The sequence below is a fragment of the Streptomyces sp. Isolate_45 genome, from assembly GCF_024721315.2.
Lineage (GTDB): Bacteria > Actinomycetota > Actinomycetes > Streptomycetales > Streptomycetaceae > Streptomyces.
In genome coordinates, this window is sequence record NZ_JANFAK020000048.1 from 1 (window position 1) to 52749 (window position 52749).

Annotated in this window: 44 protein-coding genes; 13 read left to right on the top strand and 31 right to left on the bottom strand. The window is 72.1% G+C overall.

Annotated elements, in window-relative coordinates:
• Positions 1-542: urease subunit gamma (gene ureA / locus NOD94_RS17645; RefSeq protein WP_281206916.1), on the bottom strand; the 542-nt coding region annotated here is incomplete at its 3' end.
• 156 nt (positions 543-698) lie between these two features.
• Here ureA and NOD94_RS17650 point away from each other — a divergent pair.
• Positions 699-2150: a cytosine permease gene (locus NOD94_RS17650; RefSeq protein ID WP_281206917.1), complete on the top strand. Its 1452-nt coding sequence runs from the start codon at positions 699-701 to the stop codon at positions 2148-2150.
• Entirely contained in the window at positions 2126-2284 is a 159-nt protein-coding gene (locus tag NOD94_RS17655; protein WP_281206918.1) for a hypothetical protein, read from the top strand. Before NOD94_RS17650 ends, NOD94_RS17655 begins: the two co-directional genes overlap by 25 nt.
• Before the next feature lie 100 nt (positions 2285-2384).
• On the opposite strand, the gene NOD94_RS17660 is transcribed toward NOD94_RS17655, so the two are convergent.
• From NOD94_RS17660 to NOD94_RS17675, 4 genes are all read right to left on the bottom strand, one after another.
• Complete coding sequence (locus tag NOD94_RS17660; protein ID WP_281206919.1) at positions 2385-3485, bottom strand: branched-chain amino acid aminotransferase; 1101 nt, start codon at positions 3483-3485, stop codon at positions 2385-2387.
• A gap of 230 nt (positions 3486-3715) precedes the next feature.
• The gene (locus NOD94_RS17665) at positions 3716-4756 is read right to left on the bottom strand and encodes a 3-isopropylmalate dehydrogenase (protein ID WP_281206920.1); all 1041 of its coding nucleotides are present in this window, start codon (positions 4754-4756) and stop codon (positions 3716-3718) included.
• A 112-nt stretch (positions 4757-4868) separates the two neighbouring features.
• Positions 4869-5000, bottom strand: coding sequence for a hypothetical protein (locus NOD94_RS17670; protein ID WP_281206921.1), 132 nt, complete (start codon positions 4998-5000; stop codon positions 4869-4871).
• A gap of 261 nt (positions 5001-5261) precedes the next feature.
• A complete protein-coding gene (locus NOD94_RS17675) occupies positions 5262-6146 on the bottom strand; it encodes a LysR family transcriptional regulator (protein ID WP_281206922.1) in 885 nt (294 codons plus the stop codon).
• A gap of 101 nt (positions 6147-6247) precedes the next feature.
• Here NOD94_RS17675 and NOD94_RS17680 point away from each other — a divergent pair, with 101 nt between their 5' ends.
• The gene (locus NOD94_RS17680; protein WP_281206923.1) at positions 6248-7261 is read left to right on the top strand and encodes an NADP-dependent oxidoreductase; all 1014 of its coding nucleotides are present in this window, start codon (positions 6248-6250) and stop codon (positions 7259-7261) included.
• Positions 7262-7380: 119 nt separating this feature from the next.
• Entirely contained in the window at positions 7381-9408 is a 2028-nt protein-coding gene (locus NOD94_RS17685) for a phospholipase C, phosphocholine-specific (RefSeq protein ID WP_281206924.1), read from the top strand.
• A 36-nt stretch (positions 9409-9444) separates the two neighbouring features.
• Here NOD94_RS17685 and NOD94_RS17690 read toward each other — a convergent pair whose 3' ends face one another.
• Together NOD94_RS17690 and NOD94_RS17695 are read right to left on the bottom strand one after the other, a co-directional pair.
• Positions 9445-9999: a GNAT family N-acetyltransferase gene (locus NOD94_RS17690; protein ID WP_281206956.1), complete on the bottom strand. Its 555-nt coding sequence runs from the start codon at positions 9997-9999 to the stop codon at positions 9445-9447.
• A gap of 2 nt (positions 10000-10001) precedes the next feature.
• Positions 10002-10802 (bottom strand): tyrosine-protein phosphatase, encoded by an 801-nt coding sequence (locus NOD94_RS17695; protein ID WP_281206925.1) that lies wholly within the window; start codon positions 10800-10802, stop codon positions 10002-10004.
• Between the two features lie 82 nt (positions 10803-10884).
• Here NOD94_RS17695 and NOD94_RS17700 point away from each other — a divergent pair, with 82 nt between their 5' ends.
• The gene (locus tag NOD94_RS17700; protein ID WP_281206926.1) at positions 10885-11586 is read left to right on the top strand and encodes a nitroreductase family protein; all 702 of its coding nucleotides are present in this window, start codon (positions 10885-10887) and stop codon (positions 11584-11586) included.
• Between the two features lie 89 nt (positions 11587-11675).
• On the opposite strand, the gene pruA is transcribed toward NOD94_RS17700, so the two are convergent.
• Together pruA and NOD94_RS17710 are read right to left on the bottom strand one after the other, a co-directional pair.
• Positions 11676-13307, bottom strand: a complete 1632-nt coding sequence (gene pruA / locus NOD94_RS17705; RefSeq protein WP_281206927.1) for an L-glutamate gamma-semialdehyde dehydrogenase — start codon at positions 13305-13307, stop codon at positions 11676-11678.
• Between the two features lie 50 nt (positions 13308-13357).
• Complete coding sequence (locus NOD94_RS17710) at positions 13358-14284, bottom strand: proline dehydrogenase family protein (protein WP_281206928.1); 927 nt, start codon at positions 14282-14284, stop codon at positions 13358-13360.
• Positions 14285-14462: 178 nt separating this feature from the next.
• On the opposite strand from NOD94_RS17710, the gene NOD94_RS17715 reads away from it, so the two are divergent.
• Positions 14463-15794: a helix-turn-helix domain-containing protein gene (locus NOD94_RS17715; protein WP_281206929.1), complete on the top strand. Its 1332-nt coding sequence runs from the start codon at positions 14463-14465 to the stop codon at positions 15792-15794.
• 190 nt (positions 15795-15984) lie between these two features.
• On the opposite strand, the gene NOD94_RS17720 is transcribed toward NOD94_RS17715, so the two are convergent.
• Entirely contained in the window at positions 15985-16557 is a 573-nt protein-coding gene (locus tag NOD94_RS17720; protein WP_281206931.1) for a TetR/AcrR family transcriptional regulator, read from the bottom strand.
• A 102-nt stretch (positions 16558-16659) separates the two neighbouring features.
• On the opposite strand from NOD94_RS17720, the gene NOD94_RS17725 reads away from it, so the two are divergent.
• Positions 16660-18201: an MFS transporter gene (locus NOD94_RS17725; protein ID WP_281206932.1), complete on the top strand. Its 1542-nt coding sequence runs from the start codon at positions 16660-16662 to the stop codon at positions 18199-18201.
• A 73-nt stretch (positions 18202-18274) separates the two neighbouring features.
• Here NOD94_RS17725 and serA read toward each other — a convergent pair whose 3' ends face one another.
• The 6 genes from serA to NOD94_RS17755 all read right to left on the bottom strand — a co-directional run bounded on the left by serA (position 18275) and on the right by NOD94_RS17755 (position 28006).
• Entirely contained in the window at positions 18275-19864 is a 1590-nt protein-coding gene (gene serA / locus NOD94_RS17730) for a phosphoglycerate dehydrogenase (RefSeq protein WP_281206933.1), read from the bottom strand.
• A gap of 273 nt (positions 19865-20137) precedes the next feature.
• Positions 20138-21139: a ketol-acid reductoisomerase gene (gene ilvC, locus NOD94_RS17735; protein ID WP_281206934.1), complete on the bottom strand. Its 1002-nt coding sequence runs from the start codon at positions 21137-21139 to the stop codon at positions 20138-20140.
• A gap of 102 nt (positions 21140-21241) precedes the next feature.
• Complete coding sequence (ilvN, locus tag NOD94_RS17740) at positions 21242-21766, bottom strand: acetolactate synthase small subunit (RefSeq protein ID WP_281206935.1); 525 nt, start codon at positions 21764-21766, stop codon at positions 21242-21244.
• A 32-nt stretch (positions 21767-21798) separates the two neighbouring features.
• Positions 21799-23682, bottom strand: a complete 1884-nt coding sequence (locus NOD94_RS17745; protein ID WP_281206936.1) for an acetolactate synthase large subunit — start codon at positions 23680-23682, stop codon at positions 21799-21801.
• A 227-nt stretch (positions 23683-23909) separates the two neighbouring features.
• The gene (locus tag NOD94_RS17750) at positions 23910-26819 is read right to left on the bottom strand and encodes an EAL domain-containing protein (protein WP_281206957.1); all 2910 of its coding nucleotides are present in this window, start codon (positions 26817-26819) and stop codon (positions 23910-23912) included.
• A gap of 239 nt (positions 26820-27058) precedes the next feature.
• A complete protein-coding gene (locus NOD94_RS17755; RefSeq protein WP_281206938.1) occupies positions 27059-28006 on the bottom strand; it encodes a 2-hydroxyacid dehydrogenase in 948 nt (315 codons plus the stop codon).
• Positions 28007-28079: 73 nt separating this feature from the next.
• Between NOD94_RS17755 and NOD94_RS17760 the strand changes: the two genes are divergently transcribed.
• From NOD94_RS17760 to NOD94_RS17770, 3 genes are all read left to right on the top strand, one after another.
• Entirely contained in the window at positions 28080-29087 is a 1008-nt protein-coding gene (locus NOD94_RS17760) for an aldo/keto reductase (RefSeq protein WP_281206939.1), read from the top strand.
• 165 nt (positions 29088-29252) lie between these two features.
• Positions 29253-30539 (top strand): PQQ-dependent sugar dehydrogenase, encoded by a 1287-nt coding sequence (locus tag NOD94_RS17765; protein ID WP_281206940.1) that lies wholly within the window; start codon positions 29253-29255, stop codon positions 30537-30539.
• Positions 30540-30578: 39 nt separating this feature from the next.
• Positions 30579-30767: a DUF6191 domain-containing protein gene (locus NOD94_RS17770; protein ID WP_281206941.1), complete on the top strand. Its 189-nt coding sequence runs from the start codon at positions 30579-30581 to the stop codon at positions 30765-30767.
• Here the strand turns inward: NOD94_RS17770 and NOD94_RS17775 are convergent.
• From NOD94_RS17775 to NOD94_RS17795, 5 genes are all read right to left on the bottom strand, one after another.
• The gene (locus NOD94_RS17775; protein WP_281206958.1) at positions 30764-33841 is read right to left on the bottom strand and encodes a helix-turn-helix transcriptional regulator; all 3078 of its coding nucleotides are present in this window, start codon (positions 33839-33841) and stop codon (positions 30764-30766) included. The two genes, NOD94_RS17770 and NOD94_RS17775, sit on opposite strands and share 4 nt — an antisense overlap.
• A gap of 80 nt (positions 33842-33921) precedes the next feature.
• Positions 33922-34089, bottom strand: a complete 168-nt coding sequence (locus NOD94_RS17780; RefSeq protein WP_281206942.1) for a hypothetical protein — start codon at positions 34087-34089, stop codon at positions 33922-33924.
• A 167-nt stretch (positions 34090-34256) separates the two neighbouring features.
• Positions 34257-34877, bottom strand: a complete 621-nt coding sequence (locus tag NOD94_RS17785) for a hypothetical protein (protein WP_281206943.1) — start codon at positions 34875-34877, stop codon at positions 34257-34259.
• Positions 34878-35172: 295 nt separating this feature from the next.
• Positions 35173-37425 (bottom strand): MMPL family transporter, encoded by a 2253-nt coding sequence (locus tag NOD94_RS17790; RefSeq protein WP_281206944.1) that lies wholly within the window; start codon positions 37423-37425, stop codon positions 35173-35175.
• Between the two features lie 207 nt (positions 37426-37632).
• A complete protein-coding gene (locus NOD94_RS17795) occupies positions 37633-38019 on the bottom strand; it encodes a signal peptidase I (protein WP_281206959.1) in 387 nt (128 codons plus the stop codon).
• Positions 38020-38200: 181 nt separating this feature from the next.
• Between NOD94_RS17795 and NOD94_RS17800 the strand changes: the two genes are divergently transcribed.
• Positions 38201-39004 (top strand): GNAT family N-acetyltransferase, encoded by an 804-nt coding sequence (locus tag NOD94_RS17800; RefSeq protein ID WP_281206960.1) that lies wholly within the window; start codon positions 38201-38203, stop codon positions 39002-39004.
• Between the two features lie 52 nt (positions 39005-39056).
• Complete coding sequence (locus NOD94_RS17805; protein WP_281206945.1) at positions 39057-39635, top strand: DinB family protein; 579 nt, start codon at positions 39057-39059, stop codon at positions 39633-39635.
• Between the two features lie 112 nt (positions 39636-39747).
• Here NOD94_RS17805 and NOD94_RS17810 read toward each other — a convergent pair whose 3' ends face one another.
• Both NOD94_RS17810 and NOD94_RS17815 read right to left on the bottom strand, forming a co-directional pair.
• Entirely contained in the window at positions 39748-40479 is a 732-nt protein-coding gene (locus tag NOD94_RS17810) for a siderophore-interacting protein (RefSeq protein ID WP_281206946.1), read from the bottom strand.
• A 91-nt stretch (positions 40480-40570) separates the two neighbouring features.
• Positions 40571-41368: an alpha/beta fold hydrolase gene (locus NOD94_RS17815; protein ID WP_281206947.1), complete on the bottom strand. Its 798-nt coding sequence runs from the start codon at positions 41366-41368 to the stop codon at positions 40571-40573.
• Positions 41369-41580: 212 nt separating this feature from the next.
• Between NOD94_RS17815 and NOD94_RS17820 the strand changes: the two genes are divergently transcribed.
• Entirely contained in the window at positions 41581-42318 is a 738-nt protein-coding gene (locus NOD94_RS17820; RefSeq protein ID WP_281206948.1) for an alpha/beta hydrolase, read from the top strand.
• A gap of 96 nt (positions 42319-42414) precedes the next feature.
• Here NOD94_RS17820 and gatB read toward each other — a convergent pair whose 3' ends face one another.
• From gatB to NOD94_RS17860, 8 genes are all read right to left on the bottom strand, one after another.
• Complete coding sequence (gene gatB, locus NOD94_RS17825; protein WP_281206949.1) at positions 42415-43929, bottom strand: Asp-tRNA(Asn)/Glu-tRNA(Gln) amidotransferase subunit GatB; 1515 nt, start codon at positions 43927-43929, stop codon at positions 42415-42417.
• Positions 43930-43945: 16 nt separating this feature from the next.
• Positions 43946-44191: a hypothetical protein gene (locus NOD94_RS17830; RefSeq protein ID WP_281206950.1), complete on the bottom strand. Its 246-nt coding sequence runs from the start codon at positions 44189-44191 to the stop codon at positions 43946-43948.
• On the bottom strand, positions 44188-45696 hold the full coding sequence (gatA, locus tag NOD94_RS17835) for an Asp-tRNA(Asn)/Glu-tRNA(Gln) amidotransferase subunit GatA (RefSeq protein WP_281206951.1): 1509 nt from the start codon (positions 45694-45696) through the stop codon (positions 44188-44190). The genes NOD94_RS17830 and gatA overlap by 4 nt, the downstream gene beginning before the upstream one ends.
• Before the next feature lie 5 nt (positions 45697-45701).
• Entirely contained in the window at positions 45702-45998 is a 297-nt protein-coding gene (gatC, locus tag NOD94_RS17840) for an Asp-tRNA(Asn)/Glu-tRNA(Gln) amidotransferase subunit GatC (RefSeq protein ID WP_281206952.1), read from the bottom strand.
• Between the two features lie 105 nt (positions 45999-46103).
• The gene (locus tag NOD94_RS17845) at positions 46104-48125 is read right to left on the bottom strand and encodes a bifunctional diguanylate cyclase/phosphodiesterase (RefSeq protein ID WP_281206961.1); all 2022 of its coding nucleotides are present in this window, start codon (positions 48123-48125) and stop codon (positions 46104-46106) included.
• 568 nt (positions 48126-48693) lie between these two features.
• Complete coding sequence (ligA, locus tag NOD94_RS17850) at positions 48694-50895, bottom strand: NAD-dependent DNA ligase LigA (RefSeq protein ID WP_281206953.1); 2202 nt, start codon at positions 50893-50895, stop codon at positions 48694-48696.
• A 30-nt stretch (positions 50896-50925) separates the two neighbouring features.
• A complete protein-coding gene (locus NOD94_RS17855) occupies positions 50926-51909 on the bottom strand; it encodes a methionine synthase (RefSeq protein WP_281206954.1) in 984 nt (327 codons plus the stop codon).
• Complete coding sequence (locus NOD94_RS17860; RefSeq protein WP_281206955.1) at positions 51906-52595, bottom strand: SDR family oxidoreductase; 690 nt, start codon at positions 52593-52595, stop codon at positions 51906-51908. Before NOD94_RS17860 ends, NOD94_RS17855 begins: the two co-directional genes overlap by 4 nt.
• Positions 52596-52749: the final 154 nt, after the last annotated feature.

Consider the following 52749-nt stretch of genomic DNA (forward strand, 5'->3'; position numbering starts at 1 on the left):
GCCCCGCCGTGCGGATCGAACCGCACGGAGGACCCGGCCGGCACGCACAACCGCATCCCGTACGCGGCCGCGCGGTCAAAATCCAGGCGCGGGTTCGCCTCGAAGAAATGGAAGTGCGAGGTGACGCTGACCGGCACCGACGCGGTGTTGCGCACGTGCAGGTGCAGCAGCGGTTCCGGCTGCGGTGCGCCGGGGCCCGTGACCACCGCGCCGGGGGCGTCGTCGCCGAGGGAGGCGGCGCCCCGGATCGGCGCGGAGACCACCGCGAGGCGGGAGCCGTCGTCGAAGACGGCCTCCACGTGCACCTCGGTGACCACGTCGGACACGCCGGGCAGCACGTCGTCTGGGCCCAGTACGTCGCGGGCCTCCTCGATGGCCTCCGCCAGCCGCTTCCCGTCCCGGGCGGCCTCGCAGACGGTGTCCGCGATCAGCGCGGTGGCCTCCGGGACATTGAGCTTCAGGCCGCGGGCCCGCCGGGCCCTGGCCAGTTCCGCGGCGCTGCGCAGCAGCAGCCGATCGCGCTCCGTAGGGGTCAGCCGCACGCCGATCCACCACCTCTTGAGTCAATGGGTTAGAGCATCACTCTAACTCTTCACTTCCTTGCAGGGAACCATTGACCTGGCGGCGACACCTGGGTCACATTGAGTGTCGCTCAAACACCAGCGCTACCACCCCCCGCCCTGCCAAGGGAGTCCCCCATGCCCATCGAACAGCGCGGAGTCGACACCGTCCCCGAGGAGGAACGGACGAGCGGTCCCCGCGACCTCGTCTCGATCCTGCTCGGTTCCAATCTCTGCCTCGGTGTGATCGTCTTCGGCTGGCTGCCGCCGTCCTTCGGACTGGGCCTGTGGCCCTCGGTCACCGCCGTGGTGACCGGCACCCTCGTCGGCATCGCCTTCACCGCCCCGCTCGCGCTGGTCTCCCTGCGCACCGCGACCAACCTGTCCACCTCCAGCGGCGCCCAGTTCGGCGTCCGCGGCCGGCTGGTCGGCTCGGTGGTGGGACTGCTGCTCTCGCTCGGCTACACCGCGCTGACCCTGTGGATCGGCGGCGACGTGATGGTCGGGGCCCTGTCCCGGCTCACCGGGCTGCCCGACACGGGCTTCTCCCGCGCCGCGATGTACGGCCTACTGGCCGCCTGTACCGTCGTCGGGGCCGTGTTCGGCTACCGACTGCTGTTGCGCATGAGCAAGATCCTGTCCGTCGGCATGGTGGTCCTGCTGGCCGTCGGCGTCCTCGCGTACGCCCCGGACTTCACCACCGCCGCGCCGCCGGAGACCTCGTACCTGCTGGGCTCCTTCTGGCCGACCTGGTTGCTCGCCACCGTCGCCGCCGGGCTCAGCGGCCCGGTCGCCTTCATCACCCTGCTCGGCGACTACACCCGCTACATCTCCCCGCGCCGGCACAGCCCCCGCAAGGTGCTGTGGGCCACCGCGGTCGGCCTCCTCTTCGGTCTGCTGATCCCGCAGCTCTTCGGCACCTACACCGCGCTCGCCGCCCGCGCCGGAGCGGACTACGCCGGGCCGCTCGTGGCCGCCGCGCCGTTCTGGTACCTGGTGCCGCTGCTCGTGGCGGCCGCGGCGGGCTCGATCGGCAACGCGGGCCTGATGCTCTACTCCATGGGCCTGGACCTCGACGCGATCGTCCCGAGGGCCACCCGGACCACGGCCACCCTGGTCGCCGCCGCCGTCGCCACCGCCTTCGTGTTCATCGGATCGTTCGGCTGGAACGCCCAGGCCGCGATGACCTCGTTCGTCCTCGTGCTCACCGCGATCGGCACCCCGTGGGCCGTGATCACGCTGATCGGGTACGTGCGCTGCCGCGGCCGGTACGACGAGAAATCGCTCCAGGTGTTCAACCAGCGGGCCCGCGGCGGCGTCTACTGGTACAGCGGGGGGTGGAACCCGCGTGCGACGGTGTCCTGGGCACTCGGAGCGGCAACGGGCCTCGCGGCCGTCACCACACCGTTCTACGAGGGCCCCCTGCTGGCCCTCACGGGCGGCGTGGACTGCAGCTTCGTCCTCTCGGGGCTCGTCGGCGGACTCGTCTACGCCGCGCTGACCCCGCGGTCGGCGGACGCGCCCGCCGCGGTCGCACAGGAGCAAGGAAAGAACGCGGAACAGATATGGACGAGCTCGCAGGCCCTGTGATCATCCGGACCCTCAAGGGGATCGGCGCGGTGGTGTACCTCTTCGGCGACGCCCTCGTCGCGATGCTGCCGGACGGCGCGGCCCGCGCCGACGCGCGCCGCGCCCGGCGGGCGGAGCGCCGCCGGGCCCGCTGACGGCGACCGTTCGAGCCGCGCAAGCGCAACGACGGAAGGCCCCCGACCGGTCCGGTCGGGGGCCTTCCGTGCGAGTGGGCGACGACCGCGCCCGGTACGCCTAACCGAGCGGGTGCATCCAGCCGTGGGCGTCGGCGGCGCGGCCGGTCTGGAGGTCGAGGAGGGCCTTGCGGAGCTCCATCGTGACCTCGCCGGGCTCGCCGTTGCCCTGGGTCCAGTTGGCGCGCTCGGACTTGACCGAGCCGACGGGGGTGATCACGGCGGCGGTGCCGCAGGCGAACACCTCGGTCAGGGTGCCGTTCTCGTTGTCGCGCTTCCAGTCCTCGGTGGTGATCCGGCCCTCCTCGGCGGTGTAGCCGAGGTCGCGGGCGATGGTGAGGAGGGAGTCGCGGGTGATGCCGGGAAGGAGCGAGCCGGTGAGCTCCGGAGTGACGATCCTCCGGGTGCCGTCCTCCTCGGCGTACACGAAGTACAGGTTCATGCCGCCCATCTCCTCGATCCAGCGGTGCTCGACCGCGTCGAGCCAGACGACCTGGTCGCAGCCGTGCGAGGCGGCCTGGGCCTGGGCGACGAGGGAGGCCGCGTAGTTGCCGCCGGTCTTCGCGGCGCCGGTGCCGCCCTTGACCGCGCGGACGTACTCCTCGGAGAGCCAGACGGAGACCGGCTTCACGCCGCCGGGGAAGTAGGCGCCCGCCGGGGAGGCGATGACCATGAAGAGGAACTCGTTGGCGGGGCGGACGCCCAGTCCGACCTCGGAGGCGAACATGAAGGGCCGCAGGTAGAGCGAGGCCTCACCGGAGTCCGGGACCCAGGCGCGGTCCTGCGCGATGAGGGCGTCGCAGGCGGCGATGAACAGCTCGGACGGCAGTTCCGGCATGGCCATGCGACGGGCGGAGGCCTGGAAGCGATCGGCGTTGGCCTCGGGGCGGAAGGTGGCCACGGTGCCGTCGGGCTGCTTGTACGCCTTGAGGCCCTCGAAGATCGTCTGCGCGTAGTGCAGGGTCATGTTCGCCGGGTCCATCGACAGAGGCGCGTACGGGACCAGCTCGGCGTCGTGCCAGCCGCGTCCCTCCGTCCACTTGATCGTCACCATGTGGTCGGTGAAGTGGCGGCCGAAACCGGGGCTGGCCAGGATCGCTTCCCGCTCCGCGTCGGACAGAGGGTTCGAGGAGGGCTTCAGCTCGATCGTGGGCGTCGTCATGAGTGCTTGTCCTTCACCGGTTGGGTAGGGCGGACCGCGCTCACGGCGTACTAGGACGTCCGAGCTTCCCCGTATTCCGCGGCCTCGCGTTCGATTATCGCCCGCGTCCAGGCTTCGGTGAAACGGGGCATGAGCGGCCCAGGGGAGATGGTGGCACCCGGGGCCGCACAGGAAAAGCCGCCGGGTCCGTTGGTAGCGACCCGGCGGCTTCCTTGGATGGGGCTACCGGGTCAGCCGGCTACTCGCGCGGCGAGGGCGTCGCCGATGGCGTCGGTGGACCGGAAGGTGCCGTCGCGCTCGGCGAGGTCGGCGGAGACGGCGTCCTCGATGCGGACCGCCTGGGTCTCGAAACCGAGGTGGCGCAGCAGGAGGGCGACCGAGAGGATCGTCGCGGTCGGGTCCGCCTTGCCGGTGCCGGCGATGTCCGGCGCCGAGCCGTGGACGGGCTCGAACATGGACGGGAAGGCGCCGGTCGGGTTGATGTTCCCGGAGGCGGCCAGGCCGATGCCACCGGTCACGGCCGCGGCCAGGTCGGTGAGGATGTCACCGAAGAGGTTGTCCGTGACGATGACGTCGAAGCGCTCGGGCTGGGTGACGAAGAAGATCGTCGCGGCGTCGACGTGCAGGTAGTCGGTGGTGACCTCGGGGTACTCCTGGCCGACCTTGTCGAAGATGTTCTTCCACATGTGGCCCGCGTACACGAGGACGTTGTTCTTGTGGACCAGCGTCAGCTTCTTGCGGGGGCGGGCGTTGGCCCGCTCGTAGGCGTCGCGGACGACGCGCTCGACGCCGTAGGCGGTGTTGATGCTGACCTCGGTGGCGACCTCGGCCGGGGTACCCGTGCGCAGCGAGCCGCCGTTTCCGGTGTACGGGCCTTCGGTGCCCTCGCGGACCACGACGAAGTCGATCTCCGGACGGCCGGCGAGCGGGGTGGCCGTGTTGGGGAAGAGCTTCGACGGGCGCAGGTTGATGAAGTGGTCGAAGGCGAAGCGGAGCTTCAGCAGCAGACCGCGCTCCAACACGCCCGACGGGACCGACGGGTCACCGATGGCGCCCAGGAGGATCGCGTCGTGGTGCCCCAGGGCTTCGAGCTCCGCCTCCGGGAGGGTCTCACCGGTGCGGTGCCAGCGCTGGGCGCCGAGGTCGTATTCCTTGGTCTCCAGCTTCACGTCCTCGGGCAGGACCGCGGTAAGGACCTTGAGGCCCTGAGCCACGACTTCCTGGCCGATGCCATCACCGGGGATCACTGCGAGATTGATGCTGGTCGACATGACGGAACCGTACTCCGCGTCTTAGCCCTCAGACATCTCGCGTCCACGATGTGGACCCGTGTGGACGCGAGACGTCAGCCGGCCGGGGGTGTGCGAGGAAGGAAGGAGCAGCTCAGTGGCCGGTCGAGCCGCCGTTGTCGCGGCGGTCCAGGGCGCGCTGGAGGGCTGCGGCGGCGTTCTTGCGGTCGGCGTCGGCCGGGGAGGAGTGGCGGACGCGGCGGGCTGCGGCGGTGGTGGGGGTCATGGTGATCGACTCCTTGAGATCACGGCGTGGCGGGGCCACGGATGAGGGGTTCCTTCAAGGCGCCGGAAGAGGCGGGGAGCAGTGCGCCGCAGGGGTTGCCTGCCAAGGGGCGCGCGCTCACGACCGCCATTCGCTGGATCAGCGAGACGTTCGGCTCCTACAAAGCTAGGGCAGGTCCGGCTGTATGTCTCGGCAATTACTCGGACTTCCTAGTATCTGAGACGGCGAACCGCCGGAATGACCCCTCCGCGACTTCCGTTTTCAGACCTTCTCAGCCCTGAGTTCCCTGATCAGAGCCCTAACAGCGAGAGTTGTGGCAGATTCCGGTGTGGTGACGTATCCCACCTGCCTCACCGGCCCCCCGGGACCCAGTGGGGCGATCTCCACCGCCTCCGTGGCCTCCCGCAGGGAAAGCTCCGGCAGGATCGCCATGCCCAGGCCGCGCCCGACCATCGTCAGCACCATCGCGTCGTCCTCGGCCTTCAGCGTCGCCGGCGGGATCCAGTCCTGGGACCGCCACCAGTCACGGGTGTAGGAACCGCAGTTCTCGTCCCAGTCCAGCAGCGGCAACGCCCTCGGGTCCGGGTGTCCCGCCGGATGGACCAGCGCGTACGTCTCGTGCGCGAGCACCCCGCCCAACAGGCCCGGCGGTACGGGGTCCCCCGGGCCCAGCGTGGCGATGCCCAGGTCGGCGCGGCCGGCGGCCACCTCCCCCGCGGTCCCGGCACCGAGTTCGCGCACCACCCGCACCTCGGGCCGGATGCCGGGGTGCCGGGCGGTCAGGCGTTCCAGCGCGGGCGGCAGCAGGTGCAGGGCCGCGCTGCGGAACGCGGCGACGCGCAGGACCCCCGCCGGCTCGTCCCGCCCGGACCCGGCGCGGCCGGCGGCGCGCGCCTCCGCGCCGAGGACCTCGTACAGCCGCAGGATCCGCCGCCCGAGGGCGACGGCCCGCTCCCCCGCCGGGGTGGGCGAGGCCCCGGCGCGGCCGCGCTCGAAGAGCACCGCGCCGACCTTGCCCTCGCTGCCGCGCACGGAGTGCGAGACGGCGGACTGGCCGATCCCGAGCCGGGCGGCCGCGGCGGTGAAGCCGCCCGTCTCGGCGACGGCGACCAGGATCCGCAGTTCCTGCGGGAGGAGCTCGGCCACGGGGGCTCTCACCTCGTTCTATGAGCGGTGTTCATGGAGGGGCGGCTGCCATGAACGCAACCCCCTGCCCGGCCCGGGGATTCCTTCGTAGCGTCGGCGCCATGACCACGAAGACCGCTCTCGCCGTCCACCAGACCGCCCGCCCCTCCGGTTTCCCCGCCGCCACCGACTTCACGTACGCCGCGTACCCGGTCCCGGAACCGGCCCCCGGCACCGCCCTGGTGGAGAACCTGCTCCTGTCCGTGGACCCGTACCACCGGGGCCTGATGGACGGCGGCGAGGACGGCTTCGCGCTGGGTGCCCCGCTGGAGGGCCGCTCCGTGGGCCGGGTCGTCGCCTCCCGCGACCCGGGCCTCGCCGAGGGCGACCTCGTCTTCCACCGCGCGGGCTGGCGCACCCACGCCCTGGTCGCCCTCGGCTCCGACGGAGCCCGCAAGCTGCCCGACCACGCGGGCGTGCCGCTGGAGGCGTACCTGTCGATCCTGGGCGGCACCGGCCTGACGGCGTACGCGGCCCTCACCCGGACCGCCGCCCTGCGCGAGGGCGAGGACCTCTTCGTGTCCGCCGCCGCCGGCGGGGTCGGCACGGCCACCGCCCGCATCGCCCGGTTGCTCGGCGCCCGCCGCGTCATCGGCAGCGCGGGCTCACCGGCGAAGGTGCGCCACCTCACGGAACACCTCGGTCTCGACGCGGCCTTCGACTACCACGACGGCCCCGTCGGCGAGCAACTGGCGAAGGCCGCGCCGGACGGGATCGACGTCTACGTGGACAACGTCGGCGGGGACCACCTGGAGGGCGCGATCGACGCGCTGCGCGAGTTCGGGCGGATCGCCTGGGTCGGCGCGATCTCCATGTACAACGGCGACCGGGCTCCGGCCGCACCCCGCAACCTCTTCGAGGTCGTACACAAATCCCTTCGCATGGAAGGGGTATTGGTACGTCACCACACCAATCTCCAGGAGGAGCTGGAGGATCTACTGGTCCCCCACCTCCGCAGCGGCCTCGTGGGCACCGACACCACCGTTTTCCAGGGGTTTGACCGCACCGTGGAGGCCTTCATCGGGATGCTGCGCGGGGAGAACACGGGCAAGATGCTCGTGCGCGTCGATGGCTGACTCCGGCCTTCCGGATGTTCACCGAGTTCTTACCGCACGGTTGTAGACCTTTGCGGCGGCTGCCGCCACTCTTGCCGTCGATGTGCCGCAGGGGCACCCGAGTTGGAGGCGAGCAGCCAGTGACACCGATCAGCCGCAGAGGGTTCGTGGGAATCGGAGCGGGGCTCGTGGCGGGGGCGACGCTGCCCGCGGTCGGGCCGGCGTCCGCGGCGGCCGCCGCCGCGACCGGCACGATCACCGACGTGAAGCACGTGGTGATCCTGATGCAGGAGAACCGCAGCTTCGACCACTACTTCGGCCGGCTGAAGGGCGTGCGCGGCTTCGCCGACCGCGCCGCCGGCAACATCCCGGGCGGCTGGCGCACCTTCAACCAGCCCAACTGGGGCGGCCGCCAGTACCCGTGGAAGCTGTCCTCCACCCCGCCGGCGGGCGGCGCCGACAGCGAGACCCTGGCCCAGTGCACCGGCGACCTGCCCCACAGCTGGACCTCGCAGCACGCCGCCTGGAACAAGGGCCGGATGGACAACTGGGTCACCGGCGTCGGCCAGACCCGCACCCTCGGCCACCTGGACCGCGGCGACATACCGTTCCACTACGGGCTCGCCGACCACTACACGATCTGCGACGCCTACTTCTGCTCCGCCCTCAGCGCCACCGGCCCCAACCGGACCTTCCTGTGGAGCGGCGCGATCGACGCCTCCAGCAAGGACGGCGGCGAGGAGCGGGGCCTGACCTGGGAGACGTACGCGGAGGCCCTCCAGCGGGCCGGGATGAGCTGGAAGGTCTACCAGAACGCCCAGGACAACTACGGGGACAACGGTCTCGCCTACTTCAAGAAGTTCACGGACGCGGCCCCCGGCAACCCGCTGCACGACCGGGGCATGGCCTCCGTCCCGCGCGTCACGGGCTCCACCCCGGACGACATCGCCGCCGCCATCCGCGCGGACGTCGTCGCGGGCACCCTTCCGCAGGTCTCCTGGGTCGTGGCGAACGAGGCCTTCTCGGAGCACCCGTACGCCCCGCCCGGCGACGGCGCGCACTTCGTGGACCTGGTGTACCGCGCGCTCGCCGCGGACCCGGAGGTCTTCGACTCCACCGTCCTGTTCCTCAACTACGACGAGAACGACGGGTTCTTCGACCACGTCCCGCCGCCGGTCGCCCCGCCCGGCACTCCCGGCGAGTACCTCGACGGCCTGCCCATCGGGCTCGGCTTCCGGGTCCCGATGCTCGTGATGTCCCCGTGGACCCGCGGCGGCTGGGTGAGCTCCGAGGTCTTCGACCACACCTCGGTCCTGCGGTTCATGGAGACCTGGACGAAGGCCCTCGGCACCCCGGCCACCTGTCCGAACATCAGCGCCTGGCGCCGCAGGGTGACCGGCGACCTGACCGGCGTCTTCGACTTCGCGCGCCCCGTCTACGGGGTCCCCGCCGGCCTCCCCTCGACCGCCAAGGTCATCGGGCAGTCGACCTGCGCCCCGCTCCCCAACCCGACGCCGCAGGACAACGCCCTGCCGACGCAGGAGTCCGGCACGCGCCCGGCGCGCGCCCTGCCGTACCAGGTCAACGGCAACCTGGACCGGCTGGAGTTCGGGGCCGCCGGCCAGATCACGGCCCACTTCTCGATGTCCAACCAGGGCGGGCAGGCGAAGCGGCCCGCGCACTTCTCGATCCACCCCCACCAGCACCGGGACACGGCCGCCTGGCAGTACACGGTCGACGCGGGGGCGACCGGCTCCGACTACTTCCACATCGGCCTCGGGCACGGCTCCGGCAAGTACGACATCTCGATGTACGGGCCGAACCGCTTCCTGCGCCGTTTCATCGGCGACGCCTCCAAGCCCGGCAAGGCGGTCGAGGTCGCGGCCCGCTACGCGGTCGAGCCGGGCACCGGCAAGATGGCGGTGTACTTCAGGATGACCAACGCGTCGGCCTCCCCGGTCACCTTCACCGTCCGGGCGAACGCGTACCGCACGGACGGGCCGTGGACCTACACCGTCCCGGCGAACTCCTCCCGCGAGGACTTCTTCAACGCGGTCGCCTACAGCAAGGGCTGGTACGACTTCACGATCCTCGCGGACAACGACGGCACCTGGTCCCGCCGCTACACCGGCCACATCGAAACGGGCGCGCCCAGCGTCTCGGGATAGTCCGGGCGATCGGGCGGTCGGGCGGTCCGGCGGCGACTAAAGGACGTCCCCGTCGCGCCAGTCGAAGTCCAGCCGCCCGGCCGGGTCCGGCGGGGCCGCGCCCGGCGGCGTCCACACGTAGGTGGAGCCCTCCTCCTCGGCCAGCCGTTCGGGGCCGGTCGGTCCGAGGACGCCGATCGGGCCGGGGTGCGGGCGCCAGCCGCGGCCCTCGTACAGGGCCGCTCCGGCTTCGGACGCCGAGAGCGCGCCCAGCACGTACGCCCCGCCGATCACCCGCTCCAGCTCGGCCATGACCTGCCCGGCGAGCCCGCGCCGGCGCCGGTCGGGCCGTACGGCCACGGCCTCGACGTAGCCGGTGCGCAGCGCCCGGCCGTTGTGCAGGACCCGCCGCTGCACGACGCTGCCGTGCGCGACGAGTGCGCCGTCGGGGCCGCCGGGGCCGTCTTCGCGGAGCAGTACGTGCATGCCGCCGAGGGCGTGCTCGAAGTCCTCGTCGGCGAAGTCCCCGTCGAAGGCCGCGTCGAGCAGGGCCCGGATCTCGCCCCGTTCGCCGGGGCCGAGCCCGGCGGTGTGGGTCAGCTTCAGGGTCACGGTCACTGCTCGTCCTCCAGCGGTCGGCCGGCGGCTCCTCGCGCGCCGCGGGTCCCGCCGGGGGACGGTACCAGCGTCGGGTCGGGTCGGGGCCCGGTGAGTCGGTCGCGCAGCCGTGCCAGTTCGGCGCCGGTCAGCCCGGCCGCCCTCAGGTACGCCTCCGCGTCCAGCCACCGGGCGGCGTCGCCGGCGAGGTCGTGCACGGTGGTGCCGAGGCCGGTGACGTACTCCTCGATCTCCGCGGGGTCGTACGGGTGGCCCTGCGCCGCGTACCGGGCGCGCACCCGCGGCTCGCTCAGCCCGTGGTCGTCCGCGACCTCCCGCGGGGTCGCGCCGGCCAGCCGCAGCAGGACGAGCGCGATGATCCCGGTGCGGTCGCGGCCCAGGCCGCAGTGGAAGGCGACCCCGCCCGGCGCGGCATCGGCGACGGCGCGGGCCACGGCCGCCACCCGGTCGGGGAAGCGCTCCAGGAAAGGCCGGAAATACACGGGGGTGCCGAATCCCGGAGTGCCCCACCACACGTCCCAGAAGTCCCGGTGTTCGATGCCGTCGAGGGGGATCCGCACGGTCGCCGTACCGGCCGGTCGAGGGGATTGGTCCACCCCCCGCTCGTCGTCGTTCCGCAGGTCGATCACGGTCCGCACCCCGTGCGCGGCCACCGCGGTCCAGCCCCGGGCGGTCAGCCCGTCGAGGCTGTCGGCCCGCACGAGGCGGCCCGGCCGCAGCGCTCCCGCCCCGCCCGGGTCGCGGGCGTTGAAACAGCCTTCCCAGTCCACGAATCGACCGACGTTCGCCACGGTCATAGCCCCCCTGTCAGTACACAACGGACATGAGGTGATGACGTGACACTGGCCTCGGGCGGTTGCGCGGACGGAAGATCCTCCCATGTCGCCAGAAACACAGCAGTGGACGCCCACCCACGGCCGGCCCTACCGGCCCGTCGCCTACCGGCCGGCGCGCATGCCGAGCCGGGAATCCCTCGCGCGGGCCGCGGAACTCAGGGAACGGATGGACGAGCGGCGGACCGTACGCCAGTTCTCCTCCGATCCGGTGCCCGAGCAGGTCGTCCGCGACGCCGTCGCCTGCGCGGCCACCGCTCCTTCCGGAGCCCACCAACAGCCGTGGACGTTCGTCCTGGTCAAGGACCCGGACGTCCGCCGGCAGATCCGCGCCGCCGCCGAACAGGAGGAGCAGATCTCCTACGACGGTCGGCTCGGCGACGAATGGCTCGCCGCCCTGCGCCCGATCGGCACGGACGCCGTGAAGACCCATCTGACGGACGCGCCCGCGCTGATCGTGGTGTTCCAGCAGCGCTACTGGCTCGGGCCGGACGGTGCGAAGCGCAAGCACTACTACGTGGACGAGTCGGTCGGCATAGCGGTCGGCATGCTGTTGTCCGCCCTCCACCTCAGCGGGCTCTCCGCACTCATCCACACCCCGAGCCCGATGCGTTTCCTCGGGCACGTCCTGAACCGGCCCGAGAACGAGAAGGCGTTCGCGGTCATCCCGGTGGGCTACCCGGCCGACGACTGCGAGGTCCCGGACCTGGTGCGCAAGTCCCTGGACCAGGTCATGGTCGAGGTCTGAGCGGTACCGGTACCGGTGGGGCAATTGGAACCGCCCCCGCTCCGGACTTGGGGGTACCGGAGCGGGGGCGGGGTTCGGCGGGGCCGTGATCAGCCCATGTGGGGGTAGCCGTACTCGGTCGGCGGGACCAGGGTCTCCTTGATGGAGCGGGTCGAGGTCCAGCGCAGCAGGTTCGAGGCCGCGCCCGCCTTGTCGTTCGTACCCGAGGCACGGCCGCCGCCGAAGGGCTGCTGGCCGACGACGGCGCCGGTCGACTTGTCGTTGATGTAGAAGTTGCCCGCCGCGAAACGGAGCTTCTCCATCGTGTCGGCGGCCGCGTAGCGGTCCTGCGCGATGACGGCGCCGGTCAGGGCGTACGCCGAGACGGACTCCATCTGGGCCAGCATCTCGTCGTACTTGTCGTCCTCGTAGACGAGGACCGCGAGGATCGGGCCGAAGTACTCGGTCGTGAAGACCTCGTTCTCCGGGTCGGTGCACGCGATGACGGTCGGGCGGACGAAGTAGCCCTCCGAGTCGTCGTAGGTGCCACCGGCGACGATCGTGCAGGTCGGGTCGGCCTTCGCACGGTCGATCGCGGCCTTGTTCTTCGCGAAGGAGCGCTCGTCGATGACCGCGCCGATGAAGTTGTCCAGGTCGCGGACGTCACCCATGGTGATGCCGTCGACCTCGGCCGCGAAGCTCTCCTTGAAGCCGGCGTTCCAGATGGAGGCGGGAACGTAGGCGCGCGAGGAGGCCGAGCACTTCTGGCCCTGGAACTCGAAGGAGCCGCGGGTCAGGGCGGTCTTCAGGATGGCGTGGTCGGCGGAGGGATGCGCGACGACGAAGTCCTTGCCGCCGGTCTCGCCGACCAGACGCGGGTAGGACTTGTACTTCTCGATGTTGTTGCCGACCGTCTTCCACAGGTACTGGAAGGTCTTGGTCGAGCCGGTGAAGTGGATGCCGGCCAGTTCGGGGTGGTTCAGGGCCACCTCGGAGACGGCGATGCCGTCGCCGGTCACCAGGTTGATGACGCCCTTGGGCAGACCGGCCGCCTCCAGGACCTCCATCAGCAGGACGGCGGAGTGCGTCTGCGTCGGGGACGGCTTCCAGACGACCACGTTGCCCATCAGGGCCGGGGCGGTCGGCAGGTTGCCGGCGATGGCCGTGAAGTTGAACGGCGTGATCGCGTAGACGAAGCCCTCCAGCGGGCGGTGGTCGCTGCGGTTCCACACGCCCGCGGAGTTCGCGGCGGGCTGCTCGGCGAGGATCTGCCGGGCGAAGTGGACGTTGAAGCGCCAGAAGTCGACGAGCTCGCAGGGAGTGTCGATCTCCGCCTGCTGGACGGTCTTGGACTGGCCCAGCATGGTGGACGCGGCCAGCTTCTCGCGCCACGGGCCGGCCAGCAGCTCGGCGGCGCGCAGGATGATCGCGGCACGGTCGTCGAAGTCCATCGCGCGCCAGGCGGGGGCGGCGGCCAGGGCGGCGTCGACGGCCTCCTGGGCGTCGGCCGCGGTGGCGTTGGCGTAGGTGCCGATGACGGACTTGTGGTCGTGCGGCTGGACCACGTCGAAGCGCTCGCCGCCGCCCATCCGCTTGACGCCGCCGATGGTCATCGGGAGGTCGATCGGGTTCTCGGACAGCTGCTTGAGCTGGATTTCGAGACGCGCGCGCTCCGCGCTGCCGGGGGCGTACGAGTGAACCGGCTCGTTGACCGGCGCGGGGACCTGGGTCACAGCATCCATGGGGCTGGAACTCCTTGAGCTAGGGGACGGGCCTTGAGCTAGTGGGGTGCCTAGTTCTTGGTGATCATCGAGCGGAGGAAGAACAGCAGGTTGGCCGGCTTCTCCGCGAGGCGGCGCATGAAGTACCCGTACCAGTCCGTGCCGTACGCCGTGTAGACGCGCATCCGGTGGCCCTCGGCGGCGAGCCGCAGGTGCTCCTCGCCGCGGATGCCGTACAGCATCTGGAACTCGTACTCGTCCAGTTTGCGCCCCGCCTGCCGGGCCAGCTCCTGGGCGATGGCGATCAGGCGCGGGTCGTGGGACCCGATCATCGGGTAGCCCTCGCCCTCCATGAGGATCCTCATGATCCGGACGTAGGCCTTGTCGATCTCGGCCTTGTCGAGGTACGCGACCTCGGCGGGCTCCTTGTAGGCGCCCTTCACGATCCGGACGCGGCTGCCGGCGGCGGCCAGCCGGTGGGCGTCGGCCTCCGTGCGGAACAGGTAGGCCTGGATCACGCAGCCGGTCTGCGGGAAGTCCCGGCGCAGCTCCTCGTGGATGGCGAACATCGAGTCGAGGGTGGTGTGGTCCTCGGCGTCGAGGGTGACGGTGGTGCCGATGGCCGCGGCGGCCTCGACGACCGGGCGGACGTTGGCGAGGGCCAGCTCGTGACCGCCCTCCAGGGCCTGGCCGAACATCGACAGCTTGACCGACATCTCGACCGTCTCACCCAGGCCGAGCTCGGCCAGTCGCTCGATGAGCTGGAGGTAGGCGTCACGGGCGGCGTGGGACTGCTCAACGGCGGTGATGTCCTCACCGACGACGTCGAGCGTGACCTCCAGGCCCTTCCGCGTGAGTTCCTGGACGATCGGGATGACCTGGTCGACCGTCTCACCGGGGATGAACCGGTTCACCACGGGCTTGGTCACCGGGGCGGCAGAGACGATTCGGCGCATCTTGTCGCTGCGCGAAGCGGCGAGGATCGCGGGACCCAGCACGGGGCACCTCCAACGGGTGGCAGAAGCAGACGTACGGTCCGTCGCCGGATGGGCCGGGGCCGTAGGGAAAACGCAAGTAAAACCACCGTGAAACCTAAGGATCCCCACGATCCTCGGCCATCGACAGCTGTCACGCATCCGTGGCCCGGATCTCATACATCTGTCTGAAGAGCCGGTCGTGGGGTGGGAGAATGTCCGGGTGAAGGACGAGTACCAGGACCTGGTGGACGAGATCTCCGCGCTCCTCGGCGCCCCCGCGACGCTGGAGAACCGGGACTTCCGCCTGATCGCCTTCGGCGCGCACGACAGCGACAGCGAGGGCGGCGAGCTCGTCCTGGACCCCGTTCGGACCCGCTCGATCCTGACCCGGCAGTCGACCTCCGCCGTCCGGTCCTGGTTCGAGGGCTTCGGCATCGCCCGCGCGACGGGCCCCGTACGGATCCCCGCGGCGCCGGACGCGGGCGTGTTCCGGGGGCGGATCTGCCTGCCGGTGCGGTACCGGGGCATCGTGCAGGGCTACGTGTGGCTCCTCGACCAGGAGGGCCCGGACGCCGCGGCCGCCGGACCCGGGCCCCAGGCGCTGGCCGCGGCCATGGAGGTGGCCCAGCGGATCGGCGTACTGCTCGCGCAGGAGGCCAAGGCCGGCGCCGACCTGTCGCGGGAGTTCCTTGCGGTGCTCACCGCGGGGCGCGGCTGGCAGCAGGACATGGCGGTGGCCGCGCTGCGGCTCGCCCTCGGGGCGGGCGGGGAGGGCCCGCACGCGGTGGTGTGCGTATCGCCGTGGACCGGGGAGATCCCCCAGTCGGTCCCCGGCGCGGCGGCGGTGTGCGTGGTCCCGGCGGAGGACGCGGGGGCCGGCGGACGGCTCGCGGCGCTGGTCCGGATGCGCGGTACCGACGCCATGGCCCCGGCCCTGACCGCCCTGGGGCGACTGCTGCCGCGCGCGCCGGAGACGACCGGCGCGGTCGCGGGAGCGGCCCCCGGCGGCCCCCGGGGCGGGCCGTCGGCCACCGGGCGGGGCGCCGCTCCGGCGTCCGGTGCCGCGGCGTCCGGTGCCGCGACATCCGGTGCCGCCGTGTCCGCGCGGGCCGGGGGCATGAACGCGGGCGTGTCCGATCCCGTCCGGGCCCTCGCGGAACTGCCGGCGGCCTGGGCGCAGGCCACCGCCGCGGCGCGGGCCGCCGCAGCCCAGCCGCGGTTCGGCCCCGTGGCCCAGTGGTCGCGGATCGGTCCGTACCGGATGCTCGCGGCGCTCCCCACCGGCCCGGTGGACGACCCGGCGGCCAGGACCCTGCTGAGTCCCGCCCACCGCGAACTGGCCCGCACGGCCGAGGTGTTCCTCGACTGCGCAGGTCAGGCGGGCCGCGCGGCGGCGGCCCTCGGGGTGCACCGCCAGACGCTCTACTACCGCCTCGGCAAGGTCGAGCAGCTGACCGGCCTCGACCTCGACGAGGGCGAGGACCGCCTCCTGCTCCACATGGCCCTCAAGGCCTCCCGCCTGCACCACTGACCCGTCCGGCGGCGCCGCGCGCATACAAGGTCGTCACCACCTGGGACGTGACGCCTCCGGCGGCCGGCGACAACCGATGCGGCTGCCGGCGCAGTTGCGCGCCGCGTGCACCCACCGCCCCGACGGAAAACCGGCGTTGCGCCGCTTCGAGCCCCGCCGCCCGGCGGGGTGGCCGCGAACGCCGGTTTGGTCAAGGCGTGTTGAACCCCTGCGCCACTCGACGCATGCCTTCCGTGAACTCCTCCGGGGTGGCGGCGCTCGCGGGGTCGAACAGCCACTGGACCATCAGGCCGTTGAGCAGCGCCTGGTAGACGGCCCCGACCGTACGGACCTCGCGTTCGGTGATGTCCTCCTCCCGGACGCCCGTCATCATCGCGATCAGACCCTTGCGGCCGTCGCCCTGCGAGGCGGCGAGCAGCGCGCGCAGTTCCGGCATCCGGTCCCGGTCCAGGGCCACTTCGAGGCTGGCCGCCCAGATCGGCGCCGTCTCCTCGCGCCGGTCCAGGACCCCCTCGAACAGCGCCCGGAACCGGTCCGGGAAGGCGGCGTCGGCGTCGACGCCGGTCTGGAAGCCCTCGCCCCACTCCTCCATCAGGACGATGAACGCCTGCGCGAGGAGGGCGTCCTTGGAGCCGTAGTGATAGCCGATCGACGCCAGGTTGGTGCCGGACGCGCTGACGATGTCGCGTGCCGTGGTGCGCACGAACCCCTTCTCGGCCAGGCACTTCTTGGCGCCTTCGAGCAGATCTTCACGATGTCCCATGCCGCCACGGTAGCAAGACGCCCGTCCCAGACAGAAGTTCCAGACACGCGTTCCATACAATCGTCATAGACATCCGTTTATGACGGCTGTACATTCCTGCTCATGACGAATCCCGCCGCCACGGCGCGCCTCGCCGGCCGCCGCGAATGGACTGCCTTCGCCGTCCTCCTGCTGCCCCTGCTCCTGGTCGCGATGGACGTGTCCGTCCTCTACTTCGCCGTCCCGGCCATCACCCGGGAGCTGGACCCGAGCGCCTCCCAGCAACTCTGGATCTTCGACAGCTACGCCTTCGCCCTCTCCGGACTGCTGATCACGATGGGCTCGCTGGGCGACCGCATCGGCCGCCGCAAGCTGCTGCTGATCGGCGCGTCCGCCTTCGGCCTGGCCTCCGTCGCCGCCGCGTACGCGACCAGCGCCGAGATGCTCATCGCGGCCCGCGTGCTGCTGGGCGTCGGCGGCGCGACCCTGATGCCGACCACCCTGGCCCTCGTGCGCAACCTCTTCCAGGACGACGCGCAGCGCGGCAAGGCCATCGCGATCTGGTCCGGCGCGATGACCGGCGGCATCGCCCTCGGCTCCGTACTGAGCGGCGTGCTGCTGAACCACTTCCACTGGGGTTCGGTCTTCCTGATCAACGTGCCCGCGATGCTGCTCCTCCTGGTCCTGGTCCCGGTTCTGGTACCGGAGTTCAAGGACCCGGCCCCGGGCCGCTTCGACCTGCTGGGCGTCCCGCTGTCCACGGCCGCCGTCCTGCCGGTCGTGTACGGGCTGAAGGAGATCGCCGCCGAGGGCTTCGGGCCGTTCCGCCTGGGCTGCCTCGCCGTCGGGGCGGTCTTCGGGTACGCGTTCGTCCGCCGCCAACGCTCCCGGACCGACGCGATGATCGACCGGTCCCTGTTCCGGGGTCGCGGCTTCGGGGCGGGCATCGGGCTCAACGCGGTCGCCGCCTTCGCCATGATGGGCTCGGCCTACTTCACCACGCAGTACCTGCAGTCCGTCCTCGGCATGGACACCCTGGAGGCGGCCCTGTGGAGCCTCGCCCCCTCGCTCCTCATCGGCGCCGCCGCCCCGGCGAGCGCCGCCCTGGCCCGCAGGACCTGCCGCGCCCACGTCATCGCCGGCGGCTTCGCCCTCGCCGCGGCCGGGTTCGCCCTGATGGCCCTCACCGGCACCGATTCCCTGTGGCTGCTCCTGATCGCCGCCGGTGTGCTGGCCGCCGGCATCGTCACCGTGATGTCCCTGGTCTCCGACATGGCGCTGGCCGCCGCCCCCGCCGAGAAGGCCGGTTCGGCCGCCTCCCTGCTGGAGACGGGCCAGGAGTTCGGCGGGGCGCTCGGCATGGCCCTGCTGGGCAGCCTGGGCACCGCGGTCTACCGCGGCGACCTGGCCGGTACGGATCCGGCCGTACGGGAGACCCTGGGCGGCGCGGTCGCCACCGCCGGGCAACTCGGGGGCGGCGCGGGCGAGCGGCTGTTGTCCCTGGCCCGCGAGGCGTTCGTGCACGGCATGCAGTACGCGGCCTGGGGCGGGACGGCCCTCCTGCTGGGCGCGGCGGCGCTGACGCCGGTCCTGCTGCGGGGAACCGCCGCGACCTCTCCCACCGACGCCGAACCGGCCGGGACTCCCCCGGTGCCGGCCCGCTGAGCCGCGCGGGACGGGGGTACGCGGAAGGGCCCGGGGTATGCGCCCCGGGCCCTCGCGTCGTTGGTGGTTCCGCTCAGACGAGGTTGACCGTACGGGCCGAAGCGGCGCCGATCTCGTCCGAGATGGTCGCGAGGACGTCCACCGGGACCTCCGCGTCGACGGTGAGCACGACGAGAGCCTCGCCGCCCTCCTCGGCACGGGCGACCTGCATGCCCGCGATGTTCAGACCGGCCTCGCCGAGCAGCTGCCCGACCTTGCCGACCACGCCGGGACGGTCGGTGTAGCGCAGCACGATCATGTGGTCGGCCAGGGCCAGGTCCACGTCGTACTCGCCGACGCCCACGAGCTTCTGCAGGTGCTTCGGGCCCGCCAAGGTGCCGGAAACCGACACCTCCTGACCGTCCGACAGGGTGCCGCGGACGGTCACCACGTTGCGGTGGTCCGGGGACTCCGAGCTGGTGGTGAGGCGGACCTCGACACCGCGCTCCTGCGCGAACAGCGGGGCGTTGACGTAGGAGACCGTCTCGTCGACGACGTCCTCGAAGACGCCCTTGAGCGCGGACAGTTCCAGCACCTTGACGTCGTGCTGGGTGATCTCGCCGCAGACCTCGACGTCGAGGCGGACCGCGACCTCGCCCGCGAGGGCGGTGAAGATGCGGCCGAGCTTCTCGGCGAGCGGCAGACCCGGACGGACGTCCTCGGCGATGACGCCGCCCTGGACGTTGACCGCGTCCGGGACGAGCTCACCGGCGAGCGCGAGGCGCACCGACTTCGCGACCGAGACACCGGCCTTCTCCTGGGCCTCGTCCGTGGACGCGCCCAGGTGCGGGGTGCAGACGACCTGGTCGAGCTCGAAGAGCGGGGAGTCCGTGCAGGGCTCCTTCGCGTACACGTCGAGGCCGGCGCCGGCGACGCGACCCTCCTTGATGGCCGCGTACAGGGCGGCCTCGTCCACGATCCCGCCGCGCGCGGCGTTGACGATGCGGACGGACGGCTTCACCTTGTGCAGGGCCTCGTCCCCGATGAGACCGAGGGTCTCGGGGGTCTTGGGCAGGTGCACGGTGATGAAGTCGGCGACCTCCAGGAGCTCGTCCAGCGCCAGCATCTTGACGCCCATCTGGGCGGCGCGCGCGGGCTGCACGTAGGGGTCGTACGCGACGACCTTCATGCCGAAGGCCGACATGCGCTGGGCGACCAGGACACCGATGCGGCCGAGGCCGACGACGCCGAGGACCTTCTCGCTGAGCTCGACGCCCGTGTACTTGTTCCGCTTCCACTCGCCGTTCTTCAGGGCGGTGTTGGCCTGCGGGATGTGGCGGGCCGTGGCGACGAGCAGGCCGCAGGCGAGCTCGGCGGCGGTCACGATGTTCGAGGTCGGCGCGTTGACGACCATCACGCCGGCCTTGGTGGCGGCGGAGACGTCGACGTTGTCCAGGCCGACACCGGCGCGGGCGACGACCTTCAGCTTCTTGGCGGCCGCGATGGCCTCGGCGTCCACCTTGGTGGCGGAACGGACCAGGATCGCGTCGACGTCGACGATCGCGGGCAGCAGCTCGGCGCGGTCCGCGCCGTTGACGTGCCTGATCTCGAAGTCCGGACCGAGCGCGTCCACCGTGGCGGGCGACAGCTCTTCGGCGATGAGTACGACAGGTTTCGAGCTCACGTGGGTCCTCACAAGTCCATTGCGGACGGCCGTCCCGACGGCCGCAGGCGTGGAGGGGGTAGCCGCGTGGAAGACGCACGACACTGTGGGCCTGACGCGTTGTGTTGAGCAGTGTAGTAGCGGATTCGCAGCGGAATTCCGCCTGTACGGAAGGATCACCCGTCCGAGATTGGCCGGCGTGGACAATCCGTGCCGTACGAGGCCTGTTTTCCGGCCGAGCCGGTGATGTGCGGCGGGGCCGGAACACGTGTTCCGGCCCCGCCGCCCACGAGATCAGCTCTCGTCGTTGTCGACCCAGCTCATCAGCTTGCGCAGCTTCTTGCCGGTGGTCTCCAGCAGGTGGGCCTCGTCGGCCTTCTTGTACTCGTTGTACTTGGGCAGGCCCGCCTTGTACTCGGCCATCCAGGTGTTGGCGAACTCGCCGCTCTGGATCTCCGCGAGGACCTTCTTCATCTCGGCCTTGGTGGCGTCGGTGATGACGCGCGGGCCGGTGATGTAGTCGCCCCACTCGGCGGTCTCGGAGACCGACCAGCGCATCTTCTCCAGGCCGCCCTCGTACATGAGGTCCACGATGAGCTTCAGCTCGTGCAGGCACTCGAAGTACGCGATCTCCGGCTGGTAGCCGGCCTCGGTCAGGGTCTCGAAGCCGGCCTTGACCAGGGCGGAGGCGCCACCGCAGAGGACGGCCTGCTCACCGAACAGGTCGGTCTCGGTCTCCTCGGTGAAGGTGGTCTTGATGACGCCGGCGCGGGTGCCGCCGATGCCGGCCGCGTACGACAGCGCGAGGGCGAAGGCGGAACCGGTGAAGTCCTGCTCGACGGCGGCGATGCAGGGCACGCCGCGGCCTTCCTCGTACTGGCGGCGGACGAGGTGACCCGGACCCTTCGGGGCGACCAGGGCGACGTCGACGTTGGCCGGGGGCTTGATGAAGCCGTAGCGGACGTTGAAGCCGTGGCCGAAGAAGAGCGCGTCGCCCTCTTCGAGGTGCTCCTTGATGGACTCCTCGTAGATCTCGGCCTGGAGCGGGTCCGGGGTGAGGATCATGATGACGTTCGCCCATGCGGCCGCCTCGGCCACCGGGACGACCTTCAGGCCCTGCTCCTCGGCCTTGGCCTTGGACTTCGAGCCCTCCTTGAGGCCGACGACGACGTCGACGCCGGAGTCACGGAGCGACAGCGCGTGGGCGTGGCCCTGGCTGCCGTATCCGATGACAGCGACCTTGCGGCCCTGGATGATGGACAGGTCGGCGTCGTTCTCGTAGAACAGCTCGGCCACTGGGATATCTCCTTGGTGCGCTGATGTTGCACCCACCGTACGGCGGGGAACGGAATCTGAGGTTCTTGGTCTCGCGATGCGAGCGGGAGCGTGTCCGGTCCGTCAGGCGCTGCGGTCGAGCGAGCGCAGGCTGCGGTCCGTGATGGACCGGCCGCCACGCCCTATGGCGATCGTGCCGGACTGGACCAGTTCCTTGATGCCGAAGGGCTCCAGCATCTTGAGCATCGCGCCGAGCTTGTCGGTGCCGCCCGTGGCCTCGATGGTGACGGCGTCCGGGGAGACGTCGACCGTCTTGGCGCGGAACAGCTGGACGATCTCGACGATCTGCGAGCGGGTCTCGTTGTCGGCCCTGACCTTCACCAGAACGAGTTCGCGCTCGATGGCGTTGTGCGACTCCAGCTCGACGATCTTGAGCACGTTGACCAGCTTGTTCAGCTGCTTGGTCACCTGCTCCAGCGGGAGGTCCTCGACGTTCACGACGATGGTGATGCGCGAGATGTCGGGGTGCTCGGTGACGCCGACCGCGAGGGAGTCGATGTTGAACCCGCGTCGGGAGAACAGCGCGGCGATCCGGGCGAGGATGCCGGGCGTGTTCTCGACCAGGACGGAGAGCGTGTGCTTGGACATGTGAGGCGTTCTCTCTCTCAGGCTCTCTCGGCTCAGTCGTCTTCGTTGTCGCCGAAGTCGGGGCGGACGCCCCGGGCTGCCAGGACCTCGTCGTTGGAGGTGCCGGCGGCGACCATCGGCCACACCATGGCGTCCTCGTGGACGATGAAGTCGATGACGACGGGACGGTCGTTGATCGCGTTGGCCTCGGCGATGACCTTGTCCAGGTCGGCCGGGTCCTCGCAGCGCAGCGCGACGCAGCCCATGGCCTCGGACAGCTTGACGAAGTCCGGGACGCGGGTGCCCTTGCGGGGGGCGTTGGACTCGCCGAGCTGGGAACCCACGTCGTGGCCGGTCGCGTCGCCGTGGAGCACGGTGTTGGAGTAGCGCTGGTTGTAGAACAGCGTCTGCCACTGGCGGACCATGCCCAGGGCGCCGTTGTTGATGATGGCGACCTTGATCGGGATGTTGTTCAGCGCGCAGGTGGCCAGTTCCTGATTGGTCATCTGGAAGCAGCCGTCGCCGTCGATCGCCCAGACCGCACGGTCCGGCATGCCGACCTTGGCGCCCATCGCGGCCGGGACCGCGTAGCCCATCGTTCCGGCGCCGCCGGAGTTCAGCCAGGTGCGGGGCTCCTCGTACTTCACGAAGTGCGAGGCCCACATCTGGTGCTGGCCGACGCCCGCCGTGAAGATCGTGCCCTGCGGGGCGAGCGCGCCGATCCGCTCGATGACGTGCTGCGGGGAGAGCGAACCGTCCTCGGGCTGGTCGTAGCCGAGCGGGTAGGTCTCGCGCCAGCGGCTGAGGTCCTTCCACCAGGCGCTGTAGTCACCCGCGTTGCCGTCGGTGTGTTCGGCCTGGACCGCCTGGATCAGGTCGGCGATGACCTCGCGGGCGTCGCCCACGATCGGGACGTCGACCTCGCGGTTCTTGCCGATCTCGGCCGGGTCGATGTCCGCGTGGATCACCTTGGCGAAGGGGGCGAAGCTGTCCAGCTTGCCGGTGACGCGGTCGTCGAAACGGGTGCCGAGCGCGATCAGCAGGTCCGACTTCTGCAGCGCGGTGACGCCGGTGACCGAACCGTGCATGCCGGGCATGCCGACGTGCAGCGGGTGGCTGTCGGGGAAGGAGCCCAGGGCCATCAGGGTGGTCGCGACCGGGACGCCGGTCAGCTCGGCGAGGACCTTCAGCTCGGCCGTGGCGCCGGACTTCATGATGCCGCCGCCGACGTAGAGGACCGGGCGCTTGGCCTGACAGATGAGCTTGGCGGCCTCGCGGATCTGCTTGGCGTGCGGCTTGGTGACCGGCCGGTAGCCGGGCAGGTCCTGCGTGGGCGGCCAGGAGAAGGTGGTCTTCGCCTGGAGGGCGTCCTTGGCGATGTCGACGAGGACCGGGCCCGGGCGGCCGCTGGCGGCGATGTGGAAGGCCTCGGCGATGGTCTTCGCGATGTCCTCGGCCTTGGTGACCAGGAAGTTGTGCTTGGTGATCGGCATCGTGATGCCGACGATGTCCGCCTCCTGGAAGGCGTCGGTGCCGATCGCCTTGGAGGAGACCTGGCCGGTGATGGCGACGAGCGGGACGGAGTCCATGTGCGCGTCGGCGATCGGGGTGACCAGGTTGGTGGCGCCGGGGCCGGAGGTCGCCATGCAGACGCCGACCTTGCCGGTGGCCTGCGCGTAGCCGGTGGCGGCGTGGCCGGCCCCCTGCTCGTGGCGGACGAGGATGTGACGGACCTTCTTGCTGTCCATCATCGGGTCGTACGCGGGGAGGATGCAGCCACCCGGAATCCCGAAGACGGTGTCGCACCCCACCTCTTCGAGAGAGCGGATGAGGGACTGCGCACCCGTGACGTGCTCAACTGCGGTGGGCTGGTGTCCACCCGTACGGGGCCGCGGCTGCGGATGGTGGGCCCCGGTGGCCTGCTCGGTCATCGGCATTCTCTTCTCGAAGCTGAGGGTTTTACGAGGAGCGGGGATCCCCCGGGTCAGAGCCGGGGGCGTGTGCCAGTGCAACAAAAAACCCCTCGTGCCGGGTGGCAAGCGAGGGGAGCGCGTCGGGAGTGTTGAGCGGGGACATGCAGGTCCCAGCTTCAGCCGACGCGCTTTCCAAGTACGAGAATTCGGGTGCGCATGGCATTGACCCTCCCTCCGGCGGGAGGTGGATGTCAAGCGGGTGGGACGGGCGTCTCATTATTTGAGCCTCTACGGATGACCATCGAACCACCGGACGAGCCTCCGGCCAAGGCCGGCTGAGCCGTACCGCCCGGTACTGGGAACGTACCTCGCACGAGCGCGCGCCGCAGCCTGTATTCGTCGAGCGGGCCGGAGAACGCCGTTCCCTGGCCGTGGGTGCACCCCATCGCGCGCAGTGCCATGACCTGCTCGGGCAGGTCCACACCGTCGGCCACGGACTGCATGCCCAGATCGTTTGCGATCCGCAAGAGTCCGGCGGTGATCTTGTGCAGTCTGGCGGACTCGACCACGCCCTCGACCAGCCCCCGGTCCAGCTTCAGCAGGTCCACGGGGAGGCGTCGGAGGGCGCTGATGGCCGCGTAGCCGCTGCCGAAGCCGTCGAGGGCGATGCGTACGCCCAGCCGGTGCAGGGCCGTCAGGCGGCGCTCCAGCTCGTCGAAGGGCACTCTGGGATCGGAGGCCGCCAGTTCGAGGACGAGGGCCCCGGAGGGCAGCCCGTGGCGGGTCAGCAACGCCTCCACGGAGCCGCGCGGCATCGAGCGGTCCAACAGCCGCTGCGCGGTCATCCGTACGGCCACCGGCACGTCGTGCCCGGCGCGGTGGCGCTCGGCGGCCTCCTCCACGGCCTCCTCCAGCAGCCAACGGCCCAGTTCGGCGCTACGGGCGGCGTCCTGCCCGGGGGCGCCGGCCTCGCTGTGTTCGGCCACCCGGAGGAACTCGGCCGGGGTGAAGAGGATGCCCTGCGCGGAACGCCAGCGGGCCTGCGCGGCCACGGCCGTGACCTCCCCGGTGGCCAGCGAGACCACGGGTTGGTGCAGAAGGGTGAATTCCCCGTCGTGGAGCGCGGTGCGCAGCCGACCGGCGAGCTCCGCCTTGCGGACGACCTCGGCCTGCATCTGCGGGGCGTACAGCTCGACCCGGTCCTTGCCGCCGGCCTTGGCCCGGTACATCGCGAGGTCCGCGTTGCGCATCAGGTCCGAAGGGGTGATGCCGGGGTCCGCGAAGGCGACGCCGATACTGGCGGCGACGCGGACCTCGCTCCCGGCGATCCGGTAGGGCTGGGCGAGGGTGGTGCGCAGTCGGTCGGCGATCTCGTGGACCTGGTACTCGCGGGCACCGCGGTCGCGGCTGCCGTCGCCCAGGATGAGGGCGGCGAACTCGTCGCCGCCGAGTCGGGCGGCGGTGTCCCCGGCGCGGACCGAGGCCTGCAGCCGGTGCGCGGCCTCGACCAGCAGTTCGTCGCCGGCCTGGTGGCCGATGGTGTCGTTGACCGCCTTGAAGCCGTCGAGGTCGATGAAGAGTACGGCGGTGCTGTGGTCCCCCGACCGACGGCCGGTGAGGGCCTGGCGGACCCGGCGGGTGAACAGGGCGCGGTTGGGCAGGTCGGTCAGCGGGTCGTGTTCGGCGCTGTGCTGGAGCTGGGCCTGGAGGCGGACCCGTTCGGTGACGTCCCGGCTGTTGAGGATGAGTCCGCCCTGGTGGCGGTTGACGGTCGATTCCACGTTGAGCCACTCGCCGCTGCCCGATCTGAACCGGCATTCGATGCGGGTGGTGGGTTCCTCCGCCGGCTGGGCGGCCAGGAAGCGGCGCACCTCGTGGACCACCTGGCCGAGGTCGTCGGGGTGGATCAGGGTGGCGAGCTCGCTGCCGACCAGTTCCTCCGCCTCGCGGCCGTAGACGCCGGCGGCGGCGGGGCTGACGTAGCGCAGGGTGCCGGTGGGCGCGGCGATCATGATGACGTCGCTGGAGCCCTGGACCAGGGAGCGGAAGTGGTTCTCCTTCTGGGCCAGTTCCTGGGTCAGCGCGATGTTGTCGACGAGCATGATGCCCTGGCGGATGACGAGGGCCAGGACGACGGTGCAGCCGGTGAAGACGACCATGCGGTCGACCTTCCGGCCGTCCACGACGTTGTAGAGGATCCCGAGGGTGCACACCGCCGCGGCGAGGTACGGGGTGAGGGCGGGCAGGGAGCCGGTGATGGGTCGGCTGTGCGGCCGCTCGGCTCGCGGGGGCGCGGCCCGGCCGGCGGGTTCGGCCCGGCGGGCGCCCCAGGGCGCGTAGGCGAGCAGGAGGGAGCCGGCGAACCAGCCGGCGTCGAGGATCTCGCCGGAGCGGTAGGTCGTGTTCAGCAGCGGCGAGGTGAACAACGCGTCGCTGAGGACGGTCAGCGCGAGGGCCGCGATGGCCGTGTTGACCGCGGAACGGTTGTTCGCCGAGCGGCGGAAGTGCAGCACCAGGACCATCGACACGAGGGCGATGTCGAGGAGCGGGTACGCGAGCGAGAGCGCGGCGCGCGGGACGCTGCCGGGGGCCCCCGACTGCGCGGTACGGGCCGCGTTGGCGAGCGCGAGGCTCCAGGACAGGGTCAGGAGCGATCCGCCGATGAGCCAGGAGTCCAGTCCGAGGCAGACCCAGCCGGCCCGGGTGACCGGGCGTTTGGCGAGGACGAGGAGGCCCACGATGGCGGGCGGCGCGAAGCAGAGGAAGGCGAAGTCGGCGAGGGAGGGTTCGGGCACCTCCTGGCCGAGGATGACCTCGTACCAGCCCCAGACCGCGTTGCCGAGGGCACCCATGAGCGAGGAGAAGGCGAACATCAGCCAGGCGGGGCGCTCGCGGCGGTCGATCGTCCGCGCGTAGTGGTAGCAGGAGACCGCCGCCAGTAAGCCGGCCGTGCTGAGCCCGAAGTCGCCCATGATCTTGGCGACTTCCTTGGACCCCCAACCCAGGGCGGCCCCGACGGCGTATCCGCCGCTGACCACCGCGAGGAGGAGCTGCGCCGCCAGGCCCCTGCCGCCGTCGGCCTCGGCGGGGGGCCGGGTCAGGAGCGCCGCCCCCGGGGTGCTCACCGGTCCCCCTCGCCTGCCAGTTTCGGCGCACCCCATCGTCGCCTCCGGCGGCTCTGCCGCGTCGGATCCTTCGTCCATTGGCCGTGCATCGCCCGTCGCCCCCCAAATGGTCCGATCACTCCCCAGCGCCAGACGAACGCGCCGCAGCCCCTTCTTCCGGACGATACACCACTTTCGTCACTCAGCGACATAGCTTCTCTACTCTCCGTCACCATCAGGGGAGTTGTGGCCACTGCCCGCGCGCGGGCGGTCGCGGAGCGTGCGCGCGGGGCGCCTCAGTCGGTGACGAGCACCGTGTTCTCCACCGACTCGCCGGCGGCGAAGCGGGTGAGCTGGCGGGCCACCAGTCTCTTCGCCCGGGGCTCGAACGCCGAGCTGCTGCCGCCGACATGAGGGGTGATCAGGACGTTCGGCGCGTGCCAGAGCGGGTGGCCGGCGGGCAGCGGCTCGGGGTCCGTGACGTCGAGCGCGGCCCGCAGCCGGCCCGATCCGACCTCCTCCAGAAGGGACTTGGTGTCGACGACGGGGCCGCGGGAGACGTTGACGAGCAGGGCGCCGTCCTTCATCCGGCCGAGGAACTCGGCCCCGACCAGGCCCCGGGTGTCCTCGGTCAGCGGCGTGCAGAGGATCACCACGTCGGCGTCCGGGAGGAGCCGGGGCAGGTCGCCGAGGGCGTGCACCGGACCGTGCGGTGCGGTGCGCGCCGAGCGGGCGACGCGGCTGATCCGACCGCATTCGAAGGGGATCAGGCGGTCCTCGACGGCCGCGCCGATCGAACCGTGGCCGACGATCAGGACCGACTTGTCGGCGAGCGACTCGTAGAAGCCGTCGCGCCACTCCTCCCGGTCCTGGCCGCGCACCATGCCGGGGATGCCGCGCAGGGAGGCGAGGGTCAGGGTGAGGGCCAGTTCGGCGGTGCTGGCCTCGTGGACGCCGCGGGCGTTGCACAGCCGTACGCCGGGGCCGAGGTCGGCGAGGCCGCCGAGCACGTGGTCGATGCCCGCGGTGAGGGTCTGGACGACCCTCACCGCGGGCATCGCCGCGAGCGGGCGCAGGGTCACCTCCTGGGACTTCATGTAGGGCGTGACGTAGAAGACGCAGGCGGCGGGGTCCGCGGGGAACTCGTCCTCGCCGTCCCAGTGGCGGTAGCGGAAGGAATCGGGCAGGCCGTCGATCTCCCCGGCGGGGAAGGGGAGCCAGACGTCGGCGGTCGGTGCAGTCATGATCACGAGGCTATGCCAAGGGATCCGGATCAAGCCGTTAGTTTGAGGGCCGTACCGGGAGGGGGACGCAGGGGTGGAGCGCAGGTCGATCGGGTCGGGACCGCTGACGGTGGGAGCCATCGGGCTCGGCTGCATGCCGATGAGCTGGGCCTACGCGCCGTCGCTCCACCGGGGTGAGGAGTCGCTGCGCACCGTGCACACGGCGCTGGACCTGGGGGCGAACCTGCTGGACACGGCCGATCTGTACGGTCCGTTCACCAACGAGCTGGTCGTCGGACGGGTCCTGCGGGAGCGGCGGGCCGACGCCTTCGTGTCGGCGAAGGTCGGACTGCGGGCGGGCGAGCAGCACGTGGTGGCCGACGGGAGGCCGGGCTACGTGCGTCGGGCCTGCGACGCCTCGCTGCGCCGGCTGCGGACCGATGTGATCGACCTGTACCAGCTGCACCGGGTGGACCCGGACGTCCCGGTGGAGGAGACCTGGGGCGCCATGGCGGAGCTGGTGGGCGCGGGCAAGGTACGGGCGCTCGGGTACTGCGCGCTGGGCGCGGGGGCCGGGCCCGGGGCGGGGCGGCGCGGCGACCGCGCGTACGGGACGACCCTGCGACGGCTGGAGCGGGTCCAGCAGGTGTTCCCGGTGACGGCGGTGCAGGCGGAGCTGTCGGTGTGGTCCCCGGAGGCGGCGTGGCAACTGCTGCCCTGGTGCGCGGCGCGCGGGGTGGGGATGCTGGCGGCGATGCCGCTGGGCAGCGGGTTCCTGACCGGGACGCTGACACCGGGGCAGGGTTTCGAGGACGCGGACGTGCGGGCCCGGCATCCGCGGTTCACGGCGCACGCGATGGCCTCGAACCAAGTGTTGGTGGCGGGGCTGCGTCGGGTGGCGCTGCGGCACGGGCCGCAGGTCACGGCGGCGCAGGTGGCGCTGGCGTGGGTGCTGGCGCAGGGGCCGCACGTGATACCGGTGCCGGGGGCCGATCGGGCCCGGTGGGCCGCGGAGAACGCCGGGGCGGCGGAGGTGCGGCTGACGGCCGCCGAACTGTCCGAGATAGCGGCACTGCCGTCGGCGGTGGGAGCCTGGGACTGAGCGGTCACGGGCGGGCCGGAGGAGGCGCACCTCCCGACGCCGGGCGCAACCCGCCGGCGGGCGCGGCAAGTGCACTCGATCGGGTGTACGAGCGGTGGAACTTCACGGGCTGTCCCGGCTGTTGGAACAGGGGAAGGGCAGGCGGCCACGGAGGGGAGCAGGGCGATGTGGGACGACGGACGGATCAACGGGCCCGGGGGCGCGGGCGGCGCCGGCGGGGTCAGGGGCCGGAGCGGTCCGCGGGAGCGGCTGCCGGGGCGGTACGGGGTGCGCGGCGCGGGCCGGCGCAACCGCCTGGCCGCGCTCGCGCTGGTCGGGTGCGGAGCCCTGCTGGCGGCGGGTTGTTCGTCGTCGGGTGGAGCGCGGGCGGGTGCGGGCGGCTCTCCCCCGGGGTCACCGCCGGCCGGGTCGGCGTCACCGGGGTCCTCCGCCTCGGCGAGGACCCCGGCTGCTCCCGCGAAGGGCGCCGTGACGGTGTCGGGGGAGATCGCCAAGGGCCTGGAGTCGCCGTGGGGCGTGGCGGCGCTGCCCGGCGGCGACCTGCTGGTCGCCTCCCGGGACAAGGGCACGATCAGCCGGGTCCGGACCGACACCGGCGCGGTGACGCCGATCGGCGAGGTCCCCGGGGTGGCGCCGGGCGGTGAGGGGGGCCTACTGGGGCTGGCCGTGTCCCCGACGTTCGCGACGGACCGGCTGGTCTACGCGTACTTCACCACGGAGTCCGACAACCGGATCGCCCGGATGCGCTATGAGGAACAGAGAGCGCCGGGGCAGCAACTGGGGGCGCCCGACACGGTGTTCCGGGGCATTCCCAAGGGAGTCATCCACAACGGGGGCCGGATCGCCTTCGGGCCGGACAAGATGCTGTACGCGGGGACGGGCGAGACCGGTGAGACGGGGCTGGCCCAGGACAAGAAGTCGCTCGGCGGCAAGATCCTGCGGATGACGCCCGACGGCGAACCGGTGCACGGCAACCCCGAGGCGGACTCCGTCGTCTATTCGTACGGTCACCGCAACGTACAGGGCCTGGCCTGGGACAAGGACAAGCGCCTCTGGGCGGCCGAGTTCGGGCAGAACACCTGGGACGAGCTGAACCTGATCGAGCCGGGCGTCAACTACGGCTGGCCGGAGGCCGAGGGGAAGGCGTCGAAGCCCGGCTTCCGGGATCCGGTGGCGGTGTGGAGAACGGACGAGGCCTCGCCCAGCGGGATCGCGTGGGCGCAGGGCTCGATCTGGATGGCCGGCCTGAAGGGCCAACGGTTGTGGCGGATCCCGCTGGACGGGGCCGTACCGGTCGCGGAGCCGGAGGCCTTCCTGGAGGGGAAGTACGGGCGGCTGCGGACGGTGGTCCCGCTCGGTGGGGACGGCCTGCTGCTGGTCACGAGCGAGACGGACGGGCGGGGCTCGCCGGAGACGGGCGACGACAGGATCCTGACCCTGAAGGTGCGGTGACCGGACGAGGCCCCGGAGGGGCGGGAGGCACGGTGCGCGGTGTTCAACATGATCGAGGAACTGTTCAACCCCGGCCGCAAGCACACGGACGAGGAGACGAAGCGCCTGGAGCTGTCCCGGACCGACGTCAGCGACGGCGACCCGGGACGGGGCCCGATAGACCTGGATTCCGGAAAGGTGCTCATACGCCCTTCCGAGAGTCCCGATGACGAGGCGGCCGGGCCCTAGCGGCGGCCGGCGGGCATCCCCGCCGGAGTGGGCGGTGTCGGTGGTGCGACGGGGGTGAAGAGGCGCAGGCGGTGGGCGAGGGCGGCCGCCTCGCCGCGGCCGGCGACACCCAGCTTGGCCAGGATGTTCGACACGTGCACGCTGGCCGTCTTCGGGGAGATGAAGAGCTCCTCCGCGATCTGACGGTTGGTGCTGCCGCCCGCGACCAACCTCAGGACCTCCCGTTCGCGGCCGGTCAGGCCGAGGGCCTCGGCCGGGTCGGTTTCCGCGGCGAGCGGGGCCTGCTGGGCGTCGGCCTCGGCGTCCAGCGGAATCCGGGCGCGCTGGGCGAGCAGGGCCAGGTCCTCGCGCAGCCGTCGGGAGCCGAGCCGGTCGGCGGTGGCGTGGGCGTCGCGCAGCAGGGCGACGGCCGCGGTCCGGTCCCCGCCCGCGGCCAGCAGGGCCTCGGCGAGCCGGTGGCGGGCCCGGGCCAGGAGATAGGGGCGCTCCAGGGGGCGGACCGCCGCCTCCACGGTGGTCCAGTCGGCGACGGTGTCGGCGGCTTCGGCCCGCAGTAGCTCGGCGCGGACGTACTCGGCGTGGGCGATCCACACCGGCGCCGGGGTCGCCAGGGTGCGGGCGGCCGTGCGCAGCAGGCCCAGGGCGGCGCTCCGACCCGGTTCGGCGGCGGGCAGGCCGCGCGAGTCGGCCTCGGCCGAGGCCCCGGCAAGCAGGAGGGGCCAGGCGTAGCGGTGCTGGCCGAGCCGGAAGCCGAGGGTGATGGCTTCCTCGATCTCGGAGCGGACGTCGGCGATCCGGCCTTCGCCGGCGGCCACGCCGACGGCAAGGCGGTACAGCGGGACCCGGTGCTGGGGCTGGGTGTCGTGGGTGCCGAAGTGGGTGTGCGCGGCGGCCAGTTGCATGGCGGCCTCGACGAGTTCGCCGCGGGCCAGGGCCAGGTAGGCCAGGCGGGCGGAGGCGGATCCGCGGGGGGCCGCGCTCTGGCCGACGCTCAGGGTGCGCCGGGCCGCCTCGGCGGCCTCGTCCCAGCGGCCGAGGCTGTACAGGCTCTCGGCCATGTTCCCGCAGACCCAGGCCTCGGTGTCCATGAGCCTGGATTTCTTGACCAGTTGGGCGCCCTGTTCGGCCAGTTCCACGGCTTCGCGGGACCGGCCCATGCTTTCGAGTTGGGAGGTGAGGTTGATATGGGCGCGTCCCACGATCGGGATGAGACCGAGTTCGGTGGCCCGGTCCTTGACCGCGTGCATCTCGGCGAGTCCGGCGCTGCCGTCACCGGAGTCGGTGAGGAGGCAGCCGAGGGTGATGCGGGCGTTGAGTTCGGTGTCCTCGGCGCCGACCATGCGCGCGTAGCTGACGGCGCGTTCGGCGGCGGCGAGGTTGCCCGGTCCGGGGTTGTGGAGCATGCCCCAACCGGCGGCGAGGACGAGGACGTCGGCGTGCACCTGGGACGGGGGCAGGCCCTTGACCAGTTCCTGGGCCTTGGCTATTTCCTCCCAGCCGTCGCCGCGGCCGAGTCCGGCGACGAGCCGGGAGCGTTCGGCCCAGAACCAGGCTGCGCGCAGCGGATCGTCGCTGTCCTCGGCGAGGGTCCGCAGGGCCATCTTGGTTATCTTCAGGGCGCGTTCGCGTTCGCCTCCGAAGCGGGCGGCGACCGTGGCTTCGGCCAGCAGGTCGAGGCGCTGGAGCGGGGTGGTCGCCGGGTCGCAGCCGCAGGGCGGGTACACGTCGGTGTAGTCGGCCGGGCGCAGGCCCTCGCGGATCTCGCGCGGGGTGCTGTCCCACAGGTCCATGGCCCGTTCCAGCAGGCTCAGCTGCTCGGAGTAGGCGTGCCGGCGGCGGGCGGTCACCGAGGCGGCGAGGACGGCGGGCAGGGATTTGGCGGGGTCGTTGGCGGCGTACCAGTAGTTGGCGAGCCGGATGACGCGTTCCTCGGCGCGGACCAGCGTCTCGTCGTCCTCCATCGCTTCGGCGTAGCGCCGGTTGACGCGGGCGCGTTCGCCGGGGAGGAGGTCGTCGCTGACGGCTTCGCGGACCAGGGAGTGGCGGAAGCGGTAGCCGTCGCCGTCGGCGGTGGCGAGGAGGATGTTGGCTCCGACGGCGGCGCGCAGCGCCTCGAAGAGTTCGTCCTCGCCGAGCCGGGCCACGGCCCGCAGCAGCGGGTACTCGACGGTGGATCCGCCTTCGGCGACGATGCGCACCACGCGCTGGGCGGCGTCCGGGAGGACCTCGACCCGGACGAGGAGCAGGTCGCGGAGGGATTCGGTGAGCCCGGTGCGGCAGCCGCTCTGCCGGGAGGCGACGAGTTCCTCGACGAAGAAGGCGTTGCCGTCGGAGCGGTCGAAGACGGAGTCGACGAAGTTCTCGTCGGGCTGCGAGGCGAGGATGCCGGCGAGCTGGCGGCGTACCTCGGCGCGGTTGAACCGGGGCAGTTCGATGCGCTGGACGGCGCGGAGCCGGTCCAGTTCGGCGAGGAGCGGGCGCAGCGGGTGGCGGCGGTGGATGTCGTCGGCCCGGTAGGTGGCGACGATGACGAGCCGGCCGCTGCCGAGGGTGCGGAAGAGGTAGGCGAGCAGGTGCCGGGTGGAGGTGTCCGCCCAGTGCAGGTCCTCCAGGACGAGCACGAGGGTGCGGTCGGCGGCGAGGCGCTCCAGCATCCGGGCCGTCAGTTCGAAGAGCCGGGCGGTGCTCTCCTCGTCGTGGGGGCCGCGGGGGGTCTCGCCGAGTTCGGGGAGGATCCGGGCGAGTTCGTCCTCCTGCCCGGCGGCCGCGGTGGCGAGTTCGTCGGGCAGCCGGCGGTGCAGGGCGCGCAGGGCCGTCGAGAAAGGGGCGAAGGGAAGCCCCTCCGCCCCGATCTCCACACAGCTTCCGACGGCCACGACCGCGCCGCGGCGGGTGGCCTCGCCGATGAACTCCTCGGTCAGCCTGGTCTTGCCGACCCCGGCCTCGCCCCCGATGAGCAGGGCCTGCGGCTCTTGTTCCGCGGCCCGTGTCAGGGCGTCCACGAGTACGGCCAGTTCGTCGGCTCGGCCGACGAACACCGGGCTGACAGATCTGGTCTCCACGCCGCCGAGCATCGCACAGAGCTGCGGCTCGGCGGCACCGGATATCGCTGCGCTTCTCATCACGTATCAGTTCACGTGGCGTGCGGCGCGGGTTACGCGGCGCGGGTGAAGAGGCTGCGGACGGCTCTCACCGGCCCTTCGGGTTCCTGGCCGCGGGAGGAGGCGCGCTGCGCCTTCTTGGCCTCCTGGACCATGCGGTACCGGTCGGCCTCGCGGATGAGGTCGGCGCGGCGGGCGGTGGCCATCTCGTACTCGAACATCTCGTACTCCCTGGTGGTGTTTCTCGGGCACCTCGTTCGGTGTGATCCAAGATTCGCTTCCCAGAGGGGGCCGCCGCATCGGGCGCATGCCGCATCTGTACGGGGTCGGGGGCCTTAGGCCGCGGGGCCGGGCGCTCCAGGCCGGGTGGAGCGCCCTAAGGAGGTGCCTACTCGGCGGCCGTCGGCATGGGGACGAGCACGTCGAAGTACATGAGGCCGAAGAGCAGGACGCCGAGGAGCCCCAGGGCGACGGCGGCCCAGGACACGGACCGGATCCAGACGGGCAGGACGCGGCCGGGGGCGCCGAAGGCGGGCCGGGCCAGGACGAACACGGCGATGAGGAGGGCGAGGGTGGACAGGACACCGTTGACCAGGGCGGTCATGTGCCAGGCGTCGCCGTACAGGGCGGCGATCTTCTCCTTGGCGGTGGCCGCGTTGGCCGACTCGATCTGGCCGATCAGCGTCTGGCGTTCGGCGATCACGCGGGAGACCCAGCTACCGCTGAGGGCGACCAGCCCGAGGCCCGCGGCGACGATCGCGGAGGCCGCGGAGCCGACACCGGCGTGCTCCTGCGGCGCGGAGGCCTCGTCATCGTCGTCGTACGCGGAATCCTCGGCGTGCTCGAAGGCCTCGTCGTCGGACGCGTCCGCGTCGGCGGGGGCGCCGGCGGCCGGGGTGCCTTCGACGGTGGTGTCGGCGGGGGCGGCGGGGGTACCGGCAGCCGTGTCCGCGACGGCGTCCGCGGCCGCCTCGGGGGCGGTCGGGGCGGGGGTCTTCTTGATGTCCATGCCGCGCACCGTAGGCGGCCTTTCTGAGAGGTTTCTGAGAGGCCGGGGCGGTGTCCGCCCGGAAGGTCCGCAGGTCCCGGGCCCGGGGCCCGCGACGGGGTGGTCCGGAGGGGGTCGGCGTTGCCGGCTGCGGCCCGTCCGCGGCCGGGGAGCGCGCGGCCCGTGGTCCGCGCCTCGGCCCTCACGGTCACCCCCCGCGGGCGTCGGAGCCCGGCAGGCGGGCCGGGGGGCGGGGGTGGGCGGCCCGGATCCCGTGGGCAGGGCGGTGTGCGCGGCGGCCTCGACGCGGGACCGATCAGCGGGACAGAACGGCCGGTTCCGCGTGGTCCGGGTCCGGGTCCGCGTGGTCCGGGTCCGGGCGCTGCGCGGGCAGGGTCGCGCGCGTGCGGTGCTCCGGCGGTTCGATGCTGATGCGGGGCAGCCGGCGGTCGAGCCAGCCGGGCAGCCACCAGTTGGCTCCGCCGAGCATGTGCATGAGGGCCGGTACGAGAAGGGTGCGCAGGACGAACGCGTCGAGGGCGACGGCGGCCGCGAGGGCGATGCCGAACATCGCGATGATCCGGTCGCCGCTCAGGACGAAGGCCAGGAACACGGCGATCATGATGACGGCCGCCGAGTTGATGACCCGGCTGGTCTCCGCCAGCCCGATCCGCACGGCCCGCTTGTTGTCGCCGGTTTCGAGCCACTCCTCGTACATCCGGCTGACGAGGAAGACCTGGTAGTCCATGGAGAGCCCGAAGAGCACCGACACCATGATCACCGGGAGGAAGGGTTCGATGGGCCCCGCGCTCCCCAGACCCAGCAGCTCGCTCCCCCAACCCCATTGGAAGATCACGACGACCACGCCGAAGGAGGAGGCGACGGCCGCGACGTTCATGGCGGCCGCCTTGAGCGGGATGCCCACGGACCGGAAGGCCAGCAGCAGGAGCACGCAGCCGAGGGCGATCACCACGGCGACGAACAGGGGCAGCTTCCCGACGATCACTTCGGCGAAGTCGTCGTAGCCGGCCGTCACCCCACCGACGTGGGTCTGCGCCGAGCTGCCGTGGGAGGCGCGCGGGATGACGTCCCGGCGGAGGGTGTCGACGAGGTCGCTCGTGGCCCGGGCCTGTGGCGCGAAGTCCGGTACGACGCTCAGGACGGCGGTGTCACCGCCCCGGTTGAGGACCGCCGGGCTCACGGAGGCCACTCCGGGGGTGTCCCGTACCGCTTCGGCGATCCGGTCCACGGCGATCCGGTCGCCGGGGCCGTCGAGGCGGGTGACCAGGGTGAGGGGGCCGTTGGTGCCGGGTCCGAAGCCCTCGGCGAGCAGGTCGTAGGCCTTGCGCGTCGTGGAACCGGCCGGGTTGTTGCCCTGGTCGGAGGTGCCGAGGTGCAGCCAGAAGGTGGGCAGGGCCAGCGCCACCATGACGGCGGTGGCCACGGCCCCGAGCAGTTTGGGGTGCCGCTCGACGAAGGCCGACCAGCGGGCGGCGAAGCCGCTGGGCTGCTCCGGCCGGGGCCCCTCGGCGGCGAGCCTGCGCCGCTCGCGGCCGGAGAGGGCGCGCGTGCCGATGTAGGAGAGGAGCGCGGGGAGCAGGGTCACCGACGCGGCCACGGTGAGGACGACGGTGAGGGAGGCGGCTATCGCGACGCCGTTGAGGAAGTTCAGCCGCAGCACCAGCATGCCGAGGAGGGCGATGCAGACGGTGGCGCCGGCGAAGACGACGGCCCGGCCGGTGGTGGCGACGGCGCTCTCGCCCGCCTCGTCGACGGTGAGTCCGCGGGCCAGGCCCTTGCGGTGCCGGGTGACGATGAACAGGGCGTAGTCGATGCCGACGCCGAGGCCGACGAGGGTGCCGAGCATGGGGGCGAAGTCGGCGACGGGCATGGCGTGCCCGAGGAGGGTGATGCCGAAGTAGGCGCTGCCGACGCTGACGAGCGCGGTGGCGATGGGCAGCAGGCTCGCGGCGAGGGAGCCGAAGGCGAGGAAGAGGACGCCGGCGGCGATGACCACACCGATGACCTCGGCGAGGTGGGCGCCGGGCGCCTCGGTCAGGCCGATGGCACGGCCGCCGAGTTCGACCTGGAGGCCGTCGGCCCGGGTGGTGTCGTTCCTCGCGGCGTCGACGACGGCCCGGGCCTGCGCCTTGGGTACGGCGTCGGCCGGCCGGTCGAAGGTGACGACGGCGTAGGCGGTGCGGGCGTCGGCGCTGATCTGCGCGGCGCTGCCCGGGCCGGGCCCGTAGGGGCTCGCGACTGATCCGACGCCGGGGAGGGCGGCGACGGCGTCCAGGGCGCGGGTCATGCGCTGTTCGACTTCGGGGCTGCGCGCCGTCCGGTGGTCCGGGGTCCGCCACACGATGGTGTCGGTGTCCCCGCCCTGTCCCTGGAAGCCCTCGCGGAGCAGGGCGTGGGCCTTGGCGGACTCGGTGCCGGGGACCTCGTAGTCGGTGGAGAACGCGCTGCCGGTGACGCCGGCGGCCGCGGCGGTCCCGCCGAGGGCCAGCAGCCAGATCAGGACGGTGACCAAGCGGTGCCGCATGCACCACCGTGCGATTGCTGCCAACGGACGTGCTCCCTGGTGGTTCGGATCTTCACCGGGAGTCGGCCCGACGCAAAGAACGCTTGAACTCGTGCGGACGGCCGCCGTCCGGGGGGTCGCCCCGTCACGTCGGGAAGGTCTACACCTCGACGCCACGATCTCAACGTTTCGTGATCGTTGGCCCGTTTCGTGTGCATCGTCACAGGCCGGCGGGGAAGTGCGGGACCTTGGTCAGTCGTTCACGGGGCCGTCCGGAACGTCGGTCGGGGGAACGGACCGGGCCCCGGCCGGAACACTGGGCGTGGCATCGGCCTCGACGTCGACGCGGTAGCCCGCCACGGAGGGCCACCGGACGGTGAGGACGACGGAGTCCTCCTCCGCGTACCAGGAGTGGTCGACGCCGCGCCCCCACACGACGTAGTCCCCCTGTTCGGCGAGGACCACGCTGCGGCCGGGGAACTCCAGCCGGAACCGGCCGCTGATCAGCACCTGCAGGGCGGTGCGCCGTTCACCGGTCACCCAACGTTCGCGCTCCTCGCCCTTGCGGTGGACGCCCCACTTGATCTCCACGTCCTCGCTGTGGCGGGGGTCGCCCGGAGGCTTGAAGTGGCCGAGGATCCATCCGCGGTCGGTGGCGGCGTCGGGGCCGGCCTTGCCGGTGTGGACGGCGAAGTCGACGTTCGCGGGGTTCTCGGGGTGCGCGGGATTCTCGTGCGCGGGGAGGGCGTTCACGCAGGCGAGGTTAATCCAGTTGCCGGAGCGCGCCGGCGGCTGGTCGGCTGGCCCGATGAGCAAAGTGATGGATCGTGAAGAGCTGTCGGCGGTACGCGCCCTCTACGACGCGCAGATGCGCCGGGACGCGGTGCCCGACGTGGCGGCGGCGCGGGTGGAGCGGGTGGGGCCGGTCGTCCGGCAGACCGTGCCCGGTCTCGGCTGGAACGGGGTGCTGTGGTCGGACCTCGACGAGGGGACGGCGGACGCGGCCATCGCGGCGCAGGTGGCCTTCTTCGCGGCCCGGGGCGACACCGGCGCGGGGACGGAGTTCGAGTGGAAGTGGTACTCCCACGACCGGCCCGCGGACCTCGGGGAGCGGCTGCGCGCCGCGGGCTTCGTACCGGAGCCGGCGGAGACGCTGCTGGTGGCGCGGACGGCCGCGCTCGCCGCGCTGCCGGTGGAGCCGCCGGAGGGCGTCACCCTGCGGGTGGTGAAGGACGGGGCGGGGGTGGACCTGATGATGGAGGTCCATCGGCGGGCCTTCGGCACCGAGCGGCCGAGCATTCGGGAGACGTTGCTGCGGCTGCTGCGCGACGAGCCGGGGACGGTCGAGGCCGTCGTGGCGATGGCCGGGGACGAGCCGGTGAGCGCGGCTCGGATGGAGATGCGGCCGGGCTCCTCCTTCGCGGGGCTGTGGGGAGGCGGCACCGACCCGCGGTGGCGCGGTCGGGGCATCTACCGACTGCTGGTGGCCCACCGCGCCCGCGTGGCGGCGGAGCGGGGTATTCCGTACCTTCAGGTGGACGCGTCGGACGACAGTCGGCCGATCCTGGAGCGCCTGGGTTTCGCGGTGTTGGGGGCCACGGTCCCGTACGTGTGGCGGGGCTGAGGTGGCTCGGAGCCCTTCCCCGAAGGCTGCGGAAGGCGGCAGGATCGTCCCCATGAAGAGCAGCACGAACACCGAAGGAACCCCCACCGGCACCACGGACCCGGCGGCCGGCCCCGTCGTCCGGAAGGTCGAGCGCACCGGCCCGCCCCTCACCGCGGGTGAACGCGAGACCCTGCGGGCGTACCTCGACTTCCACCGGGCCACCCTCGCGATGAAGTGCGAGGGCCTCGGGGACGCGGAGCTGCGGCGCCCGGCCTCGCCGCCGTCCACACTGTCCCTGTTGGGGTTGGTCCGGCACATGGCCGAGGTCGAGCGTCAGTGGTTCCGCCGCACCCTGGGCGGCGAGGCGGACGTGGCGCACGTGTGGTCCGACCGGCACGACTTCCAGGCCGCCTACGACACGACCGGCGCCACGATGGCGGAGGCCTTCGCCGCCTGGGAGGCCGAGGTGGAGCGTTCCCGGTCGGTCGAGGCCTCGCTGGAGTCCCTCGACGTGACGGCCCACGTCCCGAAGTGGGAGGCGGACGTCTCGGCCCGCGTGGTGATGTTGCACATGATCCACGAGTACGCCCGCCACAACGGTCACGCGGACTTCCTCCGCGAGGCCGTGGACGGCACGGTCGGGGCATGACCGCTCCCGCCCGACGGCCGGCGCCCGGCGGGGCTCGCCCGCTCACGACCGGCCGGGCTAGCCCGCTCGCGCCCGCTCGGGCTCGTTCGCGGGCCGCGGCGGCCGCCGACGGTCAGGCGGCGCGCCAGTAGCCCAGGCTGTTGACCCGCTGCTTCGGCAGGGCGAGGTCCTTGCGCAGGTACGCCGTCAGGGCGCGGGTGGTCGCGGTGTCGCAGGCCATCCACACGTAGGCCGAGGCGGGGTCCGCGACCAGCTCGGGCAGTTCGGCCCGGACCCGGTCGGCGAGCGCCGTGCCGCCCCGCTCCACCCGCCGGACGTCGTGCCGGTCGGTGTCGACCCGCATCGGCAGGTCGACGTCCGAGGCGTGCTGCGTCTCGAACCAGACGGTGGCCGGGGTCTGCGGGTAGGCGTCCAGCAGGGAGTTGATGGCGGGCAGGGAGGCCGGGTCGCCGATCACCAGCAGCCGCTCGGGCGCCGGGTCGGGCGCGGCGAAACCGGTCCCCTGCACGGTGGCTTCGACGGTGTCACCGGGCACGGCGTCGCGCGCCCACCGGCTGGCGAGCCCGTCGTGCAGGGCGAACTCGAAGGCGAAGGTCCCGGTGGCCGGGTCGGGGTCGACGAGGGTGTACGCCCGCTGGTGGGGTCGGCTGCCGCCCTCGAACCAGACCCGGACCCACATGGTGGGGTGGAGGGATTCCCCGGCGGCCGCGAGCAGCCCGCCGTCGGTGAGGCGGATCCGCCGGAAGTGCTCGGTGACCTGCTCGACCTCCGTCACCGTGAACGTGAAGTCCTTGCCCCTGAGCAGCTTGAGGACCACGCCCTCCCAGCCCTTGCCTGCGGCCATGTCCGCCCACCCCTTCACCCGACGCCCCATTGGTTAGGTCAGCCTAACCCAGGCCTTCGGGAGGGGCCGTCGCCCAGGCTCCGACCCGTCCTCAGGCCGCCAGGAACTCCTGGACGAGCGTCGCCCATTCGGCCGGGCGCTCGGCGAACGGCAGGTGCCCGGTGGCCAGTTCCGCGACCCGCGCGCCCGGCAGCGCCGCCGCCAGCTCCCGCTGGAGGGCGGGCGGCACGAGCCGGTCCCCGGTGGTGACGACGACGAGGGCGGGTACGTCGAGCCCCGCGAGGTCACCCCGCAGGTCGGCCGTTCCGACCAGGGCGGCGTGGTCGCCGCTCCCGGGCGGCATCGTGGCGGCCATGGTCCGCGCCACGCCCTCGACCTGCTCCGGGTCGAGCGCCTCCAGCTGTTCCTCGCTGAACGCGAGCGACACGAGGAGCCGCGCGAGGAGTTCGTCCTCGCCGCGCCGACCCAACTCGGACCACAACCCGGCGATGGGCCCGAGCCCGCGGCCGGCCCGCGCGAAGGTGGCGGTCAGCACGAGGGCGCTCACCCGCTCCGGGTACCGTGCGGCGATCCGCACGGCCACGTTGCCGCCGAGGGAGTACCCGAGCACGGCGAACCGTTCCAGTCCCTCGGCGTCGGCGGCGGCCACCAACTGGTCGGCCAGGTCGTCCAGCCGGAGCGGCTCGGTGGCGCGCGGGGTGTCGCCGGTGCCGGGGTAGTCGACGCCGACCACGGTGTGCGCGGCGGCCAACCGGTCCAGGATCGGCCCGAAGTTGTCCGCGACCGACCCGCCGCCGCCATGGGCCAGCAACAGGCCGGGCCCACCGCTGCCCTTGCGGACGGTGCGGGCGTAGAGGGGGTGGACGGCGCGGGGCGCGGAGGTGCTCATACCGGAACTCGCATTTCTGTAGCGGTCGTTAGACAACGAACGCTAGCCGATATTCGTAGCGGCCGCTACAGAATCTAGGATCTTCGTCCAGCCCGCCGATCGCCGCGCTTGCCGTCGTCCCCCGCGCCACCGGCCGCGAGCCCGGGCGTACGGTCGTCCGGGGTCGCCGATTCGCCGGCCACCGCGCCCGATCCGCCTGTCCTGGAGGAAAGTTGAGCCCCGTCCCGCCCCCGCTCGGCCCCGGTCCGACCGCCCCGCCCGTCGTCCTCGTCGCCGCCGCCGGCACGGCGGCCTCGACCTGGGCGCCGCTGCTGCCCGCACTCACCGCGCGGACCCGGGTGATCGCCCACGACAGGCCCGGCCTCGGTACGCGTCCCCCCGCGCCGGGGCCCACCCTGGCGGGCTCCGTCGCGGATCTCGCCGCGCTGCTGGACTCCGCCGGGCCGGGTCCGTACGTCCTGGTGGGCCACAGTTGGGGCGGGCTCCTGGTCCAGGTCCTGGCCCGGCAGCAGCCGGAGCGGGTGGCCGGGCCGGCCCTGCTGGACCCCGCGCACGAGGAGTTCCGGCCCCCGCTGGTGCGGGCCTCCGACGCCGTGTCCGGGGCGCTGCTCGTACTGCGGCGGGCGCCCGGGGCCAGGACCGTACGGGCCGAGTACGGGTTGGCCGCCCGGCACGCGGCGGAACTCCGGCGGCTGCGGGCGACCCGTGCGCTGCCCGACGTACCGGTGACGGTGCTCAGCGCTTCGCGCGGGTTGCCCCGGCGGCTGCGGACGCGGTGGACCCGGCTCCAGGCGGGGATCGCGGCCGGGCCCACCTCGGGCCGGCACGCCGTGGTGCCCGGCGCCGGGCACTACCTCCACGAGGACCGGCCCGAGGAGGTCGCGCGGGCCGTCCTGGACGTGGTCGGGCGGGCCCGGGCCGGTGACGCGGAAGGGCCCCGCACCCCCTGATCGGGGTGCGGGGCCCTTCCGGCCTCGGCTCCGGCCTCGGCTCCGGCCGCGGCTGCGGCGGGAGGCGCGGCGGCGCCGTGGTGGGCTCAGCCGGGCTCAGCCCTCGGTGACGCCCAGGCGCTCCAGGATGAGCTCCTTGACGCGTGCCGCGTCGGCCTGGCCGCGGGTGGTCTTCATGACCGCGCCGACCAGGGCGCCGACGGCGGCGACCTTGCCGCCGCGGATCTTGTCCGCGATGGCCGCGTTGCCCGCGATGGCCTCGTCCACGGCCGCGCCGAGCGCGCCCTCGTCGGAGACGACCTTCAGGCCGCGCTTGTCGACGACCTCGTCCGGGGTGCCCTCGCCGGCGAGGACGCCCTCGATGACCTGACGGGCCAGCTTGTCGTTGAGCGAGCCGTCCGCGACCAGCGCCGCGACCCGGGCCACCTGCGCCGGGGTGATCGGCAGCTCGTCGACGACGACGCCCTGCTCGTTGGCGTTGCGCGCCAGCTCGCCCATCCACCACTTGCGTGCGGCGGCCGAGTCGGCACCCGCCTCGATCGTGGCGACGATGGAGTCCACCGCGCCCGCGTTGAGGATCGACTGCATGTCGTGCTCGCTGACGCCCCACTCCTCGCGGAGCCGGTTGCGGCGCACGCGCGGCATCTCGGGCAGACCGGCGCGCAGTTCCTCGACCCAGGTGCGGGCCGGGGCGACGGGCACGAGGTCCGGCTCCGGGAAGTAGCGGTAGTCCTCGGCGTTGTCCTTGATGCGGCCGGCCGTGGTGGAGCCGTCCTCCTCGTGGAAGTGCCGGGTCTCCTGCACGATCGAGCCGCCCGACGAGAGCACCGCCGCGTGGCGCTGGATCTCGAAGCGGGCCGCCCGCTCGACGGAACGCAGGGAGTTGACGTTCTTGGTCTCCGAGCGGGTGCCGAACTCGGACTCGGGGGTCGGGCGCAGCGACAGGTTGACGTCGCAGCGCATCTGGCCCTTGTCCATGCGGGCCTCGGAGACGCCGAGCGCCTTGATGACCTCGCGCAGCTCGGCGACGTACGCCTTGGCGACCTCGGGGGCCCGCTCGCCCGCGCCCTCGATCGGCTTGGTGACGATCTCGATGAGCGGGATGCCGGCGCGGTTGTAGTCCAGCAGGGAGTGGGACGCGCCGTGGATGCGGCCGGTGGCACCGCCGACGTGCAGCGACTTGCCGGTGTCCTCCTCCATGTGGGCGCGCTCGATCTCCACGCGGAAGATCTCGCCGTCCTCCAGCTGTACGTCGAGGAAGCCGTTGAAGGCGATCGGCTCGTCGTACTGGGAGGTCTGGAAGTTCTTCGGCATGTCCGGGTAGAAGTAGTTCTTCCGGGCGAAGCGGCACCACTCGGCGATCTCGCAGTTCAGCGCGAGACCGATCTTGATGGCGGACTCGATGCCGATCTCGTTGACGACCGGGAGCGCGCCGGGCAGACCGAGGCAGACCGGGCAGGTCTGCGAGTTGGGCTCGGCGCCCAGCTCGGTCGAACAGCCGCAGAACATCTTGGTCCTGGTGCCGAGCTCGACATGGACCTCAAGACCCATGACGGGGTCGAACGAGGCGAGAGCGTCCTCGTACGACAGGAGTTCGGTGAAGGTGGTCACGGTGAAACTTTCCCTCTCAGCCCAGCAGGACGTCGTCGTCGCCCAGGCGCTTCAGCTCGCGGTACAGGATCGCGAGGCCGGTGACGATGGCGGCGGCGGACACGGCGGCGTCGATCAGCTTCAGCGTGTCGTGCTCGACGCGGGCCTTCTTGACCTGCTTCAACACGCTCAGGGCGCCGAATGCCGTGGTGCCGATCGACAGGTAGGTGCCGGTCTTGGACTTCTTGAAGCCCTTGGCCTTGGACAGTGCACTGGTGCTCACAGCGACGGTGCCTCCTCAAGCAACGGGTGACCCCAGCGCTCGATGAAGGCGGCCTCGACGGCGGCACCGACCTTGTACAGCCGGTCGTCCTTCATCGCCGGGGCGATGATCTGGAGCCCGACCGGGAGACCGTCCTCCGGGGCCAGGCCGCAGGGCAGCGACATGGCGGAGTTGCCGGCCAGGTTGGTCGGGATGGTGCACAGGTCCGCGAGGTACATCGCGAGGGGGTCGTCGGTGCGCTCGCCGATGGGGAAGGCGGTGGTCGGGGTCGTCGGGGAGACGATCACGTCGACCTGCTCGAAGGACTTCTCGAAGTCCTTCGTGATGAGCGTGCGGACCTTCTGGGCCGAACCGTAGTACGCGTCGTAGTAGCCGGAGCTGAGCGCGTACGTGCCGAGGATGATGCGGCGCTTGACCTCGTCGCCGAAGCCGGCCTCGCGGGTCAGCGCGGTGACGTCCTCGGCGGACTTCGTACCGTCGTCGCCGACGCGCAGGCCGTAGCGCATGGCGTCGAAGCGGGCCAGGTTCGAGGAGCACTCGGACGGCGCGATCAGGTAGTACGCGGCCATCGCGAGGTCGAAGGAGGGGCAGTCCAGCTCGACGATCTCGGCGCCGAGCTCCTTGAGGAGCGCGACGGACTCGTTGAAGCGCTGGACGACGCCGGCCTGGTAGCCCTCGCCGGAGAACTGCTTGACGACACCGACGCGCATGCCGGCGACGGAGCCGTTGCGGGCCGCCTCGACGACCGGCGGGACCGGCGCGTCAATGGAGGTGGAGTCGAGCGGGTCGTGCCCGGCGATGACCTCGTGCAGCAGGGCCGCGTCCAGGACCGTACGGGCGCAGGGACCGCCCTGGTCGAGGGACGAGGAGAACGCCACCATGCCGTAGCGGGAGACGCCGCCGTACGTGGGCTTCACGCCGACGGTGCCGGTGACGGCGGCGGGCTGGCGGATGGAACCGCCGGTGTCCGTGCCGATGGCGAGCGGGGCCTGGAAGGCGGCCAGCGCGGCCGCGGAGCCGCCGCCGGAGCCGCCGGGGATGCGGGTGAGGTCCCACGGGTTGCCGGTGGGGCCGTAGGCGCTGTTCTCGGTGGAGGACCCCATGGCGAACTCGTCCATGTTGGTCTTGCCGAGGATCACGACGTCGGCTTCCTTCAGCTTGCGCGTCAGGGTGGCGTCGTAGGGCGGGATCCAGCCTTCGAGGATCTTCGAACCGACGGTGGTCGGAACCCCGATGGTGGTGAAGATGTCCTTGAGGGCGAGCGGTACGCCGGCCAGCGGGCCGAGCTCCTCGCCCGCCTCGCGCTTGGCGTCGACGGCACGCGCCTGGGCGAGGGCGCCCTCGCGGTCGACGTGCAGGAAGGCGTGGACCTTCTCGTCGGTCGCCTCGATGCGGGCCAGGTGGGCCTCGGTGACCTCGACGGCCGTGAGTTCGCCGGAGGCGATCTTCGCGGCGGTCTCGGCGGCGGTGAGCTTGATGATGCTCAGGATGTTTTCGGTGGTCATGGTGATTAGTCCTCCCCCAGGATCTGCGGCACCTTGAAACGCTGCTGCTCCTGGGCGGGAGCGCCGGAAAGCGCCTGCTCGGGGGTGAGCGACGGGCGGACCTCGTCCGCGCGCATGACGTTCGTCAGCGGCAGCGGGTGGGAGGTCGGCGGTACGTCTTGGTCGGCTACCTCGGAAACGCGGGCGACCGCGCCGATGATGTCGTCGAGCTGTCCGGCGAAGTGGTCCAGCTCATCGCTGGCCAGCTCAAGACGTGCCAGCCGAGCGAGGTGAACGACCTCCTCGCGCGTAATGCCAGGCATGCGGCGATCCTCTGGGGTTGGAGTTCTGGGCGTAGGGCCCAATCCTAGAGGGCGGCGCTGCCCGGCATCGACTCACATGGTCACCTCGCCGGTCCCGTCACCTGGTCACGAGGACTGCGGCTCCGCGGCGGCCGCGGCGGCGGCGAGCTCGGCGTTGATGTCCGCCGGGCGGCGCCAGCCGCGTTCGCCGCGGGCCAGCAGCCACGCGGTGGCCTCCTGCGGTGGCATCGCGGCGGCCACGAGCCAGCCCTGCACGGCGTCGCAGCCGAGGTCGCGCAGCCGCTCCCAGGTCTCGTCGTCCTCGACGCCCTCGGCGACGACGAGCAGGCCCAGGGAGTGCGCCAGGTCGACGGTGCAGCGGACGATCTCCGCGTCCTGGGCGTCCACGGCGAGCCGGGCGACGAAGGAGCGGTCGATCTTCAGCTCGCTGACGGGGAGGCGGCGCAGGTGCACCAGGGAGGAGTAGCCGGTGCCGAAGTCGTCCAGGGACATCTTCACGCCGTGCCCGGTGAGCCCGGCCATGGTGTCGGCGGCCCGCTGGGGGTCCTCCAGCAGGACGTGTTCCGTTATCTCCAGTTGGAGGCCGCTCGCCGGGACGCCGTGTCGGGCGAGGCGGGCGGCGACGGCCCCGGCGAAGCCCGGGGTGTGGACGTCGCGCGGCGACACGTTGACGGCGACGGGCACCTTGAGGCCCTGGGCGCGCCAGCGCGCGACCTGGGCGAGGGCCGTCTCCAGGACGTACTCGGTGAGGTGGGGCATGAGTCCGGAGGTCTCGGCGATCGCGATGAACTCGTCCGGGGGGACCCGTCCCCGTTCCGGGTGCACCCAGCGGACGAGGGCCTCCAGGCCGGCGACCTGCCCGTCGAAGCGGACCTTCGGCTGGTAGTGGAGTTCGACCTCGCCGGCGTCCAGGGCGCGCCGCAGGTCGCCGAGGAGCCCCAGGCGGTCCGGGGTGTTGCTGTCGCGCTTGGATTCGTAGACCTCGACCCCGGTGCGGTCGCGCTTCGCCTGGTACATGGCGACGTCGGCCCGGCGCAGCAGTCCCTCCGCGTCCAGGGCGTGGTCGGGGAAGACGGCGAGTCCGGCGCTGGCCTCCAGGACGAGGGTGAGGCCGTCGAGGTCGAGCGGGGAGCTGAGTTCGGCGACGAGGTGGCGGGCGACCCGCTGGGCGCTGGTGGTGGAGTCGGCGACGGGCAGCAGTACGGCGAACTCGTCGCCGCCGAGCCGGGCCACTTCCGCGTCCTGGGGCAGGGCCTGGCGCAGCCGGTCGGCGATCTGGAGCAGCAGCCGGTCCCCGGCCAGGTGGCCGAGGGTGTCGTTGACCGCGCGGAAGCGGTCCAGGTCGATCAGCACGAGGGCGGACCGGGTGCCCAAACGTTCAGCCTCGTCGAGGGCCGACCAGGCGCGTTCCAGGAGCCACTGGCGGTTCGGCAGTCCGGTCAGCGGGTCGCGCAGCTGTTCCTCGGCCCGGGCGCGGGCGATCCACAGGGTGGAGTCGAGGGCGATGAGCGGTACGGCGAACAGGGGCAGCAGCACCGGCTGGCTGACGGCGACGACGCAGATCAGCGGGGCGATGCCGAGGAGGGCCGCGGCGACCAGGGCCTGTCGGAGCAGGGCGGTGCGCGCGACGGTGGGCAGCCCGCCGCCGCGCGGGGTGAGCGCGCACCAGAGCAGGAGCCGGGTGACCGCGAGGTAGGAGACGGCGACGAGGACGACCTCGGGGACGTCGGCGAGGCCCCAGGTGCCGGGCAGCCAGGGGTCCTCGACGTCGGGCGCGTCGTCGAAGGCGGCCAGGACGAGCGCCCCAGCGCCGATGCCGAGGATGTCGACGCAGCCGTGCAGCAGCCCCTGGCGCCAGCGGTGCCGGCGCGCGGCGCCGACCAGGGTGACCACGGCCAGCGAGACGAGTCCGGCGGGGACCCAGCCGTAGAGGAGGAGCACGCCGAGCGTGAGGGCGGCGCCCGAGCCGGTGCCGCCCCACCAGCGGTCCCGGCCGAGGGCGACGAGGTGGCCGACGATGATTCCGGTGAGGAGGGCCAGCGCCCAACCCACGCGGCCGCCGGGGAACAGGGCTTGACGGTGGGTCAGCGTGGAGACGATGCCGGCGGCGAGGACCACCGCGGCCATACCGATGACGACCAGGGGCAGTACGGTGCGCCGTTGCCCCCGGGTTCCGCCGCCCGCACCGGTGTCGAGGGGACGGGTCTCCGGTGTCCTGGCACCCAGGACACCGAGCCGGCCCGTCCGCACGGGCGGGGGTTCCCCGCCGAACTCAGGTGACGGGTCGGCGCTTTCGGTGGGTTTCATGCCCGTCCCTCTCACAGCCGGCGATGCCGATGTCACGCGATGGCCCCGATGTCATGCCATCACGGCTGGAAGCGCATCCAGGCAGCCGTGCACGACAGGCGCACCCCACAACAGTAGGACGCGAGAGGCATCCAGGGGCAGCGGTCGGCAGTGGTTGCCCGAATGCGACCCAGCCATCCTCATCAGTACGGTATCCGCCGAACGGGTGAGTTCGGACCAGGCCCCCCCGTCGCCCGTCCGATGATCCGATAGCCCACCACGCCACGACCAGGCCTGTACCGGCCGTTTACCACCGGGTGCCGCGCCGGGCGTGCGCCCGCCCGTACGGCCGCACGCCACGCATCCGTTCGCCGCCGCCGCTCCCCCGCGGCGGCTCCCGTGTGGGTTACTACTCCGCCGCGGTCCCGTCGTCCAGGGGGAGCGCGGCCTCGCGCGCCGCGTCGGGCCCCTGTTCGAGCAGGACCTCGAAACCGGCGTCGTCCAGGATGGCCAGTTTCAGTTGCACTGCCTTGTCGTACTTCGATCCGGGGTTGTCCCCGACGACGACGAAGGAGGTCTTCTTCGACACCGATCCGGTGACCTTGGCGCCCCGGCTCTGCAGGGCCTCCTTGGCGCCGTCGCGGGTGTGGCCCACGAGGGTGCCGGTGACGACGACGGTCAGTCCTTCCAGCGGACGCGGGCCCTGGTCCTCGGCGGAACCTTCCTCCTCCATCCGCACCCCGGCCTCCCGCCACTTGCGGAGGATCTCCTGGTGCCAGTCGACGGCGAACCATTCCTTGAGGGAGGCGGCGATGATCGCTCCGACGCCCTCGGTGGCCGTCAGTTCCTCCTCGGAGGCCTGCTCGATGCGCTCGATGGAACGGAACTCGCGGGCGAGGGCCTCCGCGGCGACCGGGCCGACGTGCCGGATCGACAGGCCGTTGATGATGCGGGCGAGCGGGCGCTCCTTGGCGGCCGCGATGTTCTCCAGCATGGCCAGGGCGTTCTTCTTCGGCTCGCCCTTCTGGTTGGCGAAGACCGTGACGATCTTCTCCTCGCCGGTCTTCGGGTCCCTCTTGGGCAGTCCGCTGTCCGCGTCGAGGACGTACGCCTTGATGGGCAGCAGCTGTTCGATGGTGAGGCCGAACAGGTCGCCCTCGTCCAGCAGCGGGGGCGTGGCCGGCTCCAGCGGGCCGGTCAGCGCGGCGGCCGCGACGATGCCGAAGTTCTCGATGTCCAGGCTCTGTCTGCCGGCGAGGTAGTAGATCCGCTCGCGCAGTTGGGCCGGGCAGGTCTGGCCGTTGGGGCATCGGACGTCGATGTCCCCTTCCTTCATCGGCCGCAACGGCGTCCCGCACTCGGGACACTCGGCCGGCATGACGAACTCCCGCTCGCTGCCGTCGCGCAGGTCCACCACCGGGCCGAGGATCTCGGGGATGACGTCGCCCGCCTTGCGCAGCACGACGGTGTCGCCGATGAGGACGCCCTTGGCCTTGACGACCTCCTGGTTGTGCAGGGTCGCGAACTCGACCTCGGAGCCCGCCACCGTGACCGGCTCGACCTGGGCGTACGGGGTCACGCGCCCGGTGCGCCCGACACCGACCTTGATGTCGATCAGCTTCGTGTTGACCTCTTCGGGCGCGTACTTCCAGGCGATGGCCCAGCGCGGGGCGCGGGCGGTGGAGCCGAGCCGACCCTGGAGGGCGATCTCGTTGAGCTTGACGACGACGCCGTCGATCTCGTGCTCCACCGAGTGCCGGTTCTCACCGAAGCGGGTGATGAACTCGCGCACCTCGGCGAGCGTGGAGACCACCGCGTTGTGCTGGGCGGTGGGCAGCCCCCACTCGCGCAGCAGCTCGTACGCCTGTGACTGGCGCTCGATGTCGAATCCCTCGCGGGCGCCGATGCCGTGCACGACCATGTGCAGCGGCCGGCCGGCGGTGACCTTGGGGTCCTTCTGTCGCAGCGATCCGGCCGCCGCGTTGCGCGGGTTGGCGAAGGGCTTGCCCTCCGCCTCGACGAGCCGCGCGTTGAGCTCCTCGAACTTCTCCATCGGGAAGAAGACCTCGCCGCGGATCTCGACGAGGGCCGGGATCCGGTCGCCCTTCAGGCGGTCCGGGATCTCGGCGATGGTGCGGACGTTGGGCGTGATGTCCTCACCGGTGCGGCCGTCGCCGCGGGTGGCCGCGCGGGTGAGGCGGCCGTTCTCGTAGGTGAGGTTGACGGCGAGGCCGTCCACCTTCAACTCGCACAGGTAGTGGTAGTCGGAGGTGTTGGCGTCCCGGGCCACGCGCTCGGCCCAGGCCGCCAGTTCCTCGTCGTCGAAGGCGTTGTCGAGGGAGAGCATCCGCTCCCGGTGCTCGACGGAGGCGAAGTCCGTCGCGTACGCCCCGGCCACCTTCTGGGTGGGCGAGTCGGGCGTACGGAGCTCCGGGTACTGCTCCTCCAGCGCCTCCAGCGAGCGCAGCAGCTTGTCGAACTCGGCGTCGCTGACGACCGGCTGGTCGTTCACGTAGTACCGGAAGCGGTGCTCCTCGACCTGCTCGGCCAGCAGCGCGTGCTGCTCACGCACCGCCGTCGGTACTGCCGTGTCCTGCTGTTCGGCTGCCATGCCGTGTCCTCCCGTGGCCCGTCTCGACCGTCACTCAGGGTTATCGGCGAGCGACCTCGCCGCCCTGACGCAATGGGCCTGCACCGCGCGGGCGTAGGCGGGCGACGCGCCCGCCAGTCCGCACGACGGGGTGACCACGACGGACTCGGCGAGAGTCCCCGGGGCCAGTCCCAGCCTGCGCCAAAGCTTCCTGACACCCATGACGCTACCGCCCGGGTCCGACAACGCGGCGTCGGTGCCCGGCACCACTCCGGCGAAGAGTTTCAGACCGCCCTCGACGGCTTCCCCGAGGGCGTCGTCCTCGCGCTCGGTGAGCAGGGAGAAATCGAACGAGACGCCCGCGGCCCCGGCCCGCCGCAACAGTCCGAAGGGGACCTCGGGGGCGCAGGAGTGGACGACGACCTCCCCGTCGTGGACGCCGAAGAGGTCGCGCAGGGTGCCTTCGACGACCTGCCGGTCGACGGCCCGGTAGGTGCGGTAGCCGCTGGCCGAGCGGACCCGGCCGAGGAGGACGGCGGTGAGCGAGGGCTCGTCGTACTGGAGGACGACCTCGGCGCCGGGGATGCGCTTGCGGACGTCGGCCAGGTGCTCGCGCAGGCCCTCGGCGAGGGAGGCGGCCAGGTCCCGGCAGGCGCCGGCGTCCTGGAGCACGGCCTCGCCGCCGTGCAGTTCGAGGGCGGCGGCGAGCGTCCACGGTCCGACGGCCTGGACCTTGAGCTTCCCCCGGTAGCCCTGGGTGAACTCCTCCAGGGCGTCCAGGTCCTCGCCGAGCCAGGAACGGGCGCGGCGGGTGTCTCGGCCCGGGCGGTCGCTGATGCGCCAGCCGCTCGGCTCGACGTGGGCGTACAGGTCGACGAGCAGGCCGAGGGAACGGCCGATCATGTCCGCGCCGGGCCCGCGGGCGGGCAGCTCGGCGAGGTACGGGAACTCCTCGAAGGAACCGGTGACGGTCTTGGCGGCCTCGCGGGCGTCGCCGCCGGGCAGCGAGCCGACGCCGGTGGCGCTCGCGGTCATCGGCCGGGCCTGACGGACAGGTCGTTCACCTCGGCGTCGCGGGGCAGGTCGACGGCCATGACGATGGTGGTGGCCACGGACTCGGGGTCGATCCAGGCGGCGGGGTCGTACTCCTTGCCCTCCTGGGAGTGCACCTTGGCCTGCATGGGGCTCGCGGTGCGTCCGGGGTAGACGGAGGTGACGCGGATGCCGTGCTCCTTCTCCTCGGCGCGCAGGGAGTCGGCGAGTGCCTTGAGGCCGTGCTTGGAGGCCGCGTACGCGCTCCAGTCGGCGTGGGCGGTCAGGCCGGCGCCGGAGTTCACGAAGACGACGGTGGCCTTGGAGGCGCGCAGGGTGGGCAGCAGCAGCCGGGTGACCTCGGCGGGGGCGATCAGGTTGACGTTGAGCTGCTGGTGCCAGGTCTTGGGGCGGAGCTCTCCGACGGGGCCGAGGTCGACGATGCCCGCGATGTGCAGGAGGGAGTCGATGCGCTCCGGTACCGGCTGCTTGGAGAAGGCCCATGACAGGCGGTCGGGATCGGCCAGGTCGCCCACGAGGGTCCGCGCGCCGGGGTAGAGCTCGACGAGCTGCCGGGCCCGACCGGCGTCACGGGCGAGGAGTACCAGGTCGTCGCCGCGGGCGTGGAGGCGGGCCGCGACGGCGGCGCCGATGCCGGAGCCGGCACCGGTGATGAGATGAGTAGGCATACGGGTCATGCTCGCACCCCCGAGGGGGCCTCGTGGCCCCCGCCCGGAAGCCGGTGGCGGGGCGGGCGGCGATCGCCCCGGCCGGTCCTCGTCCGCGGCCCGGCCGGTCGAGATCGGAAGAGCGTCGTGGTGGGTAAAATTTTTTAAACAAATT

Bases quoted from the DNA above. Each gene is read 5' to 3' on its own strand.
- NOD94_RS17725 (WP_281206932.1), top strand. From the start codon at position 16,660: ATGACGAATCCCGCCGCCACGGCGCGCCTCGCCGGCCGCCGCGAATGG.
- NOD94_RS17665 (WP_281206920.1), bottom strand. From the start codon at position 4,756: ATGTCGACCAGCATCAATCTCGCAGTGATCCCCGGTGATGGCATCGGC.
- NOD94_RS17855 (WP_281206954.1), bottom strand. From the start codon at position 51,909: ATGACCGCGAGCGCCACCGGCGTCGGCTCGCTGCCCGGCGGCGACGCC.
- NOD94_RS17745 (WP_281206936.1), bottom strand. From the start codon at position 23,682: ATGCCGATGACCGAGCAGGCCACCGGGGCCCACCATCCGCAGCCGCGG.
- NOD94_RS17780 (WP_281206942.1), bottom strand. From the start codon at position 34,089: ATGTTCGAGTACGAGATGGCCACCGCCCGCCGCGCCGACCTCATCCGC.
- NOD94_RS17750 (WP_281206957.1), bottom strand. From the start codon at position 26,819: ATGGGGTGCGCCGAAACTGGCAGGCGAGGGGGACCGGTGAGCACCCCG.
- NOD94_RS17660 (WP_281206919.1), bottom strand. From the start codon at position 3,485: ATGACGACGCCCACGATCGAGCTGAAGCCCTCCTCGAACCCTCTGTCC.
- NOD94_RS17695 (WP_281206925.1), bottom strand. From the start codon at position 10,802: ATGACCGTGGCGAACGTCGGTCGATTCGTGGACTGGGAAGGCTGTTTC.
- NOD94_RS17680 (WP_281206923.1), top strand. From the start codon at position 6,248: ATGACCACGAAGACCGCTCTCGCCGTCCACCAGACCGCCCGCCCCTCC.
- NOD94_RS17720 (WP_281206931.1), bottom strand. From the start codon at position 16,557: ATGGGACATCGTGAAGATCTGCTCGAAGGCGCCAAGAAGTGCCTGGCC.
- NOD94_RS17765 (WP_281206940.1), top strand. From the start codon at position 29,253: ATGTGGGACGACGGACGGATCAACGGGCCCGGGGGCGCGGGCGGCGCC.
- gatA (WP_281206951.1), bottom strand. From the start codon at position 45,696: ATGACCACCGAAAACATCCTGAGCATCATCAAGCTCACCGCCGCCGAG.
- NOD94_RS17650 (WP_281206917.1), top strand. From the start codon at position 699: ATGCCCATCGAACAGCGCGGAGTCGACACCGTCCCCGAGGAGGAACGG.
- NOD94_RS17755 (WP_281206938.1), bottom strand. From the start codon at position 28,006: ATGACTGCACCGACCGCCGACGTCTGGCTCCCCTTCCCCGCCGGGGAG.
- ligA (WP_281206953.1), bottom strand. From the start codon at position 50,895: ATGGCAGCCGAACAGCAGGACACGGCAGTACCGACGGCGGTGCGTGAG.
- NOD94_RS17775 (WP_281206958.1), bottom strand. From the start codon at position 33,841: ATGCTCGGCGGCGTGGAGACCAGATCTGTCAGCCCGGTGTTCGTCGGC.
- NOD94_RS17800 (WP_281206960.1), top strand. From the start codon at position 38,201: ATGGATCGTGAAGAGCTGTCGGCGGTACGCGCCCTCTACGACGCGCAG.
- gatC (WP_281206952.1), bottom strand. From the start codon at position 45,998: ATGCCTGGCATTACGCGCGAGGAGGTCGTTCACCTCGCTCGGCTGGCA.
- NOD94_RS17810 (WP_281206946.1), bottom strand. From the start codon at position 40,479: ATGGCCGCAGGCAAGGGCTGGGAGGGCGTGGTCCTCAAGCTGCTCAGG.
- ilvN (WP_281206935.1), bottom strand. From the start codon at position 21,766: ATGTCCAAGCACACGCTCTCCGTCCTGGTCGAGAACACGCCCGGCATC.
- NOD94_RS17655 (WP_281206918.1), top strand. From the start codon at position 2,126: ATGGACGAGCTCGCAGGCCCTGTGATCATCCGGACCCTCAAGGGGATC.
- NOD94_RS17805 (WP_281206945.1), top strand. From the start codon at position 39,057: ATGAAGAGCAGCACGAACACCGAAGGAACCCCCACCGGCACCACGGAC.
- NOD94_RS17845 (WP_281206961.1), bottom strand. From the start codon at position 48,125: ATGGCCGCGGTGGTCCTCGCCGCCGGCATCGTCTCCACGCTGACCCAC.
- NOD94_RS17700 (WP_281206926.1), top strand. From the start codon at position 10,885: ATGTCGCCAGAAACACAGCAGTGGACGCCCACCCACGGCCGGCCCTAC.
- pruA (WP_281206927.1), bottom strand. From the start codon at position 13,307: ATGGATGCTGTGACCCAGGTCCCCGCGCCGGTCAACGAGCCGGTTCAC.
- NOD94_RS17670 (WP_281206921.1), bottom strand. From the start codon at position 5,000: ATGACCCCCACCACCGCCGCAGCCCGCCGCGTCCGCCACTCCTCCCCG.
- NOD94_RS17815 (WP_281206947.1), bottom strand. From the start codon at position 41,368: ATGAGCACCTCCGCGCCCCGCGCCGTCCACCCCCTCTACGCCCGCACC.
- NOD94_RS17860 (WP_281206955.1), bottom strand. From the start codon at position 52,595: ATGCCTACTCATCTCATCACCGGTGCCGGCTCCGGCATCGGCGCCGCC.
- NOD94_RS17785 (WP_281206943.1), bottom strand. From the start codon at position 34,877: ATGGACATCAAGAAGACCCCCGCCCCGACCGCCCCCGAGGCGGCCGCG.